47 protein-coding genes, 1 other RNA gene and 1 pseudogene (2 of these 49 only partly in view) are annotated in these 57,671 nt (G+C 43.6%); 27 read left to right on the plus strand and 22 right to left on the minus strand.

From position 1 onward, the window contains the following. Together clpA and clpS are read right to left on the minus strand one after the other, a co-directional pair. Positions 1–2,161, minus strand: the 5' portion of a protein-coding gene (gene clpA, locus ACXAFM_RS18865; RefSeq protein ID WP_474831818.1) for an ATP-dependent Clp protease ATP-binding subunit ClpA. It extends 116 nt beyond the left edge of the window; the window shows 2,161 of its 2,277 coding nt (coding positions 1–2,161); the start codon lies at positions 2,159–2,161; the stop codon falls past the left edge of the window. Between the two features lie 24 nt (positions 2,162–2,185). Next, positions 2,186–2,506, minus strand: a complete 321-nt coding sequence (gene clpS, locus ACXAFM_RS18870) for an ATP-dependent Clp protease adapter ClpS (protein ID WP_118495106.1) — start codon at positions 2,504–2,506, stop codon at positions 2,186–2,188. A 245-nt stretch (positions 2,507–2,751) separates the two neighbouring features. On the opposite strand from clpS, the gene cspD reads away from it, so the two are divergent. Further along, positions 2,752–2,970, plus strand: coding sequence for a cold shock domain-containing protein CspD (gene cspD, locus ACXAFM_RS18875; RefSeq protein WP_474831822.1), 219 nt, complete (start codon positions 2,752–2,754; stop codon positions 2,968–2,970). A gap of 577 nt (positions 2,971–3,547) precedes the next feature. Here the strand turns inward: cspD and ACXAFM_RS18880 are convergent. Continuing rightward, positions 3,548–5,767, minus strand: coding sequence for an NADP-dependent isocitrate dehydrogenase (locus ACXAFM_RS18880; RefSeq protein WP_474831824.1), 2,220 nt, complete (start codon positions 5,765–5,767; stop codon positions 3,548–3,550). A 514-nt stretch (positions 5,768–6,281) separates the two neighbouring features. Between ACXAFM_RS18880 and ACXAFM_RS18885 the strand changes: the two genes are divergently transcribed. The 6 genes from ACXAFM_RS18885 (at position 6,282) to ACXAFM_RS18910 (ending at position 12,179) form a co-directional block, all read left to right on the plus strand. Beyond that, on the plus strand, positions 6,282–6,824 hold the full coding sequence (locus ACXAFM_RS18885; RefSeq protein WP_474831826.1) for an rRNA large subunit pseudouridine synthase E: 543 nt from the start codon (positions 6,282–6,284) through the stop codon (positions 6,822–6,824). A gap of 422 nt (positions 6,825–7,246) precedes the next feature. Next, on the plus strand, positions 7,247–8,374 hold the full coding sequence (mnmA, locus tag ACXAFM_RS18890) for a tRNA 2-thiouridine(34) synthase MnmA (RefSeq protein WP_474807061.1): 1,128 nt from the start codon (positions 7,247–7,249) through the stop codon (positions 8,372–8,374). Next, the gene (gene hflD, locus ACXAFM_RS18895) at positions 8,374–9,000 is read left to right on the plus strand and encodes a high frequency lysogenization protein HflD (protein WP_334058349.1); all 627 of its coding nucleotides are present in this window, start codon (positions 8,374–8,376) and stop codon (positions 8,998–9,000) included. The genes mnmA and hflD overlap by 1 nt, the downstream gene beginning before the upstream one ends. Before the next feature lie 13 nt (positions 9,001–9,013). Beyond that, positions 9,014–10,381 carry an adenylosuccinate lyase gene (gene purB, locus ACXAFM_RS18900; RefSeq protein WP_474831829.1) on the plus strand — a complete coding sequence of 456 codons (1,368 nt, stop codon included), beginning with the start codon at positions 9,014–9,016 and terminating at the stop codon, positions 10,379–10,381. Between the two features lie 163 nt (positions 10,382–10,544). Continuing rightward, positions 10,545–11,711 (plus strand): cupin domain-containing protein, encoded by a 1,167-nt coding sequence (locus ACXAFM_RS18905; protein WP_474835784.1) that lies wholly within the window; start codon positions 10,545–10,547, stop codon positions 11,709–11,711. A 9-nt stretch (positions 11,712–11,720) separates the two neighbouring features. Beyond that, positions 11,721–12,179: a GNAT family N-acetyltransferase gene (locus ACXAFM_RS18910; RefSeq protein WP_474835786.1), complete on the plus strand. Its 459-nt coding sequence runs from the start codon at positions 11,721–11,723 to the stop codon at positions 12,177–12,179. 57 nt (positions 12,180–12,236) lie between these two features. On the opposite strand, the gene ACXAFM_RS18915 is transcribed toward ACXAFM_RS18910, so the two are convergent. Then, positions 12,237–12,653, minus strand: coding sequence for a DUF4826 family protein (locus ACXAFM_RS18915; RefSeq protein WP_474831837.1), 417 nt, complete (start codon positions 12,651–12,653; stop codon positions 12,237–12,239). 413 nt (positions 12,654–13,066) lie between these two features. On the opposite strand from ACXAFM_RS18915, the gene ACXAFM_RS18920 reads away from it, so the two are divergent. The 3 genes from ACXAFM_RS18920 to ACXAFM_RS18930 all read left to right on the plus strand — a co-directional run bounded on the left by ACXAFM_RS18920 (position 13,067) and on the right by ACXAFM_RS18930 (position 16,402). Next, positions 13,067–13,282: a PGPGW domain-containing protein gene (locus ACXAFM_RS18920; RefSeq protein ID WP_179983293.1), complete on the plus strand. Its 216-nt coding sequence runs from the start codon at positions 13,067–13,069 to the stop codon at positions 13,280–13,282. Between the two features lie 355 nt (positions 13,283–13,637). After that, positions 13,638–14,144, plus strand: a complete 507-nt coding sequence (locus tag ACXAFM_RS18925) for a (2Fe-2S)-binding protein (protein ID WP_474835788.1) — start codon at positions 13,638–13,640, stop codon at positions 14,142–14,144. Continuing rightward, entirely contained in the window at positions 14,141–16,402 is a 2,262-nt protein-coding gene (locus tag ACXAFM_RS18930) for a xanthine dehydrogenase family protein molybdopterin-binding subunit (protein ID WP_474835789.1), read from the plus strand. Before ACXAFM_RS18925 ends, ACXAFM_RS18930 begins: the two co-directional genes overlap by 4 nt. A gap of 716 nt (positions 16,403–17,118) precedes the next feature. On the opposite strand, the gene ACXAFM_RS18935 is transcribed toward ACXAFM_RS18930, so the two are convergent. Together ACXAFM_RS18935 and ppsA are read right to left on the minus strand one after the other, a co-directional pair. After that, positions 17,119–17,268, minus strand: a complete 150-nt coding sequence (locus ACXAFM_RS18935) for a hypothetical protein (RefSeq protein WP_156964778.1) — start codon at positions 17,266–17,268, stop codon at positions 17,119–17,121. A 304-nt stretch (positions 17,269–17,572) separates the two neighbouring features. Further along, positions 17,573–19,945 (minus strand): phosphoenolpyruvate synthase, encoded by a 2,373-nt coding sequence (gene ppsA / locus ACXAFM_RS18940; RefSeq protein WP_474831846.1) that lies wholly within the window; start codon positions 19,943–19,945, stop codon positions 17,573–17,575. A 273-nt stretch (positions 19,946–20,218) separates the two neighbouring features. Here ppsA and ppsR point away from each other — a divergent pair, with 273 nt between their 5' ends. Continuing rightward, complete coding sequence (gene ppsR / locus ACXAFM_RS18945) at positions 20,219–21,031, plus strand: posphoenolpyruvate synthetase regulatory kinase/phosphorylase PpsR (protein WP_049586695.1); 813 nt, start codon at positions 20,219–20,221, stop codon at positions 21,029–21,031. Positions 21,032–21,131: 100 nt separating this feature from the next. Here the strand turns inward: ppsR and ACXAFM_RS18950 are convergent, their stop codons facing one another. Beyond that, entirely contained in the window at positions 21,132–22,043 is a 912-nt protein-coding gene (locus ACXAFM_RS18950) for a hypothetical protein (protein WP_474835790.1), read from the minus strand. 279 nt (positions 22,044–22,322) lie between these two features. Here ACXAFM_RS18950 and ACXAFM_RS18955 point away from each other — a divergent pair, with 279 nt between their 5' ends. Then, positions 22,323–22,787: a hypothetical protein gene (locus ACXAFM_RS18955; protein ID WP_474831852.1), complete on the plus strand. Its 465-nt coding sequence runs from the start codon at positions 22,323–22,325 to the stop codon at positions 22,785–22,787. An 80-nt stretch (positions 22,788–22,867) separates the two neighbouring features. Here ACXAFM_RS18955 and ACXAFM_RS18960 read toward each other — a convergent pair whose 3' ends face one another. Together ACXAFM_RS18960 and ACXAFM_RS18965 are read right to left on the minus strand one after the other, a co-directional pair. After that, on the minus strand, positions 22,868–24,856 hold the full coding sequence (locus tag ACXAFM_RS18960; protein WP_474835791.1) for a tetratricopeptide repeat-containing sulfotransferase family protein: 1,989 nt from the start codon (positions 24,854–24,856) through the stop codon (positions 22,868–22,870). A gap of 176 nt (positions 24,857–25,032) precedes the next feature. Further along, positions 25,033–27,735, minus strand: coding sequence for a TonB-dependent receptor (locus ACXAFM_RS18965; protein WP_474835792.1), 2,703 nt, complete (start codon positions 27,733–27,735; stop codon positions 25,033–25,035). 322 nt (positions 27,736–28,057) lie between these two features. On the opposite strand from ACXAFM_RS18965, the gene ACXAFM_RS18970 reads away from it, so the two are divergent. Together ACXAFM_RS18970 and ACXAFM_RS18975 are read left to right on the plus strand one after the other, a co-directional pair. Then, complete coding sequence (locus ACXAFM_RS18970) at positions 28,058–30,028, plus strand: BCCT family transporter (RefSeq protein ID WP_474835793.1); 1,971 nt, start codon at positions 28,058–28,060, stop codon at positions 30,026–30,028. Between the two features lie 30 nt (positions 30,029–30,058). Continuing rightward, entirely contained in the window at positions 30,059–30,535 is a 477-nt protein-coding gene (locus tag ACXAFM_RS18975; protein WP_012518305.1) for a MarR family winged helix-turn-helix transcriptional regulator, read from the plus strand. A gap of 84 nt (positions 30,536–30,619) precedes the next feature. On the opposite strand, the gene ACXAFM_RS18980 is transcribed toward ACXAFM_RS18975, so the two are convergent. Together ACXAFM_RS18980 and ACXAFM_RS18985 are read right to left on the minus strand one after the other, a co-directional pair. Continuing rightward, positions 30,620–30,967: an RnfH family protein gene (locus ACXAFM_RS18980; RefSeq protein ID WP_474831862.1), complete on the minus strand. Its 348-nt coding sequence runs from the start codon at positions 30,965–30,967 to the stop codon at positions 30,620–30,622. After that, entirely contained in the window at positions 30,964–31,395 is a 432-nt protein-coding gene (locus ACXAFM_RS18985; RefSeq protein ID WP_474835794.1) for a type II toxin-antitoxin system RatA family toxin, read from the minus strand. The genes ACXAFM_RS18980 and ACXAFM_RS18985 overlap by 4 nt, the downstream gene beginning before the upstream one ends. A 145-nt stretch (positions 31,396–31,540) precedes the next feature. Between ACXAFM_RS18985 and smpB the strand changes: the two genes are divergently transcribed. After that, positions 31,541–32,020, plus strand: a complete 480-nt coding sequence (gene smpB, locus ACXAFM_RS18990; protein WP_179983283.1) for an SsrA-binding protein SmpB — start codon at positions 31,541–31,543, stop codon at positions 32,018–32,020. 97 nt (positions 32,021–32,117) lie between these two features. Here smpB and ACXAFM_RS18995 read toward each other — a convergent pair whose 3' ends face one another. Together ACXAFM_RS18995 and ACXAFM_RS19000 are read right to left on the minus strand one after the other, a co-directional pair. Further along, positions 32,118–33,341 (minus strand): NADH:flavin oxidoreductase/NADH oxidase family protein, encoded by a 1,224-nt coding sequence (locus ACXAFM_RS18995; RefSeq protein WP_474835795.1) that lies wholly within the window; start codon positions 33,339–33,341, stop codon positions 32,118–32,120. A 167-nt stretch (positions 33,342–33,508) separates the two neighbouring features. Further along, positions 33,509–34,789, minus strand: coding sequence for a hypothetical protein (locus tag ACXAFM_RS19000; RefSeq protein ID WP_474835796.1), 1,281 nt, complete (start codon positions 34,787–34,789; stop codon positions 33,509–33,511). 569 nt (positions 34,790–35,358) lie between these two features. Between ACXAFM_RS19000 and ssrA the strand changes: the two genes are divergently transcribed. After that, positions 35,359–35,718, plus strand: a transfer-messenger RNA (tmRNA) gene (ssrA, locus tag ACXAFM_RS19005). Positions 35,719–35,957: 239 nt separating this feature from the next. Here ssrA and ACXAFM_RS19010 read toward each other — a convergent pair. Continuing rightward, positions 35,958–36,560, minus strand: a complete 603-nt coding sequence (locus tag ACXAFM_RS19010) for a thiamine biosynthesis protein ThiC (protein WP_474831939.1) — start codon at positions 36,558–36,560, stop codon at positions 35,958–35,960. 316 nt (positions 36,561–36,876) lie between these two features. Here ACXAFM_RS19010 and ACXAFM_RS19015 point away from each other — a divergent pair, with 316 nt between their 5' ends. The 7 genes from ACXAFM_RS19015 (at position 36,877) to ACXAFM_RS19045 (ending at position 46,339) form a co-directional block, all read left to right on the plus strand. Continuing rightward, entirely contained in the window at positions 36,877–37,599 is a 723-nt protein-coding gene (locus tag ACXAFM_RS19015) for an ABC transporter ATP-binding protein (protein ID WP_474835797.1), read from the plus strand. Further along, positions 37,596–39,038, plus strand: a complete 1,443-nt coding sequence (locus ACXAFM_RS19020; protein ID WP_474835798.1) for an ABC transporter permease — start codon at positions 37,596–37,598, stop codon at positions 39,036–39,038. The genes ACXAFM_RS19015 and ACXAFM_RS19020 overlap by 4 nt, the downstream gene beginning before the upstream one ends. Then, on the plus strand, positions 39,035–40,351 hold the full coding sequence (locus tag ACXAFM_RS19025; RefSeq protein ID WP_474835799.1) for a DUF3526 domain-containing protein: 1,317 nt from the start codon (positions 39,035–39,037) through the stop codon (positions 40,349–40,351). Before ACXAFM_RS19020 ends, ACXAFM_RS19025 begins: the two co-directional genes overlap by 4 nt. Further along, entirely contained in the window at positions 40,348–42,543 is a 2,196-nt protein-coding gene (locus tag ACXAFM_RS19030) for a TonB-dependent siderophore receptor (RefSeq protein WP_474835800.1), read from the plus strand. Before ACXAFM_RS19025 ends, ACXAFM_RS19030 begins: the two co-directional genes overlap by 4 nt. A 188-nt stretch (positions 42,544–42,731) precedes the next feature. Further along, the gene (locus ACXAFM_RS19035) at positions 42,732–43,784 is read left to right on the plus strand and encodes a hypothetical protein (RefSeq protein WP_474835801.1); all 1,053 of its coding nucleotides are present in this window, start codon (positions 42,732–42,734) and stop codon (positions 43,782–43,784) included. Positions 43,785–43,793: 9 nt separating this feature from the next. Further along, the gene (locus ACXAFM_RS19040; protein ID WP_474835802.1) at positions 43,794–44,300 is read left to right on the plus strand and encodes a YfiR family protein; all 507 of its coding nucleotides are present in this window, start codon (positions 43,794–43,796) and stop codon (positions 44,298–44,300) included. Then, positions 44,300–46,339: a putative bifunctional diguanylate cyclase/phosphodiesterase gene (locus ACXAFM_RS19045; RefSeq protein WP_474835803.1), complete on the plus strand. Its 2,040-nt coding sequence runs from the start codon at positions 44,300–44,302 to the stop codon at positions 46,337–46,339. Before ACXAFM_RS19040 ends, ACXAFM_RS19045 begins: the two co-directional genes overlap by 1 nt. Positions 46,340–46,379: 40 nt before the next feature. Here ACXAFM_RS19045 and ACXAFM_RS19050 read toward each other — a convergent pair whose 3' ends face one another. Beyond that, the gene (locus ACXAFM_RS19050) at positions 46,380–47,330 is read right to left on the minus strand and encodes a LysR family transcriptional regulator (protein WP_474831961.1); all 951 of its coding nucleotides are present in this window, start codon (positions 47,328–47,330) and stop codon (positions 46,380–46,382) included. 190 nt (positions 47,331–47,520) lie between these two features. Between ACXAFM_RS19050 and ACXAFM_RS19055 the strand changes: the two genes are divergently transcribed. Next, complete coding sequence (locus ACXAFM_RS19055) at positions 47,521–48,351, plus strand: DUF4437 domain-containing protein (protein WP_474831964.1); 831 nt, start codon at positions 47,521–47,523, stop codon at positions 48,349–48,351. 115 nt (positions 48,352–48,466) lie between these two features. Here ACXAFM_RS19055 and ACXAFM_RS19060 read toward each other — a convergent pair whose 3' ends face one another. Both ACXAFM_RS19060 and ACXAFM_RS19065 read right to left on the minus strand, forming a co-directional pair. Continuing rightward, positions 48,467–49,273: a DUF3307 domain-containing protein gene (locus ACXAFM_RS19060; protein WP_474831966.1), complete on the minus strand. Its 807-nt coding sequence runs from the start codon at positions 49,271–49,273 to the stop codon at positions 48,467–48,469. 50 nt (positions 49,274–49,323) lie between these two features. Next, the gene (locus tag ACXAFM_RS19065) at positions 49,324–50,070 is read right to left on the minus strand and encodes a nucleotidyl cyclase domain-containing protein (protein ID WP_474831968.1); all 747 of its coding nucleotides are present in this window, start codon (positions 50,068–50,070) and stop codon (positions 49,324–49,326) included. Between the two features lie 166 nt (positions 50,071–50,236). On the opposite strand from ACXAFM_RS19065, the pseudogene ACXAFM_RS19070 reads away from it, so the two are divergent. Next, a pseudogene (locus ACXAFM_RS19070) lies at positions 50,237–50,503 on the plus strand (zinc-binding dehydrogenase); the annotation flags it as partial. Between the two features lie 141 nt (positions 50,504–50,644). On the opposite strand, the gene ACXAFM_RS19075 reads toward ACXAFM_RS19070, so the two are convergent. Then, positions 50,645–51,964, minus strand: coding sequence for a sensor domain-containing diguanylate cyclase (locus tag ACXAFM_RS19075; RefSeq protein ID WP_474831971.1), 1,320 nt, complete (start codon positions 51,962–51,964; stop codon positions 50,645–50,647). Between the two features lie 339 nt (positions 51,965–52,303). On the opposite strand from ACXAFM_RS19075, the gene ACXAFM_RS19080 reads away from it, so the two are divergent. Together ACXAFM_RS19080 and ACXAFM_RS19085 are read left to right on the plus strand one after the other, a co-directional pair. Further along, entirely contained in the window at positions 52,304–52,879 is a 576-nt protein-coding gene (locus ACXAFM_RS19080) for an exopolysaccharide biosynthesis protein (RefSeq protein WP_474831974.1), read from the plus strand. A gap of 138 nt (positions 52,880–53,017) precedes the next feature. Beyond that, positions 53,018–53,791 (plus strand): DNA/RNA non-specific endonuclease, encoded by a 774-nt coding sequence (locus ACXAFM_RS19085; RefSeq protein WP_474831976.1) that lies wholly within the window; start codon positions 53,018–53,020, stop codon positions 53,789–53,791. 59 nt (positions 53,792–53,850) lie between these two features. Here ACXAFM_RS19085 and ACXAFM_RS19090 read toward each other — a convergent pair whose 3' ends face one another. From ACXAFM_RS19090 to ACXAFM_RS19105, 4 genes are all read right to left on the minus strand, one after another. Beyond that, entirely contained in the window at positions 53,851–54,702 is an 852-nt protein-coding gene (locus ACXAFM_RS19090) for a sterol desaturase family protein (protein ID WP_474831979.1), read from the minus strand. Positions 54,703–54,816: 114 nt separating this feature from the next. Continuing rightward, positions 54,817–55,458 carry a CDP-alcohol phosphatidyltransferase family protein gene (locus ACXAFM_RS19095; RefSeq protein WP_474831981.1) on the minus strand — a complete coding sequence of 214 codons (642 nt, stop codon included), beginning with the start codon at positions 55,456–55,458 and terminating at the stop codon, positions 54,817–54,819. Then, positions 55,452–56,090 (minus strand): ATP-binding cassette domain-containing protein, encoded by a 639-nt coding sequence (locus ACXAFM_RS19100; RefSeq protein WP_474831985.1) that lies wholly within the window; start codon positions 56,088–56,090, stop codon positions 55,452–55,454. Before ACXAFM_RS19100 ends, ACXAFM_RS19095 begins: the two co-directional genes overlap by 7 nt. Beyond that, on the minus strand, positions 56,080–57,671 hold the 3' portion of the coding sequence (locus ACXAFM_RS19105; protein WP_474831988.1) for an ABC transporter permease. Its footprint extends 154 nt past the window's final position; the window shows 1,592 of its 1,746 coding nt (coding positions 155–1,746); its start codon lies off the right edge, out of view; its stop codon occupies positions 56,080–56,082. Before ACXAFM_RS19105 ends, ACXAFM_RS19100 begins: the two co-directional genes overlap by 11 nt.

Here is a 57,671-nt window from a genome sequence, read left to right on the forward strand (position 1 = left end):
ATTCATTCGCCAGCTCTTTCTTAAGGTCGTCTTTAATTACCCGAGCCATAGGACGTGCGCCCATCGCTTTGTCATAGCCCTTCTCAGCCATGTAAGCACGTGCAGCACTGGTTACCTCTAGCGACACCCCTTTAACGTCAAGCTGTGCCTGAAGCTCGATAATAAACTTATCAACCACTTGTAGGATGATCTCTGGGTCAAGGTGATTAAACCAAATAATACCATCAAGACGGTTTCTAAACTCAGGGGTAAACACCTTGTTGATTTCAGACATTGCATCGTGGCTGTGGTCTTGCTGTTTAAAGCCAATAGACTTACGCACCGTTTCCTGCACACCTGCGTTGGTAGTCATAACCAACACGACATTTCTGAAGTCTACTTTACGGCCGTTGTTATCGGTCAACGTGCCGTGATCCATAACTTGTAGAAGGATGTTGTATATGTCGCTATGCGCCTTCTCAATCTCATCTAGAAGCACTACCGAGTACGGATTTTTAATTACCGCGTCTGTTAACAAACCACCTTGATCAAAACCTACGTAGCCTGGAGGAGCACCAATAAGACGACTTACTGCATGGCGCTCCATGTACTCAGACATGTCAAATCGCACTAGCTCAACGCCCATGGTTTTCGCCAGTTGTTGTGTTACCTCTGTCTTACCCACCCCGGTAGGGCCAGCGAACAGGAAACTACCAATAGGTTTTGCTTCATTGCCTAAACCTGAGCGCGATAACAAAATAGCGTCATTTAGCGTCTCTATGGCTTTATCCTGACCGAACACAACCATCTTAAGGTTGCGGCCTAGGTTCTTAAGCACTTCTTTGTCAGAAGCCGATACAGATTTCTCAGGGATACGCGCCATTTTTGCAATAATTTGCTCAATATCGCCTACATTGATTGTCTTCTTGCGTTTTGACGGTGGCAATAGACGCTGGCTCGCGCCGGCTTCGTCCATAACATCAATAGCTTTATCTGGAAGATGTCGCTCATTAATGTATTTAGCTGACAGTTCAGCAGCCGCCTGAATCGCTTTTTGAGTAAAGCGCACATTGTGGTGCTCTTCATACCGACTCTTAAGCCCAAGTAGTATCTTGGTCGTATCGCTCACACTTGGCTCAGTCACATCTACTTTTTGGAAGCGACGAGCAAGAGCGCGATCTTTTTCAAAGATACCCTGGTACTCTTGATAAGTAGTCGAACCAATGCAGCGAAGTTCACCGCTAGATAGCTTAGGCTTAAGCAAGTTAGACGCATCCATTACCCCGCCTGACGCCGCACCGGCACCAATGATGGTATGAATTTCATCAATGAATAGAATTGCGTGTTTGTCTTTGCCAAGCTCTTTCAAAATCGCTTTTAAGCGTTTTTCAAAGTCACCACGATATTTGGTGCCAGCTAACAGCCCGCCCAAATCAAGTGAATAGACTGTACTTTCTGCGATAACTTCAGGCACGTCATCGTTTACAATTCTATATGCCAGACCTTCGGCAATTGCAGTTTTACCTACACCGGCTTCACCTACAAGCAGTGGATTGTTTTTACGGCGACGACACAGAATTTGAATTGTGCGTTCTACTTCTGAATCGCGGCCAATGAGCGGGTCAATTTTACCGTCTTTAGCGTGGCGGTTTAGATCAGTGGCGTATTTGCTTAATGCAGAACCGCCCTCTTCACCCGACTCACCTTCTTCAGAAGCTTCAGGATTAACGGGCTCATCGTCATCAGCTTTACTAACGCCGTGACTGATGAAGTTCACAACATCTAGACGAGTTACATCAGCTTTCTTGAGGATGTATACCGCTTGCGATTCTTGTTCGCTAAAAATAGCCACTAGCACGTTGGCGCCGGTTACTTCGTCTTTGCCTGACGACTGCACGTGAAATACCGCGCGCTGTAATACGCGTTGGAAGCCCAGAGTTGGCTGCGTTTCCCGTTCGTTTAATTGGTCATCTAAGATGAGTGGCGTGGTGTCTTTAACGAACGATAACAGTTCGCTTTTGATTGCCTCAATATCGGCACCACACGCTTTGAGCGCATCGCGAGCAGCTGAGTTATCAAGCAATGCCAACAACAAGTGCTCTACCGTCATAAACTCGTGACGGTGCTCTCTGGCAAATACAAACGCGTCGTTTAACGTTTGTTCTAATTCTTTATTTAACATATTGCTCGCCCTCTACAAAAAACCTTATGCTTGCTCCATCGTGCACATCAACGGATGCTGATGTTTGCGTGCGTACTGATTAACCTGCATCACTTTTGTCTCTGCTATCTCAGCAGTAAAAATGCCACACACGGCTTTTCCTTGATAGTGAACGGTCAGCATAAGTTGGTTGGCTTTCTCATCGTCCATATTGAAAAACTTTTTGAGTACCTCAATGACAAAATCCATCGGTGTATAGTCGTCATTGTTCAACAACACTTTATACATGGGAGGCGGCTGCGGCTTTTGTCGCTGCGCGTCTTTTTGTTTTTCCTTTTCGATACTAATAGCGTTGTCTTTACTCATAACTTAATAATAGTGGTATACCGGCAGATATGTGTACAAACTTTTGTATAAATTTATTCACATTTGCCCTTGACATAATATGGTTAAAAAATCTACATTTTGTATAGTGGTTTTGAGTATTACACGTTTGTCACTCTAAAGCAGTCACTTTAAAGTTTCTATAATGAATACTCTTTCCACAATGTCTCCGGATCTATAATGGGGGCAGATACTCGTGAGTTCAAGGATTAAGAGGAAGTCGAAGTATGGCGGTTGGCAAAGTTAAATGGTTTAACAACGCAAAGGGTTTTGGATTTATCGTACCTGAGGAAGGTGGTGAAGATATTTTCGCACATTACTCTACGATTCAAATGGAAGGCTATCGTTCGCTAAAAGCAGGTCAGGAAGTAACGTTCGAAGTTCAGCAAGGCCCTAAAGGTCTTCACGCTGAGAACATTGGTTTCAAAGAAGAACCAGAGCGTTAATTAGAGAATTTATAAAGCCTGACCTAGTGTCGGGCTTTTGCTTTCTTTGCTGTAAGCTTTTGCTACGTGAAAGTGATATGGGCGCAATTAGCGTCAGGTTTTTTGTCGTCTTTAAATTTTCATATACCGTATTCTCACACCTTTTACCCCTAGAGCCCTCTTCTCTCTTTTTTGTTTTCTGTTTTATTATTAATTCTTAAGTCTAGCCATATTTCTAGAGTTAGTTAGCGCGGGCTCGTGCTTACAGACTGCTAATGCTGTTGTTTTTATTCACGTACTTTCATATTTATTTTTAATCTGCATATCTTTCTCATTTCGCCGTTTAGCGTTTTTTAATTTTACTAACTTAGTAATTCCTTACCCTGCTAACTTTGTATTTTCACTCTGCGCTTTGCTATACCGTTCTTCTTATACCGTACTTTCAATACCAGCCTTAACTTGTAAGCGGCATAAAAAAGCCCGCTTATATAAGCGGGCTTTTAAATTGTATTTAGATAACGCTAACAGCTATCTAGGCAAACTTACGCGGATGCAATCATACAGCCGCGTCTAAACGCTACTATTATGCGTCAAGAATCTATGCGCCAAGAATCGCTTTTAATGTCTGGCTAGGAGACATTGTTGCGAAAAGTTTGTCTTCGTCTGGGTAGTAATAACCACCAATTTCTTGCGCGCTACCTTGAGTCGCATCAATCTCAGCCAAGATGTCATCAATTTTTGCAGATAACTCTTCATACACTGGCTTAAACTGCGCTGCTAGGTCTGCATCTTCAGTTTGGTTCGCTACTTCTTCAGCCCAGTATAGACCTAGGTAAACATGGCTACCACGGTTGTCTAGCTGACCTGCTTTACGAAGTGGCGACTTACCATTGTTAAGTAGCTTCTCAGTTGCCTTATCAAGGGCAGAAGCAATCACCTTTGCTTTAGTGTTGCTGTGTTTAATCGCAACATCTTCTAGCGATACCGCTAGTGCAAGGAATTCACCTAGTGAGTCCCAACGCAGGTGACCTTCTTCAACAAACTGTTGTACGTGCTTAGGTGCACTACCACCTGCACCCGTCTCATAAAGACCGCCGCCAGCCATCAATGGAACAATTGATAGCATCTTAGCGCTTGTACCCAACTCTAGAATTGGGAATAAGTCAGTTAGGTAGTCACGAAGTACGTTACCGGTTACTGAAATAGTGTCTAAACCGCGAAGCGCACGTTCCATGCTGTAGCGGATAGCGCGTACAGGAGACATAATTTGAATGTCTAAACCGTTTGTATCGTGGTCTTGAAGGTACTTTTCAACTTTCTTGATAAGTTGCGCATCGTGAGCACGCTCGTCATCAAGCCAGAATACTGCAGGCATACCAGATTGACGTGAACGAGTCACCGCTAGCTTAACCCAATCTTGAATAGGTGCATCTTTCACCTGACACATACGCCAGATATCGCCTTCTTCAACATCGTGAGAAATAAGAACGTTACCGTCTTGGTCAACGATTGATACCGTGCCGTCTGCTTCTAGCTCAAACGTTTTATCGTGTGAACCGTACTCTTCTGCTTTTTGCGCCATTAGACCAACGTTAGGTACTGTACCCATTGTTGTTGGATCAAATGCACCATGTGTCTTACAGAAGTTGATAACTTCTTGGTAAATGGTGGCGTAAGTACTTTCAGGAATAACCGCTTTAGTGTCGTGCGCCTTTCCATCTGGTCCCCACATTTGACCAGAGTTACGGATCATTGCAGGCATAGACGCATCTACAATTACGTCACTTGGTACGTGTAGGTTCGAGATACCTTTGTCAGAGTTAACCATCGCAATTGGCGGACGGTCTGCATAACAGGCGTTGATATCTTTTTGAATTTCAGAGCGCTGGCTTTCAGGTAGGCTCGCGATTTTGTCGTAAACGCTACCAAGACCATTGTTTGGATTAACACCAAGCTCTTCAAAAAGGTCGCCCCACTTGTCGAATAAATCTTTATAGAACACTTTTACACAGTGACCGAACACGATTGGGTGAGACACCTTCATCATGGTCGCTTTTACGTGTAGTGAGAATAGAACGCCAGTGTTCTTCGCATCTTCAATTTGCTCTTCGAAGAACTCGCAAAGCGCCTTTTTGCTCATGAACATGCCGTCGATCACTTCGCCAGCAAGCAAGTCTACGCGAGACTTAAGTGTTTTCTTGCTGCCATCTTTGCCAGTAAATTCAATGCTAACGTGACCGTCTTTTTCTACTGTCACTGACTTCTCACCAGAGTAGAAATCACCGCCGCGCATGTGCGCTACGTGTGAACGAGACGCTTGAGACCACTCACCCATCGAATGCGGGTGCTTACGCGCATAATTTTTAACAGCAGTAGGCGCACGACGGTCAGAGTTACCTTCACGCAGTACCGGGTTAACCGCACTACCTAGTACCTTACCGTAACGCTCACGAATCTCTTCTTCTTCAGCATTTTTAGGTGAATCAGGGAAAGCTGGTACGTTGAAGCCTTTATCGTTTAATTCTTTGATCGTTGCACGAAGCTGAGGAATTGAGGCACTGATGTTTGGAAGCTTGATGATGTTAACGTTCGGGTCTTGGGTCATCTCACCCAGTTCAGCTAACGCGTCTGGCACTCTTTGTTCTTCAGAAAGATACTCAGGGAAATTTGCCAAAACACGCGCAGCCAATGAAATATCGCTTAGCTCAACGTCGATATCTGCAGCTGCGGCAAACTTCTGGATGATTGGAAGAAGTGAGTAAGTCGCCAGCATTGGCGCTTCATCAGTCTTCGTATAGATGATCTTAGACTTGGTCATTATATACCTCAATTTTTTCGACAGGGTACTGTCGTTTTTAGTCCATTAGGTCGCAACAACCCGTAACATGTGTCATGTTACGCCCACAGTCATTGCGAAACGTATTTGATGTTTTCCACCTTTTGCTTTTATTAAGCATTAGGTCACTTGCTGTTTTCTTCCCTGCATATTATTCAATTCCCTATGTTAGCAATAAGCACCTCGTTGCCATGCGCTTAACTTAATAGTTACGCAAAGCAGTAAGGTCTGATGTACAAGCAAGCCCGCTTGTCACTGCTAAAACTGTCTAATAATTATGCAGATGCGCTCTCTTATAAAAATGGGAGCGACCATTAGTATAGGGTCGAAAGTTTGAGTTACAAGTCATACCATTGTCTTAGCACATAAGATCACCGAATTTATCGACAAATTACTGTGCAGAAACGGCTATTTGCACAGAATTTTCTCAAGCGCGTTAATTCAATTTGAAGTAAAATTCCCCCCGAAATCTCGACAATCAACAAGCGGAAGTATCATGTCTTCAAACGCCAAAGTGGTGCTGTTTAATAAGCCCTTTCAAGTTCTTTCTCAATTTACCGACGCGGACGGTAGAGAGACGCTAAAAGATTATATTGATATTCCCGATGTTTACGCTGCGGGCCGCCTAGACCGAGATTCTGAAGGCCTCTTAGTACTCACTAATGATGGTAAGCTTCAACACAAACTTGCAAACCCCAAAGCCAAGACCAGCAAAACCTATTGGGTGCAGGTTGAAGGTGTCATGGATGAAAAAGCCATGCAGGCACTACGCGATGGTGTTGAATTAAAAGATGGCATGACCCGCCCAGCTAAAGTAAAAGCAATGCAGCAGCCCGATGTATGGCCAAGAAACCCACCTGTGCGTTTCAGACAGTCTATTCCAACTAGCTGGGTGTCAATTACCATCACAGAAGGCAGAAACCGACAAGTCAGGCGTATGACCGCACACGTAGGTTTCCCTACCCTTCGCCTTATAAGATATCGAGTAGGCAGCTGGACCATAGATGGCATTGAAAATGGTAAATACGTGAGCTTTTGATGATAAAAGCAAATCCGATACTTGAATTCACCTTTGACGACCACACTAATGTGGCACCATGAGGCTCGGAATATATCAATCGATAGGCGTCGCTGTACCTTACGGTGTTCATTAACGCACAAAAACATTTGTGTTAAGAACAAAGCTTGTCCACGTACATATTTAATTACTTAATCAGATAAGGATTAGATGTGAATTACCGAGCGGAATCTGATAAAATCCGCGACCTCGAAAACGGGCCTGTTTGTTCGTGCTTTTTTACTGTAAAGCTTACGGTGAAGCTCATGTTGCGGCTTGCTTAGTAGCTTGGTGGATAGCAGCTTGGTGGAATAGCCCACCCAATGAGTTAGTGTATTGGCAAATTCATAAATATGTTAATGCATGACCCCATTAACAAATAAGGTTTCTTTTTTATTAATCAAATGAGTGTGCAATCTGTAGTGAGTGATATTGAATCTAACGCCAGCAAAAAAGTGATCGTCGGTATGTCCGGCGGTGTCGATTCGTCTGTTTCAGCCTACCTGCTTCAACAGCAGGGATACCAGGTTGAAGGTCTTTTTATGAAAAACTGGGAAGAAGATGATAACGATGAGTACTGCGCCGCTGCGGAAGATTTAAAAGATGCGCAAGCGGTTGCTGACAAGCTAGGCATTGAGCTGCACACCATCAACTTTGCTGCAGAATACTGGGATAACGTATTTGAGTATTTTTTAGAAGAATACAAAGCAGGCAGAACGCCTAACCCAGATATTATGTGCAACAAAGAAATTAAGTTTAAAGCGTTTCTTGAGTTCGCTGCAGAAGATCTTGGTGCAGACTATATAGCCACGGGACACTATGTTCGCCGCCGTGAGGTAGACGGTAAATGGCAGATGTTGCGCGGTCTCGACAACAACAAAGACCAAAGTTACTTCTTGTATACGCTAGGTGAAGAACACGTTGCTAAAACCCTTTTCCCTGTGGGTGATATTGAAAAACCACTGGTGCGTAAAATTGCTGAAGAGCAAGGGCTTATTACCCATGATAAGAAAGATTCAACAGGGATCTGCTTTATCGGCGAACGTAAGTTTAAAGACTTCCTAGCCCGCTACCTTCCAGCGCAGCCTGGCGTTATCGAAACCGCAGAAGGTGAAGAAATTGGGCAACACGAAGGTTTGATGTATCACACTTTAGGTCAGCGTAAAGGCCTTCATATTGGCGGTTTAGCTAAATACGGTGATGACCCTTGGTATGTGGTAGATAAAGACGTTGCCCGCAATGTTCTTATTGTTGGTCAAGGTGCCGATCACCCTCGCCTTTATTCAAAAGGTTTGGTTGCCAAGCAGCTACATTGGGTAGACAGAAAAACACTCAATGAGCCTATGCGCGCGGTGGTTAAGACGCGTTATCGCCAGGCGGATATCCCTTGTACTATTACACCAACTGAACACGACACCATTGAAGTAGTGTTTGACGAACCACAAAAGGCGGTAACACCTGGCCAGTCGGCGGTATTTTACAGTGAAGAGGTCTGCCTTGGCGGCGGTATTATTGAGAGTTACATTCGCTGATGCTAGATACCGATATAGAAAATAATTTGGCCCTAGCTGGGGTATGTCAGGCTGCTGCGCTAGTGCAGCAGCTAGCCAGACGAGGCTCTGCTGAAAACGAAGCCATTGAAGCAAGTTTATCAAGCATACTGGTTACCGACCCTGAAACTCCTCAACAGGTGTTTGGGCAACTGTCTAATCTAAAAACCGGTTACACTACTCTTGCTGCGCAATTATCTGACAAACAAGCAACAAAAGACACAGAGCTAACCCGCTATATCGCAAGCATCTTAGGTCTTGAAAGAAAGCTAGCCAGAAAGCCTAAAGCTATGCAGGAACTCGGTGAACGCATTTCACATGTTCAGCGCCAGCTTGCCCACGTAGACTTTCAAAATCCGCAAATTGTTTCCTCATTAGCCAGTATTTACAGCGATATTATCAGCCCGTTAGCTCCGCGTATTCAGGTGGCGGGCAACCCAGACTATTTGAGCCAACCTGCTAATCAGCACAAAGTACGTGCCCTTTTACTTGCGGGCGTAAGGGCTGCGGTGATGTGGCGTCAGATGGGCGGCAAACGAAGAAATATATTATTTAAACGCAAACACATTCTTAACAGTGCTGTTAAAGCACTACGATTAATAAACTAGTGAGGAGCTTAAGGTGGAACTGAGTCAGTTAACTGCAATTTCCCCTGTCGATGGTCGATATGCTGGCAAAAGCGTAGAATTACGCAGTATTTTCAGTGAGTACGGCTTGTTAAAATACCGTGTAGAAGTAGAAGTACGTTGGTTACAAATGCTTTCTACTAACCCACAAATTGAAGAAGTTCCTGCCTTTTCAGACACGTCAAATGCACTACTAGACAAAATAGTAGTGGAATTTAGCGTTGAAGATGCGATGCGCATCAAAGAAATTGAGCGCACTACAAATCATGACGTAAAAGCTGTTGAATACTTCCTTAAAGAGAAAGTAGCAGACAACAGTGAGCTTTGTGCGGTTAACGAGTTCATTCACTTTGCATGTACGTCTGAAGACATTAACAACCTTTCACACGGCCTAATGCTTCGTGAAGCCCGTGAAACGGTTATTCTACCTTACTGTGACAAATTAATCGAAGCGCTAGTAGAACTTGCTAAGCGTTATCAGAATGTACCTATGATGGCCCGTACCCACGGTCAGCCAGCCTCTCCTACTACTATGGGTAAAGAGATGGCAAACGTGGCTATTCGCTTGAAGCGTCAGCGCAGTCAAATTGCGGGCGTTGAACTGCTTGGTAAAATTAACGGTGCTGTGGGCAACTACAATGCACATTTGTCTGCCTATAAAGATGTAGACTGGCACGGCGTTTCAGAAAAGTTCGTTACCTCACTTGGCCTTACCTGGAACCCGTTCACTACGCAAATCGAGCCTCACGATTATATCGCTGAAATGTTTGATGCTATTGCCCGTTTTAACACCATACTTATCGATTTCGATCGTGACGTTTGGGGTTACATTGCACTCGGTCACTTTAAACAAAAGACTGTTGCTGGCGAAATCGGTTCTTCAACCATGCCGCATAAAGTTAACCCTATCGATTTTGAAAACTCAGAAGGTAACTTAGGTCTGGCTAACGCTATATTTGACCATCTCGCTGCTAAACTGCCAATTTCTCGCTGGCAACGCGACCTAACTGACTCAACGGTTCTTCGCAACCTTGGTGTAGGTGTGGGATATGCAGTTATTGCTTATCAAGCCACACTAAAAGGTATTAGTAAGTTAGAGGTTAACGAGCAAAGCTTGCTTAACGAGCTAGACAATAACTGGGAACTATTAGCAGAGCCTATCCAAACGGTAATGCGTCGTTACGGTATTGAAAAGCCTTATGAGAAACTTAAAGAGTTAACGCGTGGCAAGAAAGTTAATGCTGAGGTTATCGCTGAGTTTATCGATAATTTAGACATGCCAGATGCCGCTAAAGCCGAGCTAAAAGCCTTATCGCCGGCAACTTACATTGGTGATGCAATCAGGCTGGTAGATCAGTTATAAGGGTTAACCCTTTCCACTACACTAAAAACGCGGTCAAAAGCACCGCGTTTTTTATACCTACTTTTTATTCATTTTTTAACCGGGTCTAAATCGCGCTTTGTATATTTATCGTTATCGAGTTTAACGAAAGAAACACTAAAATGGCCTACAAAAACGAGATGCTATGAGCACCAACGACAATACGTACTTTATTGATGCACAAACAGGTACAGGCTTTAATGCCGAAGCTTTCTTAAAGCACTACTGGCAACAAAAGCCTGTGGTAATAAAGAATTTTTTTCCAAACTTTGCAGATCCTATAGATGAAAACGATTTGGCAGGGCTCGCACAAGAGTCAGATGTCGACGCTCGAATCATAAGTAATGAACAAGGAAACTGGCACGTTGAACAGGGGCCAATTAGCGACTTCGAGAAGGCATGCAAGGGTAAATGGACGCTACTTGTTCAAGGCGTTGATAAGTATGTACCGGACGTTGCGCCAATTCTCGCACCTTTTTCTTTTGTTCCTAACTGGCGACTAGACGACCTGATGGTAAGCTTCGCTACCAATGGAGCTGGAGTTGGGGCTCACATAGACCAATACGATGTGTTCCTTGTACAAGGTAAAGGAAAAAGGCGCTGGCGTGTAGGTAAACCTGCAGACTACAAAGAAGTGTGCCCACACCCGAAACTAAGACAAATTGAAGGCTTTGAGCCTGTCATAAACGTTATTTGTGAACCAGGCGATGTGGTATATGTGCCGCCGGGCTGGCCTCATGATGGCGCTACGATTGAAGACAGCTTGACCTACTCGGTGGGCTATCGCGCGCCGGACAACCTGCAATTGGCAGAAAGCTTGGCAATGATGTTGGATAAAGGTGCTGGAAATTACCGCTTTACCGATGCTGGCAGAACAATACAATCAAGCAGCGCATTAGTGAATGCTAGCGATGTTGCAGCACTAAAACAGCAACTGATAGACGCTATTAATAGTGAAGATTTCACGTACTCCCTTCTAGAAGCCATGAGCGAACAAGGGGTTCCGGAATTCCCTCTTGACGATGAAGTCACCTTAGAGCAAATTTCAAATGAATTCGCAGCAGGGATTAGCTTTGCTCCAGCGCCTGGCATTCGCGCTTTAATTTGTGATGGCAAACGTGGCTTACCACGCGCGCTTTATGTAAACGGCAGTCAATTCACGTTTGCGAAAAGTGACCAAGAATGGTTTGAAGTGCTAGCATCGGGTGCCGTTTTGAACGCAACATGCTGCCAAGATGCGCCTTCTTTTACATTTTTAGAAACCTTAACTACACTTGTTAATAATGGTTATTGGGAATGGGCCGAGGATTAACAGGAAAATATGGCGTTTACTATACAAAACGTCGATTGGGAAAAGGATAAACATCGACTTAAAACACTTAGGGAACATGTATTTGTTTTAGAATGGCAAGTACCGGAAGCTAGTGAGTTCGACGAACACGATAGCTCGGCGTGCCATGTGCTGATAGTCAACGACCAAAACGAACCCATTGCCACGGGGCGCTTGACGAAAAAAGGTGAACTTGGCCGTATTGCCGTTAAGCGCTGTCACAGAACACTTCCTGTTTACCGCGCTTTGTTTGGCGCTTTAGTTGCAGCAGCTAAACAAAATAACCTTCCCATAATCAAAGTTATCTGTAATTTGGAAAGTGTGTCGTATCACCAATCTATTGGGTTTAAACCGGACGGAAACGTGTTTATGGACGCAGGCGTTCCCAGACAAAGGCTTCAATGTCCGGCAGAGCGATTTCCTCTGCCAGACGTTACCCAGCTTCACTAGCTCGCTTGTTACCTAGCGCAACCCAGCGCGACATAACCTGGTTGTAAGCCTTGCTTGTTACGCCCAAAGCTCTGGGGTGTTTTGCATGGCAAACAAATTCTCTGCTCTATTGATTAAGAGTGCACCAAATTCTTTTTGGCTTTCATCAGCGCCCTCAGCGTTAATCAAGTTTTCAGCTTTCATTTGCCAGTGCATAGCAAAATGACGTAAAACTTCTTTTGCATCTTTCGCGTTGTCTATAGAAGTATAATCAGTAGGTAAATCTCCACTTATTACCCAGTAAAGTTTTCCGTCCATTGCTCTAATCTTCCACACGGCTAGATACGGCATTAAGTAACGGCTCTCTTCAGTAATAACGGTGTCAAACAATACACCATTTTCTGCTAGAAACTTGTTAGCTTTCTGAAACTGCTCTCTTACCCAATCTGCGCGCTCTTCTTCACTGATAGGTTGTCTTTCTTGTTGTTCAGCCATGATTTATCTCTTTTTTATATTTGTTTTTATTGCGCAAAACTTTGTTGCGTGAATTGCCAAGCAATACACGCGCTATAGTTTGCGGTTTTAAACCGTTCTTTTTTCAAAGAACCCTAAGGTATAGCGCTAATTACTACTTTGTCTGTACCCCTTTGTACTGTATTTCTAGCATGCTTTCCACCGCATTCGGCTTGATCATTAGACTTGGGCTTTTAAACGATTATTTATTCAACAATGCGAGGATTACTTTGTGTTTGCCCTTTAATAATAGCCCTTCAATATTACTTTCTAATATTGAAATAGGCGTCCACCCATACTAAACGGGCACAAACATTTACATTTTTATTATTGGCAAACCGTTAAAGTTGAGCGACACTCAAAGACATTAAATGTTTTAAGGCGAGTTCAGGCAAATGCGTATACTAAGACTTACTCTGGGAGCAATTTTATTTGTTGGCGGAATCGTTTTAACATTACTTCCTGGCTCTATCCTTTTTGTCGTAGCAGGTTTAGTACTGTTGAGTTACGACTGGCCGAGAGCACGTGGCTGGCTTAAGTATAGCCAGCGAACAATGACAATGAGCGCACGTAAAATAGACCGTTTTCTTCTTATGCGAAAGCTTCGATAGCGCTTACCGAAGTTTTTTCTACCCCAATCGCATACTCGCTTCGCTTATTCAACTCACATTCCTCTTACTTCAAAAGAATGTCTGTCGCAATTACTGCGTTATTTTATCGCAGACACCTAACATTTAATCTTATGTAAATGCGTAACGCTGCAATGCGTGTTAACGTAATTTAAATAAACAATTGCGAAGCCTTTAATAATAATAGTAGTGGCATATATCTCTGCATGTTCAGCATCTTAGATAGTTCGTATCATCAGGCAATGTAACCGTATAAGTATGAATTCTGTAGTGTGTTCAAATAACGCAGTACTGCTTGGGTAGTTCATGTTTATCGCTTACCTATGGAGACAAGACCATGATCACGTTTACCGTTAATGGTAACAAACACGAATTTTCTGGTGACCCATCAACACCAGTGTTGTGGTACCTTCGTGACGAATTAAACCTTACAGGACCTAAGTTTGGCTGTGGTATGGCGCAATGTGGCGCGTGTACTGTTCACATTGACGGTATGGCACAACGCTCTTGCGTGCTGCCTGTTTCTGCCGTTCAAGGCAGAAAAATTACCACCATTGAAGGACTTAGTGAAAATGGTGACCACCCTGTTCAAAAAGCATGGGTAGAACATAAAGTACCACAATGTGGTTTCTGTCAATGTGGACAAATCATGCAAGCTGCCAGTCTGTTATCGACCAACCCAACACCAAGCGACGAAGAGATTGTTCAGAACATGTCTGGCAATATCTGCCGGTGCGGCACCTACCCTCGCATTCATAAAGCCATTAAGTCAGCATTGAAATCAATGACCGGCAATGCAGGTGTTAGCTACTTTGACCCAAGCAAAGCGGGAGAAGAAGCATGAGTCAGAATACCTATTTCGATATGAATCGTCGCGGCTTTTTAAAATCGACAGCTGCAGCAGGCGCTCTAGTTCTTGGCACTTACTTTATGGGCGGTGCTCCTCGCGCTATGGCAGGCGTGTTGGCTAAGCCAGCAGAAAACGCTAAGCGCGCAAACCTGTTTATTGCACTTCGCCCAGATGGCATGGTTGAAGTAACCTGTCACCGCAGTGAAATGGGTCAGCAAATTCGTACCGCAATTGCTCAAATCGTGGCAGACGAAATGGAAGCTGCCTGGGATAAGGTTATTGTTATCCAGGGTAAAGGCGACCCTAAATACGGTGACCAAAACACCGATGGCTCGCGTAGTATCCGCTTTAATATGCAGCGCCTACGTGAGATGGGCGCCAGCGTACGTTATATGATGCAACATGCTGCAGCCAAGCGTTGGGGTGTTGAGCCAAATACCTGTGTTGCTGAACAGCATGTGGTAACACACACTTCAGGTAAAACCCTTGCTTATAAAGACTTAATTAATGGCGCACTGACTATAACGCCGCCAGAAACAGATAAACTTACCCTTAAAGACAGGAAAGAATGGCGTTATATTAATACGGGTATGGCGCACATCGACCTTCAAAATATTGTGACCGGTAAAGCAACCTTTGCAGCAGACGTTCGTGAGCCTAAAGCGCTTGTTGCCATTATTGAGCGCCCGCCTGTAGTGGGTGGAAAAGTAAAAAGTTTCAACGCAGATAAAGTGAAAGCGGTTAAAGGTGTGGTTGACGTTATTGAAATGCCTGCGCCTAAAGGCGCACCACAATTCCAGCCTAAAGGTGGTATTGCAATTATTGCAAACAACACATGGGCGGCGTGGCAAGGCCGTAAGGCGCTAGAAGTGACTTGGGACGATGGCTCCAACGGCGACTATAACTCAGCGAACTTTAAAGAGCAGCTACTTAACACAGTAAATACACCTCAAGCCCTTGTTAGAGAAAAAGGTGATGCGGTGAGCGTTTTAGAAAAGGCCAGTGACAAGCTAATTGCCGACTACTACGTGCCGCATTTAGCACAAGCCCCCATGGAGCCGCCATGCGCGACAGCCATGTACTATAAAGATCGCGTTGACGTATGGGCAGCAACACAAAACCCGCAGGCTGATATGGAAACTGTGGGCGCTATGGTTGGTATGGACAAAGAAAAAATCAATGTTCACGTTACCATGCTAGGCGGGGCATTTGGTCGTAAGTCTAAGCCTGATTTTTCAGCTGAAGCAGCATACCTTTCAATGAAAACGGGCAAACCAATTCGCGTTCAGTGGACACGTGAAGACGACATTCAGCACGGTTTCTATCATGCAGTGTCGGCTCAGCATGTCGAAGCGGCGTTAGATGAAAATGGTAAGATTGACGCATACCTTCACAGAACTGCGTTTTCTCCTATTGCTTCAACCTTCCAAGAAGGTGCAAACGCGCCGTTTAGCTTTGAGCTAGATTTGGGCTTTACTGACAACCCTATTCTAACGCCAAATATGAAGTTAGAGCGCGGTGAAGCACCGGCAAAAGCACGTATTGGATGGATGCGCTCGGTATCAAATATCTTCCACGCGTTTGCTGTTCAGTCGTTTATCAATGAAGCGGCGCACAAGGCAGGTAAAGACGCGAAGGATTACCTATTAGAGGTTATCGGTCCTGACAGAGTTCTTGATGTTACCGAGCAAAAAGCCGAATACAACAACTATTGGGGTGATAAATCTGTTTATCCACTGGATACAGGCCGCCTGCGCAATGTTATTGAGAAAGTGGCAGACATGGCTGGTTGGGGTCGAGAGATGCCAAAAGGCCGCGGCCTTGGTATAGCAGCGCACCGCAGCTTCCTAACATATGTAGCCACGGTGGTGGAAGTTGAGGTGTCTGACGCTGGCGATCTTAGCGTGATTAAATCATGGGTAGCCATTGATGCAGGCACTGTGGTTAACACTGACACGGTGAAAAACCAGACTCAGGGCGGCTCAGTTTACGGTATTACTACTGCCATTAGTGACGGTATTACTTTTGATAAGGGTCGCGTACAGCAGAGTAACTTCCACAACTACCGTGTACCGCGTATGAGCGATTCACCACTAGAGGTTGAAGTTGAAGTTATTGAAAGCGATGCCCCTCCAGCAGGTGTGGGTGAGCCAGCTACACCTGTTTATGCCCCGGCACTTTGTAATGCCATTTTCGCTGCTTGCGGTAAGCGCATTCGACAGTTACCTATCGGTAACCAGCTAAAAGCATAAGCACTTAAATAACCCGCACCGCCACGAGGTAAATCTCAAAACCGTGCTTTAAGTATTTAAAAAGGGTAAACGCATCATGTGTTTACCCTTTTTTGTAGGTGCATTTTATACCACTTTCCGTTCTCTGCTTGTTCCGTTTTGCTATGCCGTTTTCCTATGAAGCTTACCAACGCCTTCTGCGTGGGAAATTATCTATTCAAAATAGTACAAGATTCACTTTGGACGCTAGACATAGACTCGTTTTTTCGTTTATCTAGGATCAAACTTTAATGACAAAGCTCAGGATTTTTTAAAACACTTCAAGGATGAGAGTAAAGACAGTAAAGGTTGTAGATACTTAAGCAAAAGCAAGCGAGAGAGATAACGATGCACGCAACGAAAAGATGGATGAAAATACCATAGCTTGCGTAAGCAAATACTGCACAAATCAAACCGATGGTGAATTCTACGAGTGCTGCTTCACAAAGGGTTCTTATATTAGTGATTACTGGTTGAGCAAAAAACTTGAACCGATAAGCCATTTTTCTTCCCTTCCCTGCATCTAAAATATTGCTAACGTTATTCAATCACACTAGCACATAAATTGAACATCAAGGAAAAAAGCTTTACCTGGTAAGACCAACCAAAAATGAAAGTCGAAATGTAGACTTTCAGAATTTCATTTCAACCAAACAAAAAACTCGGACTATTAAAGCCCGAGTTTAGCGACTAGGAAATTACTCGTAGTTACGTTCCATCCACATCAGCTGCATTTTAAGTTCATTAATTTCTTTTTGTGCTTGCGCCAACTGCTCTACCACCGAGCCTGATTGCATAACATTTTCTTCGGAAGTGTTTACTGAAACTGCGCTGTCATTATGTGCCATGAGAATTCAACCAAGTTATTTATTAATGAAAGATTCAAAGTGAAAGTCACTCTGTAATATTACAATTTTAATTACACAAAGTCATGTTTTCTGCACACAAAAATGTATACTTTTGCTAAATAACCATAGTTTTTTTGAGGAATGTAATACGCTACTTTAATAACCTAAATCTTCGCGTAAATTGAGTAACAAGCAATAAAAAAGAGACCCGAAAGTCTCTTTTAAAAGTCGTTACAGCTGGTTCTAAATTAAGACTAACTATGAGCCAAACGTTTATCTAATTAAGAACCATCACGTTACGCCATTAACCGTGCTTTTCTGCAAGGTATAGCCAAGTTTCTACAACTGTATCTGGGTTCAGTGATACAGAATCGATCCCCTCTTCCACCAACCACGCTGCGAAATCTTCGTGGTCAGACGGGCCCTGGCCACAAATACCTACGTATTTACCACGCTTCTTCGCTGCCTGAATTGCCATTGAAAGCAATGCTTTAACTGCTTCGTCGCGCTCGTCAAACAAGTGCGCAATAAGGCCGCTATCACGATCTAGACCTAGGGTTAACTGCGTCAAATCGTTAGACCCAATAGAGAAACCGTCGAAAATGTCTAGGAACTTATCTGCAAGCAGTGCGTTTGATGGCAGTTCACACATCATGATAACGCGAAGGCCGTTTTCACCTTTCTTAAGGCCCTGCTCTTCAAGAAGTTCGATAACTTTACGACCTTCTTCTAGCGTGCGAACAAACGGGATCATGATTTCGACATTGGTTAAACCCATTTTGTTGCGAACCCGTTTAATTGCTTCACATTCAAGAGCAAAACAATCGCGGAAATCTTCAGAGATGTAACGGCTTGCACCACGGAAGCCCAACATTGGGTTCTCTTCGTCAGGCTCGTATTGATAGCCGCCAACCAAGTTGAAGTATTCGTTCGATTTGAAATCTGACATACGAACGATTACTTTTTCTGGCGAGAAGGCTGCACCAATAGTTGATATACCTTCTACCAATTTCTCGATGTAGTATTCCGTTGGCGATTCGTAGCCTGCAATCATGTCGCTAATTTCTTCTTTCAGCTCTTCTGGCTGGCTGTCGAAATTAAGCAGTGCTTTAGGGTGCACACCAATCATGCGGTTGATAATAAACTCAAGGCGAGCAAGACCAACACCCGCATTTGGCAAGCGAGCAAAGTCAAATGCACGGTCTGGGTTACCTACGTTCATCATCACTTTTAGCGGTAGGTCAGGCATTGCATCAATACGTGATGTCACTACGTCAAACTCAAGTTCGTCACCGTAAATGAAGCCTGTGTCACCTTCAGCACAAGACACAGTGATTTTATCGCCGTTTTTGATGCTGTCAGTGGCGTTACCACAACCAACCACCGCTGGAATGCCTAACTCACGTGCGATGATAGCCGCGTGACACGTTCGGCCACCACGGTTGGTAACAATAGCAGAAGCCTTCTTCATGATAGGCTCCCAATCAGGGTCTGTCATGTCAGTTACCAGTACATCACCCGCTTGGATTTTGTCCATCTCTTCAATTGAATCAAGTACTTTCGCTACACCAGCACCAATTTTGTGACCAATTGCGCGGCCTTCAACAACGATGTTGCTTTGACCTTTTAATTGGAAGCGCTCAATGCTTTGTGAGTCTTCACGGCTACGTACCGTTTCTGGGCGAGCCTGTACAATGTAAAGCTTGCCGTCTGCGCCGTCTTTGGCCCATTCAATGTCCATAGGACGCTTGTAGTGCTGTTCAATAATTTGTGCCTGCTTAGCAAGCTCCATTACTTCATCGTCTGTTAGTGAAAAGGTTTTGCTGTCAGCTGCATCAATGTCAACGATAGAAACTTGCTTACCGTGAGCTTCATCGTCTGAATACACCATCTTAGTAAGCTTGCTGCCAAGGTTACGACGAACGATAGCAGGCAAGCCTTTATCTAGCGTTGGTTTGTGAACGTAGAATTCATCAGGGTTAACGGCACCCTGTACCACCATTTCACCTAAACCAAATGAACTGGTGATAAATACAACGTCTTCAAAACCAGATTCTGTATCGATAGTAAACATAACGCCTGATGAAGCGATGTCACTACGCACCATACGCTGAATACCAGCAGATAGCGCTACACCTTTATGGTCATAACCTTGGTGGACACGATAAGAAATAGCGCGGTCGTTAAATAGCGATGCGAAAACGTGCTTAATAGCTACAAGCACGGCTTCATATCCTTTAACGTTTAGGAAAGTCTCTTGTTGTCCTGCGAATGACGCGTCAGGCATATCTTCTGCGGTAGCCGAAGAACGCACAGCAAATGACGCTTTTTCACCTGCATCGCCCTGTAGCGTAACAAACGCAGTTTTAATTTCTTCTTCTAATTTGCCCTGGAATGGCGTGTCGATGATCCACTGGCGAATGTTCTTACCTGCTTCGGTAAGGGCATTTACGTCATCCACGTCTAATGAATCTAAAACTTCGTGGATACGCGCTTCTAGACCGCTTTGCTCTAGAAACTCATTAAATGCTTCGGCGGTGGTAGCAAAACCACCTGGCACCTGCACACCGGCGTTCGCCAGGTTTGAAATCATCTCGCCTAATGATGCATTTTTGCCGCCTACGCGACCCACATCATGCATGCCCAGTTCTTGATACCAAAGTACGTATTCTTGCACAGCCCAAGCCTCCAGCTTTTTTTATGTGTAGGGTATGAGGTTAATTTCAGGTTTATGCTTTTTGTCACCTGAAACTCATCAAATCGTTGTCGAAATGTGGTGAAAACCAATGTTAACGCTGTCCATTACGTTTGACAGCAAACCTATTGTTATTTGCCATCATTCACAAGAACCGTGTAGCTTTTCGACGAAATCATCTTAGAATGGGGAAATTCAGAAAGTAAACCCTTTATTACTTTTGTAATTAAATTACACCAATGTTAAGGATATGTTGTGCGCACAGCTTTTTATATTTCAGATGGTACAGCCATCACTGCAGAGGTCTTTGGCCACGCCCTGCTTTCTCTGTTTCCCGTTTCTTTCAATCACAACACTATTCCTTTCGTTGAAACTGAGGAACAAGCTCACAAAGTTTTACAGCAAATTTCTGAAAGTTTTCAAGACACCGGAGAAAGGCCGCTCGTTTTTTATACAATTGTGAATGTAGATATTCGCAAAATAATCTCTAAATCCGTGGGCATTAACTATAACTTTCTCGATCAATTCGTCGCACCATTAGAAAAAGTACTTGGGGTTCCCTCTAAACCAGAAAAACATCGTACACACAGTATCCACGAAACTACTTACGATATAAGAATTGAAGCCGTGAACTACGCGTTGGCCAATGATGACGGTTCTAACCTAAAAGACTACGACGAAGCCGATATCATACTTACCGGCGTGTCGCGTTCTGGTAAAACTCCAACAAGCCTCTATTTAGCGCTTCAATACGGTATAAAAGCAGCTAACTACCCTTTCACCGAGGAAGACATGGGAGACATGCTAAAGCTCCCTCCTGCTTTACGTAGATTTAAACATAAGCTTTTTGGGCTAACGATCGCAGCAGATAGACTCCATCAAATACGTTCAGAGCGCCGTGCAAACAGCAAATATGCATCGCTGCCACAATGTCGAATGGAGCTTCGTGAAGTAGAGAACTTATATAGAAAAGAAAAGATCCCGTTTTTAAATAGCACTAAATATTCTATTGAAGAAATTTCGGCTAAGATTCTAGCCGAGACTGGGCTCAAGCGCAGAAAATACTAAAGTTCAGAGTGAAGATAACGATGTAGGTATCGATGCAGGTAACTAGAAACATGTTTTTCCATGTTTACGTTGTCTGCATCCAGTCGATAAAGACTAACGATTAACGTGGTGCGTTTTCTTTAACCAATTTTCTGTAGCGCGAAAGCTGTAAAGATGGAAGCCCATCAACAGATATTTGCTTGAGCCAACGTCTCGCTTTTTCAGGGTCGTTGCCAAGCGTAGCGTTTTCCGCTATCCGTAACTTAATACTGTTAATTTGAGCGATATCATTCGCTTGCTCCGCACATGCTAAACCATTCAGGAAAGCCTGTTCTGCCTCCTGATAATTCCTATTGTTGCGAAGCGCTACAGCATAATTGCTGTAGGCGATAGCTTGCTGTTGATAATCGGGTAGCTTCAACGACCAATGTAATGATTTAACTCGATATTCAATATGTTTTAGATTGTCGCCTTCTTTCAATGCTACGTGCCCAAGTTCAGCAAACATTTCTTGGTAGAAAACAGGGGCATCGTAGTTTTCCCCCTCAAGTTGTTTGGCAAAGTCCTGTGCTTCTTTCGTTTTACCTAGTACGGCTAGAAGATTTAGAACCCTTATACCCACTTGTGGAGACGGCATCTTTTCATATTGTGCTCTCAAGCCCGTCAAAGATTTAGTTAACGCTATTCTTGCTTCCTGTTCTCGGCCACTGGCCCGTAGCCACTTACCGAAAACCAGAGAAACTAATGGCTTGTACTCTGGTATGCCGTTCAAATTTGTAGCTTCAAGCCAAGGTCTTAGAAGGGCATAAAGCTCATCATAACGTTGAAAGTTAAATAAGATATCAAACCTTCTTACTTGAAGGTCCCACCATGGCGGTGTGTTCTTATCAATTAGAGATTGCTGTGCTCTGATTTTCGATAAACATTCGTCGACACTTTCCTGGCAAAGAGGCTGAATATCTCTAATCGCGGAGTTTGCGGGAAATATAAAAAACGCCAGGAATAATAGAATGGTGGCTAATGGAAATTTCATTATTACTACTGTAATACATTTATTTTTCGCGAATTATAGGTTAAAAGCAGTTCTTATAATAGTTAGTGAATGCGCCTAATTTCTAAGTTAGGCAGCTCAAACTGAAGACGTCTACTATAATCATTTAATCAATACTTCTTCCCTATCGAATGCTTCGTGACCTTTCGCTGATAGCAATTATCTATCACGGGTAAACAGTTACATCTCATTGATTAAACGTTATTGTTAGGACACTAGCGATACAATATAACATAACTAGTCATTTAAGGAGTTAACGTCATGTTTACAGAAGAGATGGTTCATACAGCATTACAGACGTGGTGCGACAATGTAGTAGCGGTAGGTAAAGTACACGCCGAAGGTGGCGATGTAAAAGCATTCGCTTCACAAGTGCTGTCAGAAAACTATGACTATGACAATGGAAAAGTACTGTTTAAACCTACACTTACGTTTGGTTCACAGACATTTCGCCCGACTAAAGAAGGCGCTTTGTCTTATTTCGTAGGCGGTAATAGTGACTATCCGAACGATAATGGCTTTAAACTAAAGCCATGGGTGAAAGTTTGGTATAGCAAAGAAGACTTTATCTTGAACGGTGAGCTTGCCATTGTTCAGTGTAACGTACACTTTATCGGCGAAGACGACAGCCATATTTTTGTAAACAAGAGCTTTGTTTTCAAACAATGTGAAGACGGAAAAATACGCATTATTCTTCACCAATCTTCGCTACCCTATCAGCCTTAAAAGGCTGTTGATACGCTTTAACTAATTCATAAAAAGTCATGGCTTAGAGACAGCCATGACTTTTTGTTTTTGACTATCACTTAATTATTCGTCTTCGACGTATCTCTACCTAGCGCTTGTTTAAGCTCACCTAAATAGTTTTCGAAGGGTCTCCACTGCCCCATACCTGTTTTATAAATAGGTTGACGAACCTGTTCCGAACTTGGAGTTTTAATGACTCTTTTGGTTTTATGAAACGCTAAGCACGCTTCTTCAAAGTCTAACCCACAAAAATCAAGAATGCGTTTAACCTGCCCTTCTAAATCATCCAGAACATCTTCGTGCTGTACAGTAAGAATGTCGCCAGGCAGCACACTATGCCAATGATCCATAAGCTGCTCATACGCATTGTAGTAACGGCCAATGTCATCAAGTGAATAGCTAAATTCCTGTCCTTCGCCAAAGAGTTGTTTAAAGCCGCTAAAGCAGCAGTCCATAGGGTTTCTTCGTGCATCGATAATTTTGGCGTTTGGCAGTATCTTTTTGATCAAGCCTATGTGAATAAAATTGTTAGGCATTTTATCAATAAAGAACGGCGCGCCTTGTCGATAGGCTTGGGTTTGCTGAAGGTATTGCTCACCTAGTTTTGACAATGTTTCTTCGTTCAAAGCTGATACATTTAATGGGTAAGGTGTAGTCTGATGACTAAGTGACGACGCTATCCCTAATATATCGTGTAACTCCATGGTACCGTCCACTTGAGAATGCGACGCGAGGATTTGCTCAAGTAGTGTTGAACCAGAGCGTGGAAGGCCAACAATAAAAATAGGATCGCACGCTTGGCAGCCTTGCGCTTTGTTAAAGCTCTCCCTCGTAAAAGCCTGCTGCTGAGCCTGTAATGCCTTCTCAGTTTTAGCAATATCAAACTGTAGCGTACGCTTTTTAAGACTATTGCCCCGCGCATAGTACTCAAACGCGCGGGAGGCATTCGCTTTGTCTTCAAATCCCTTTCCTAATGCAAAGCAAATATGAATTTCATCATCCAATTTTGTCGCATCAGCATCTACCAGCGCGATCATTTGCCTAAGCAGGTCATCACTAAACCGATAGGTTTTTGTGTTCGCTAAGCTCCAGTATGCATCGCCAAAGTCCTTTTCAAATAAAATGGCTTTCTCATACGCCTGTATTGCGTCGTCAATATCACCTTTAGCTTTCAGGGCATGCCCAAGTGCTACCCAAACTGCAGGCCTATCCTCGCTATCTTTTAGTAACTCTTTATAAAGGTCAATTGCATCTTCTAACTCACCAACACCAACCAGCGCGTGTGCCAAGCCTACTTTTACAGTGAAGTTGTCTGGTGATTGACTGAGTCGCTTGTTCGCAACAGCCGCGGCATCAGGAAATTTACCCAGTTTAGACAATAAGTTCTGGTAGGCAGCGGCTGCTCTATCATTTTCTGGGTATAGCGTTACGCAGCTTTCTAATAGAAATTCAGCGTCGCTATATACTTTCAATTGAATCCCAATTTCCGCAAGTAACATCATTGCTTCAGGGTGATGCTCATGACTAGCTAGAAATTGTCTACATACTTGTTCAGCTTTGTGTAATTGCCCTTCGTGCATTAGATCTGTCGCACCTAATAACGGCTTGGGCAAAGATGTTAGAAATGCAATTTGCTGCTGACAAAGCGTTAGTGCTTGTGTTTGATCATCTGCTTTATACACTTTTTCAAGCTGAAGCCATGCCGTTAATAACGCTGGGTTGAATCGTGTAGCCTGATAAAAACTATGCGCAGCCTTTTTGCGATCAGAAGCCAAGTAACAGTAGCCCTGTTCTTGGTAAGCCCGGGCGTAATTTGGGAAGTATGCAATGAGTTCATTTAACGTTTCGATGGCGCTGCTTACATCAGCCAATAGACGGTATGCTACCGCTTTTAAATATAGCACCTCTTTAAGGGTGTTTTGGCTTACCCCCAACGGGTCTTTAGCCCGTCGAAGTATGTCGTTGCATCCAGAAATGACGGCCTGATGCTGTGATTGCATAAGCCCTTGCTTTAACTGCTGTATTTCTTTTTGTTCTTCTTGTGTCATTAAAAACGCCTGTTTTTAAATTAGCGTAAAAACAAAAAACGGCGAACTCATAGAGCTAGCCGTTTCAAAATTGGGGGCGAACACACCTTCATTTACTTAAAACTTATGAAGGCGTGTTGCCCCGGCACCGTTGTGTGCTAATCGTAAATCGCCAATTTAGCCTTACTAACTTAACCTTAATAGTAATCGTATGAGAAACGAAGGCCAATAGTACGCGGCCTATTTGTTACTACCTTAGGCGTGAACTGCTGCGTATCAATATTTAAAATTGCACGCTCATCAAACACGTTATCAATGTAAAGTTCGGCTTTCCATACGTCGTTTGTTACACCAACAGCAAGGTTCGTCAGAATATACGACTCCTGTACGTAGCGGCCACCACGGAATGTTTCACCATTTGAATCGGTATAAGTTACCCCTTCAAACACGTCAGCTTCTTGTTCAATCTTAAGACCTGAACCTGTGCCGTAAATAAGCGACGTTGCATCTTCCATTACATAGGCATCCATCACCATACCTGCTAAGCGATCACCAGTGTAGCTTACAGAGCCGTTTACATACCCACGCTTATCACCCTCAAGCTCGAAGAAATAACGTGCATTAATGTTTCCAGAGAATTTCGCTGAGTATGGAAGCTCTGAGCCAACACCAGCCGCTATACCTTCAAGTTCTGAGTTTACGCGTGTTAATTCGGTATCTAATACGCTGAAAGCAGCATTAATAATAAGGTCATCAGTAGCAAGCCACGTCATGTCAGCATCAATACCTTTGATCTCTGCATCGCCTACATTGTCGGTGAATACCAAGAACGAGATGTTAGTGGGGTCGAAGCGCGACGTTTGCAGTTCTTCAATTTCAGAATAATAGGCCGTAGCGTTTACTCGGAATTGACCATCAAAGAAGTCACCTTTAAGACCCAATTCGTAGTTATCTAGCGTATCCGTTGTTGAGTATACTGGAATACGGAAGTTTTCAAATTTACCAGACTGATTCGTTGCAAGGCCACCACCAACACGGTTAGTAACCGGAGGTCGGAAGCCTTCTGAGTAGTTAGCGAATAGTAATACATCTTCGTTAACCTTCCAGTCTAGCGAGAACTTAAAAATAGTGTCGTCAACGGTTAGCACGCCATTGTCGTCTAACAGGTCTACCTCTAACTGCCCGCTTTGAATAGCCGCTGCTACTGCATCAGGGTCTAGTCCAACGGCCGCAAGCTCGTCTGGGTCTTGTGTACCGAATGCACGAATACGTCGCGTTACGTCAACGGTTGACGTTGAGCCCACGTAGATATCATCGATTTCATACCAACGTGCGCCAATACTTGCTGTAATCGTGTCGGTAATATCATACTCCAGCTGACCAAATACAGCGATTTGTTCAATGGTATGCGTGATATCGTTAATAAAGCTCACTTCAGAAGGGAAAGGGCCACCATCACTATTAATGCCTTCATTTCCTACTAGGGTGCGTTGAAGGTTATCAAACCCGAATGTCGTCATTTCTGTGTTGGCAATCTTAAACTGCCCAACAGTTGCAACTTCTTGTTCGTCATAGAACAATCCAGCAGTCACGCGCCATTGCGTATCCATGGTGGTATTGAAACGAATCTCGTGAGTATTACGGGTAGAAGATGTGTCTTCTTTATAATATTTGGTGGGGTCTAAGCAGCGCTCGTCTGCGGCGTTATCAGGCGTATCGTAGTGGTTACACACGTAATACGCAGAGAATAAGCCACCGTTTGTATAGCCTGTATAGTCCGCTAGCGTATCAATTTCGCGGTCTAAATAACCACCGGTATATACCACGTTTAGTTTTTCTAAACGCCCTTCAAGCGTCCACGTCGTTAAACCGAATTCGTCTTTGTTCTCTTCTTGCTGGAAACGCAGCGCAGAGCTTTCACCTTCAAGCGTAGGGTCGTAGGCAAATACACCTTCTGTGTCTAATGTCTGTTGGGTGTGCTGTACAAGTAAGTCCCAGTCGTCATTAAAATGATAAGACAATCCAAAACGTGCACCTGTGTACATCGCATCATTGAAGTCTTCTTCGACAAGGGCATCGTTTTGTGGAGAAACAACGGCCGCTTCGGTATTAGAATTGATATTGGGGTTGGTAATTCTGTTTGCGTCCATGCCCACCGGATCTGCTAATGGACCACCTGAGATGCGGTCAATAACCACAGCACTGCCAATGTAGCCACCCTCGCCCGGCACATTCATGACGTTGTCTATCCAACCGCCTTGTTTGTCGTTGTACGCGGCAACACGAACAGCTAGGTCGTCGGTAAGCGGCATATTGAAATACGCTTGTACCGAGTTGCTCATTTCACCGTCTTTAGTAAAACCGATGTTGGTATCGAAACCTGCAGCGAAACTCGTATGCTCAGGTTTATTAGTGATTAAACGAATAGTACCCGCCTGAGAACTAGCGCCGAACAGCGTGCCCTGTGGCCCAGGAAGTACCTCTACACGTTGAACGTCTGTAGCGTAAACATCTAAATTACGCCCAGCCATTGATACAGGCATTTCATCAAGATAGAAGGCAACGGATGGCTGAAGCGCCTGTACCGAAGACAACATAATATTAGATTGGGTTGTTGCAGCACCGCGAATGTAGATTTCATTCTGTCCTGGACCTGTGCCCTGAAATACCACGTTAGGTAAGAATTCAACATAATCTTGGAAATTGTCTATCCCAAGATTTTCCAGTGCTTTTCCGTTAAGTGCAGTCACCGCAACAGGAACGTCTTGTATAGATTCGCTTCGTTTGGTGGCGGTTACTTCTATTGTTTCAAGTTTAGCAGGCGCGTCTGATTCTTGCGCAGCCAGAGAGGAGGATGCCAGTGCAGCGATGATGGCACAGCTGAGCTGAGTTTTTCGCATTTGTGTGTGTTTCCTTCAATTGTTTTTTATTCTTCGGACTGTGTTTACTTCATACACATATCAAAAAGATCATACATTACAATACAACAACTATAATTAATTACTACACTAATGATTAATATTTAACCAAAATGTAGTAAATAATAGCAGAAAGTCTAATATTAAAAGGTAATTTAGAAGACCCTGAGCGCGAGGCAATGAGTGAAATTTAAAAATACATATAAATCGAATTATTTCATCTGATATTTATTAAAAGTGTTCCATGCTGTATATTTCGCCGTAATAACCTAAGTTGAAATAAAAGGTGAAAGGAAATTACTGCGTGATTGAAAACGAAAAGAAATCTCCACTCAACAAGCCGGTGTTTATATCGTCTTCTGCGTTAATCATCTGTTTACTAATCTTCGCTGCGGGCACGCCCGAACTTGCAGACTCTGTCTTCCAAAAATTGCAAAGTGTAATTGTTTCAAATGGCAGTTGGTTTTACGTTCTAACCGTTACTATCATTGTTCTGGCAGTAGTTTATTTAGGTATGTCTCGCTATGGCGAAATAAAGCTAGGGCCTGACCATGCTACACCAGAGTTTAGTTTCGGTACTTGGCTCAGTATGCTGTTCGCTGCAGGTATGGGCATTGGGTTAATGTTTTTCGGTGTTGCTGAACCATTAATGCATTTTATGTCTCCACCCACGGCACAGGCAGAAAGTATAGACGCCGTGCGCGAAGCGATGAAAACGACCTTCTTCCATTGGGGTATACACGCGTGGGCTATTTACGCGGTAGTAGCACTCATACTCGGTTATTTTGCCTATCGTCAAAACTTGCCGTTGACTCTCCGCTCTGCACTTTACCCACTCATCGGCGACCGTATTTACGGCTGGCCTGGTCATGTGGTAGATATATTTGCAGTAACCTCAACGGTATTCGGCATTTCAACCTCTCTGGGTTTTGGCGCATCGCAAGTTAATGCGGGCTTTAATTATCTGTTTGGTTTGCCTTCTAATACCGGTGTTCAAATTGCTATTATGGCAGGCGTGGTTGGCCTAGCAGTTATTTCGGTAACAACTGGTCTAGACAAAGGTATTCGTCGCCTTTCAGAAACCAACATGGTTCTGGCTATTATTTTACTGCTAATTGTATTGTCGTTAGGTCCAACGGTATTTTTGCTACAGGCCTTCATGCAAAACACAGGCGCATACCTGTCTGATATAGTACGAAACACCTTTAACTTGTACACCTATGAGAAAACCGACTGGATTGGTGGCTGGACTATCTTCTATTGGGGATGGTGGCTAGCATGGGCCCCGTTCGTAGGCCTTTTCATAGCCCGTATTTCATTCGGCCGAACTATTCGCGAATTCGTTATGGGCGTTCTACTTATCCCTTCTGCGTTTACGCTATTTTGGATGACCGTATTTGGTAACGGTGCTATCGACCAAGTTTTGGTGCAAGGAAAAGACGTACTGGCACAAATGGTTAACGACGATACCTCCGTTGCGTTGTTTGTATTCTTAGAACAGTTTCCATTTGCGTCAGTTCTTAGTTTTATTGCCGTACTTATGGTAATTATATTCTTTGTAACTTCGTGTGATTCTGGCGCAATGGTAGTCGACATGCTTTGTTCCCACGGTGAAAACGATACCCCGTTGTGGCAACGCGTATACTGGGCGGTGGGTGTAGGTATTGTCAGTTCAATACTTCTTTATGCTGGCGGACTAGGCGCACTCCAAACAATGACAATTGCAGCTGCCCTGCCTTTTGCTATTGTGCTGCTCATCGCTATTTCCGGTTTGCTAAAAGCACTGAGGATTGAGTCTTACAAACGAGAAAGTCTACAGGTAATGGCTGGCACGCCTTTACATAACGATTCAGATAAAAACTGGAAAGACCGATTAGAAAACATCGTTACTTTCCCAGATGAAAATGCGGTTCGCCGATATGCAAACAAGGTGGTGATGCCTGCACTAACGGAAGTTGGTGAAGAGTTTAAGTCTCAGCAGTTTGATATAAAAATTGAAGATACTGCCGAAGCACTTATTCTGACCGTTGATATGGGTAACGACCCAGAATTTATCTATGCGGTATACCTAGTGCCAACAGAACAGCCTGAATTTGGTCCAAGCGATACAGCAACACTGGACGAAAACAAAAAGGCAACGTACTATCGCGCCGAGGTTCACCTGAGTGAAGGTGGTCAGAACTATGACATTATGGGTTGGTCGAAAATCTCAGTCATTAATGACGTAATCGATCACTACCATAAGCACCAACATTTTATTCATTTGCTTAAGTAACCAACTGGTTACGCATTTGTTGGAAGTAATATGCGAAAAGAAGAAGAACTATTAGTGGCACTACGGCGCGTTATTCGCGCTGTAGACCTACGCAGCAAGCAGCTAAGTAAACACGTGGGTTTGACAGGCCCGCAACTGTTAGTAATGCAAAATATTGAAGAGCGCCCTGGCATTATGGTTCGCGAAATTGCAGAGAATATTAATTTAAGCCCTGCAACTATAACCAATATTTTAGACAGACTAGAGTCTAGAGACTTAGCTACACGCATCAGAAGTACGCAGGATAAACGTAAAGTGGGCGTGTTCTTAACCGAGCGCGGCAAAGAAGCGGTGGTAGACGCCCCGCGCCCGCTTCAGGAACACTTTGTCGAGCGTTTTTCACAGCTTAAAGAATGGGAGCAAAGCCAAATGGTTGCTACTGTACAGCGTATTGCTAGCATGATGGACGCTGAAGATATTGATGCCTCGCCTTTCTTGGAACTAGGCAGCATTTCAGAAAAAAGCTAATAGCTTCTATCTTTTCTAAAAAAATGGCCTTCACTATGAAGGCCATTTTTGTATCTGCAATGAAGGTAACTTGTTCTGTATGAGCTACGACTTCGCTTTCAGCGGGTTTACTTTTCCGCCGGTAATTTTGTCTGCCCTACCTTCTTCTTTAGCTTTTTCAGCACGACGTTTTCGAATTTCTTTAGGGTCGGCAATAAGCGGGCGATAAATTTCAATTCGATCGCCGTCGGTAAGTGTATCGCGTAACTTAACAACGCGGCTCCAAATACCCACTTTTGTGGCTTTTAAGTCGATTTCGGGAAACTGCTCAAGCACATTAGACGCATTAATCGCCTCTTCTACTGTCGCATTTTCATGAATAGCAACATCAATGATGGTTTGCTTGGTGGGCAGTGCGTAGGCAACTTCAATATTGATGAGCTTATTACTCATGCGTACACGCTCCGCGCTCGGTCTGTAAACGCTGCTACCATACTACTGGCTAAACTGTTAAACACTTTTCCGAACGCCATTTCTGCTAGCTTATTGCTGAATTCAAATTCAAGGTTAAGTTCTATCTTACACGCTTCTTCAGAAAGCGCTGAAAATGTCCAACCGCCGGTTAACGAACGAAACGGCCCGTCTACTAGCTGCATTTGAATACTTCTGCCTGGCTCTAGAACATTATGTGTTGTAAACCACTGTTTGATACCGGCTTTTGCAACAAGCAAAGATGCTTTCATGCTTTGCGCTGAAGTGTCGAGGATTTTACTATCGGTACAGCCTGGCAAAAACTCAGGGTAGGAAGCTACATCGTTGACTAAGTTAAACATGGCTTCTGCGCTATGAGCTACAAGCGCGCTTCTATGAATACTTGGCATTGATCCCACTACAATTAAAACTCTTAGAGGCATTGTATCACAGAAATTTTGTATCGCTTGTATTCGGTTTTGAACCAAATGCCCCAATATAAGATAACAATGACAACTAAAGACATTCCTTTGAACAATCAGTATAATAGCCAGCATGAAAAAGAATAAAGCCAACAAAAACACCTCAGGAAATATCGCGCAGAACAAAAAGGCGCGTCATGACTATTTCCTAGAAGACAAGTTCGAAGCCGGACTTGAGCTTCAAGGGTGGGAAATTAAAAGTATTCGTGCCGGTAAAGTAAACATTACCGACGCGTACATCATTATCCAAAATGCCGAAGCCTATCTGGTAGGCTGTAGAATTAGCCCGCTAAATCAGGCATCTACCCACGTAATTGCTGCGCCTGAACGCGCGCGCAAACTCTTGCTTAAAAAGCGTGAGATAGATCGCTTAATGGGCGCCCGTGACCGCCAGGGCTACTCGATTGTTGCAACGTCTATGTATTGGAAAAAGTGTTGGGTTAAACTAGAAATTCACCTTGCCAAAGGTAAGCACGCTCACGACAAGCGCGACACTTTGAAAGATAAAGACTGGCAACGCCAAAAAGAAAGAATGATGAAACACAGCGTTTAACGCTGTGTTTTCATATGTGATGCTATAAAAGAAACGTGATTTTGGCTGACTTTTATTAAAGCAGCCTTTTAAAAAACTTACCTAAACGGTAGTGGCGTTAGCCTACGTCTCGTTTGGTCATCTTCTTTCGATGCAGCATGTCAAGAATAAGGCTCCAAAGCGGTGACGGGTTTCTTAGCGTGGTTAGGTTATTTCCCAATCGCCTAAGCTGTCGTCGCACCATCGCCATATTCGCAAGACTTGCCAGCGATTTATCTTTCCAAGTGCAGTGTGGAATAATGCCCGAGTACGTCCATTCTTGCTGCCACTTTTTGGCTAGGTCGGGCGTAATGGCTAAAGCGCTGGCTAAGCCTACCATAGCGCACCCCTGCTCTATTACTTCTTCTGCCACTTCGGCCCTTTTAATACCGCCCGTGGTCATAAGTGGAATGTCGGTTTTACTCACCAAGGCCTGTGCAAATTCTAGAAAGTATGCCTCTCTGGCAAGGGTGGTATCGTCCCGGGTTTGGCCCTGCATAGCGGGCGCTTCATAACTACCGCCAGATAGTTCGACCACATCTACACCCAAGGCTTCTAAGCGGTTTACCACTTCACAAGCATCGTCAAAAGAAAACCCGTTCTTTTGAAAATCAGCAGAATTGAGCTTTACCATGACGATGAAGTTTTTAGCGCACACCGCTCTAACTTGGCTGACTATATTTATTAACAAACGGGCGCGGTTAATAATAGAACCGCCCCACTCGTCTTGACGCTGATTAGTTAGCGGAGATAAAAATTGTGTAAGCAAGTAGCCGTGTGCTGCGTGTATTTCTACGCCATCAAAGCCAGCTTTTTCAGCTTGCTTAGCCGTTTCGACAAAGCGCTTGCATACATCATGGATGTCTTGGCAGGTCATTTCTCGAGGCTGAGCAAATAGCTTAGAGTGTTTACCCATATCCAGCGGTACAGCAGAAGGCGCGATAGCTTTGCCCTGCATGGCTTTAAATACTTGGCGACCAGGGTGATTAATTTGCATTATGGCTAATGCGCCATTCGACTTAATGATCTTCGCCCACTTTTGAAACGGCGCAATATCGGTCTCTTTTTCTAGTGCAACACCACCAGGCCCTGTCATAGCTGCTTTATCAACCATAACGTTACCCGTAATTACCATGCCTAAATTACCATGGGCCCAATATCGATAAAGTGAATACAAAGACTCACCGGGAATGTTTCCTGTACTGGACATATTTTCTTCCATTGCAGCTTTAACAAGACGGTTTCGCGCTGTTACGCCACACGGCAGGGTATAAGGAGAATACAATATGGAATCTGAAGACATTTACACTACAAGCCTTTTAATTATGCTGACGTACTTTAATGGTTCTTGCCGCTAAATGCATCAATTGAAAGCATATATGTAATAGATTTAGCTCATATCCCACATTTAGCAATTTTCCAATAGATTCGACTATCGCTAAATGTGGGCATGTCAAAATTACTGGTCTGTTAAATTCCTAAACCTTTATTTTTGTTGTAATGTTCGATCAACTCTACCCCCGTATATTCATTAACTTTAAAAAGAGTTGCGTCTGAATTAGAGCCAGATACTCTATATCTTACTGCAAAGCCATAAGTTACTAGATCCGCAAGAGCTTCATCTTTGCTATAGTCATTTTTTGACTCCAATAAAGATGCATTTTGTAAGACAGGCATTTTTATATTCTGGTTACTTTTTGGCGGCAAGTGAATGCTCTTTTCCATAGCATGAACATCTTTTACAACGTACGCAGATATTCCAGAAATTAAAACGTAGTCGTTAGAAAGATTTTGCACTTTAAGTGAATTATCTTCTTCAAGTGATATTGCAACGACATCATCGCTCTCTAAAAATGGAAGTAAAGGCACTTTTGACAAACTGTAACTCGTAATGACTGGTTCAATAGTCTCTATATTACTAGCTACTACAGAGGGGCACTCAATATCAACTGTAATATATTCATTCTCCGACGAGGAGTAATCTTCACAAGCAACGATATAGTTTTTTGTTGATAAATTTACAGCATCTTCAACTTTGCTGCCTAAAAGCTCCTTTTCTGCTAATGTAACTTTGTACGTAATCGGTGCTTCTACTTTAACCAAATCATAAAGTAAATCACCAGCATTGCTAATCAGCCCTGTTTTGTCTTTAAATTTGATACCGTCACTGTTTAATTTTTCAATTTTGAGTAAGTTCTCATCAATTTTAGCTTTGTTTTTAGACATGGCTGCGTCTACTTGGCCTATTATAGACTCGATATCTAAATTGGAATTTACAATAGCCGATTTTACCGCCGCCATGTATTTTTCTTTATCGAAGGCTATATTGGTACCTCTTGAAGTTCCACTTAATCCATGAGATGCGATAAGATTTAATCCATTTGCAAACATCTGTGCTCCATCCATCATGCTGACGCGAAATAGCTCATCATTTGCAGTTGTACATTTAGATAGCTTTGATGTGACCATCATTGTACTGGTGCCTAAAAGACAATCTCTTTCAATACTGGTGTTCCAAGTGGGCTTTAAGTCGTTGAGCTTTACAACATTATCATTGCTTCCTACAAATCCTGACTGCAGTGTTTCAAAGATATATCGTCCGTCATCACCCTTTACTAACTTTGCATAGACTGGTGTTTTTCCAATGTAGTCGGGGTAATTTACTACATTATCATTTGTTGTCCCGCTATTTGTAGATGCACATCCGCCTAATACCGCCGAAGTTAAAATAGCAAAAGTAAATTTCTTCATTATTGTTCTCTTAGTTATTTTAAAATTCTAATTAGCTGCTACTTGAGTGAGCAGTGGAACAATATAGGGAATTATTAATATAAACAATACTCATCGGACCTGTTTGATTAATTTATCATCAAGGATGATATATAGTTTATGCGAGGTTTTTCTTCACAATCCTCTTTTGCTGATATTCAAAAGTGAAATATCAGCGGATAGCTAAGAACACTTCTTCGAGAATAATTGAAAATTTCGTATTCGAACTTAAAACAGCTTCAGTGAATTACATCTGTATAAACTAAACGTTCTCAACGTTTTAAAGTCTTCGATTTATAATCTGCTGTAATTGCATAGTTTTTTGTACGCTCGGTACTTCAGCTTTAATGAAATAACCACATAATTACTCGAGCGGAATAACACTCAGTGTAGGCATGTAGCGGCTTGAAAGTTAAAGTATACTAGTAACGATTTGAAAAACTGAATGTTACCTTCGGTTATTTAGTAGCCAAACTATTAAATTTTATAGTAATTTTTAAAAGAATGTATTTCACCATGTAACATTTGTGCTATTATTGAAAATCACACTCGGGGCTGATTAGGATTCGACAGGATCTAGGAAGCCGGAGGTGCATGCAGAGGAGCGGTTGGCCTCTTAAAAAAGCCGCATTTAAATAGTCGCAAACGACGAAACTTACGCACTAGCCGCTTAATAACCGGTATAGGCCCTTCCACCCTAGTCTCTTCCTGCTAGCGGGGATTCGGAAGGTCATCCAAGTAGGATAGCGAGGGAACCTTGTCTAAGGGTGAACCGCGAAACAGTATTAGGCCAGCTGCAAGGAAATCCTGTTTGTCGGAGTTCCAAGCAGTTAAATAAATGACAAACTAAGCATGTAGTACCAAAGGTAGACATTTTCTGGACGCGGGTTCAAATCCCGCCAGCTCCACCAATTCAATAAAAAAAGACGTCCTATGACGTCTTTTTTTATGTCTAAAACTCAGTAACTTCCTCTCATCCAGTGCTGAAATGTGTGAGCGCATACTCTGAAAACAACACTAATAATTTAGAAAAGGCGTTAGCGGCGAGCTCGGTGCACTGAACACTATGCAGCTGTTCATGCCCCCAGCGACCACTGACGCTCTTCGACGTTTTACTTGATAAAGTATCTTATTTGAAAGTTACTAAGCCTTAGTCAGCTTTGCGATTTAGGCAGATTAAGCAGAAAGCCAATAATAACGTTGCAACCATACCTGAAGCACCAGCTACGCCTGATGGTAGAAAGCCATCACGACCAAATATGATTAGTATGGCATTGGCAAACATAGCGACCATGCCTACTATAGCGGTAAGACCACCAATCGTTTTACCACCTTTTACCACGAAGAATAGGCCGAAAACGACGGCTGCTAACCCTAATAACAATTTAGCCGCGTAGTAAATCATGAAAGACAAAGACACTACACCGCCAATTAAAGGCTTAGCGCCTTCTACTGCACCAGCAACTTGGCCGAAGGTTGAAAATAACGTTAGGCCAATGCTTACCTGCACAATATTGAGAACGGCGCTAAAAGTAATAGCCGACCAGCCTAGCTGCGCGTTTTTTGCCTGCACCATAGCAGTACTAGCAAAAGCAGCTAGCACGGTAAAGATTACGGCTTCAAATCCCCAGGCATACTGCCGTGAAAAGCTAATTCCGCTGCTGTAAAGCGCTGTAAAAACAGCCTGTGTTATTGCTAGTAGTAATAATAACGACGCTGTAATTTGAATGGTGCGCTTATGTGTAAATTCCATTATGACTCTCTTTTCTGTTAGATATGTAAGTAACGTTTATTGATGTGGCTATAAGACAGGTATAGCTAATTAATAATTTCACTAAATTCGGTAAAAATTAAAAATCATCTATAAAGGGAGGAAGCTTTGTTCTCTCAAAGGCAGCCTGATACCAGGCGGCAAGTCATCTCGTTCATATCTTCATCAGTTTTCTATTGAGCCACAGGTTTCACAACGTGATTGGTCATTCCACTCTCACTTAAGAGTAAAACGTATTCCCATCTAATTAGTTATAATATAACATTGCTCACAAATTTCTGTTACAGCACGTTATACAATGCAAACAAATTCAGTAATATGCGCAGATGCGCTTACCGTGCGCGTTGAAAACCGCACGCTTTTAGATAATCTAAACTTCAACGTTGGCAAGGGCGAAGTTTTCGCGCTTTTAGGCGGAAACGGTGCCGGTAAATCTACTACACTTAAAACCTTTTTAGGTTTGATGAAAGCATCTAGCGGTAGCGCTACTGTGTTGGGGCACAACGCCACTACTCACCCTAATGATGTTCAAAAGTCAGTCGCTTACTTACCTGAATCTGTAACGCTCTATGGTCACCTTTCTGGCTTAGAAAATATCCGTTACTTTCTTTCGGTAGCTGGTGTAGAAAAATCAGACGACGACATATTTGCGGCACTTCGCAAAGTGGCGCTTCAACAAGATTCATGGAATAAGGCGTTATCAAACTACTCAAAAGGTATGCGCCAGAAAACCGCAATTGCCCTTGCTTTGTTGCGTAATGCTCCAGTGCTGTTTTTAGATGAGCCCACGTCAGGCTTAGACCCTGCCGCTATTGACGAATTTAATGCGTTGGTTTCTGAGCTAGCGGCCAACGGCGCTACCATTTTTATGGTAACTCACGACGTGTATGGTGCTTGCCAGGTAGCTCACCGTATTGTGCTTTTAAGTAACGGTAAGCTAACCGGCTCTTTCGAGCGTGTTGGCGATACGCCTATTGATACTGAAGCGGTACACGCAGCATTTGCAGGGCGCGAAGCATGATATTTAGTGTAGCAAAAACCATTTGTGCAGATCAGTGGCGCTATTGGCTGCGCACGAAAGTCGCTGCTACGGTACTCTTGCTAGGGGCCATACTGACCCTTGCTGCATTGGTTGTGAATGCATTTCACATTGAAGAAGCCGCGCACGCTAGAGAGCACCTTCAAACTGAAGCGGAAGAACGTTTTAAAGCACAGCCTGATAAGCACCCTCACCGCATGGTGCATTATGGTCACTATGTCTTTCGTGCCCCTACTCCATTAAGCGTAATAGAACCTGGGGTAGACACCTACACGGGTAACGCTATTTTCTTAGAAGGGCATCGCCAAAATAGCGCCATGTTTGCAGAGCAGCGACAATCAGCCGGGCTTACCCGTTTTAGCAGCTTAACCCCTAGCTTTCTGGCGCTAGTGCTTGCTCCACTGTTTATTATCCTTATTGGTTACGGCAGCGTATCGCGAGAGCGCGAAGCGGGAACACTTACCTTGTTGTTGTCACAAGGAACGACTCGCTGGCAGCTAATGTTAGGTAAGCTATTAGCGTTAATTGCAGCTAGCGGTTTGTTTTTACTCCCTCTTCTTCTGGCATGCTTGTACGTGGCTTTTTCAAGCGAAAGCGCGCTTGTAGTACTGTTATTTTGTTTAAGTTACGCCGTTTACTTTTTGCTATGGGCGACCGTTGTAACTGCTTGTTCAGCGTTATTCGAGAAAAGTAGCGTTAGCTTCACCATGCTTATTGTTATTTGGATGGCCGCATGTGTGTTACTTCCTCGTCTTGGAAGCAGCGTAGCGACAAACGCCGCCCCCTCGATGGGCAAGCTTGAAGCGGATTTCAAAGTAGAAGAAAAGCTTCGTAGTTTAGGCGATGGTCACGACGTTAACGACCCTGCATTCAAAAAGCTAAAAGAAGATTTATTAGCGAAATACAATGTCGATTCTGTTGACGACCTTCCCGTTAACTTCCGCGGTGTTGTTGCCCAATTTTCTGAAGGCCGACAGGCGCAGGTGCTTAATGAGTTTGCCGAAAGCAGAATGGCTGAAGAGTTAGAGCAAGCACATATTGCACGTCAGTTTGGCTGGCTATCCCCTACCGTCGCCGTTCGCTCTATCTCAACACTGTTAGCAGGCACCAGCCTTGAAACCCATCATCGTTTTTTACGAGAGGCAGAAGCCCTCCGTCTTGATTTCGTTCAAGGGCTTAATAAAGTGCATGTTGAAAAGCTGGATTACAAACTCGACATGAACCGCAACGCAAGCGAAGAAGCGGCTGATAAAGCGGTTGTCGGCGCAGACAATTGGGCGTTGCTTTCGGAGTTTAATTTTAAGCCAGAAGCAGCAAGTACACGCATTTCATACGCGCTTATTTACTTTTTACAACTGTTTGTTTGGGTATGCATTACCGCCTTGCTTTTAAAAGCGGCTGTTAGGAGGTTAAACCCATGATGCGTTTTACCGATCTTAAACGTGAAGCTAATTTTGTGTTTGGTCACCGCCAATTAAAGCTTACGTTATTAGTCGTTTTTCTTTTAAGCACGGTGTCATTGTGGTCGGGTTATGCAGAGATGCAGGAGCAACAAGCCACTATTGAACGTTTATTAGAAAAAGACCAAGTAGAGCGTGAAGCCGTTATCACTCACCAGTCTAACTATGGCATGGTTGCTTATTACGCTTTTCACCTGACTTATGCACCCCCTTCCCCGCTGGCGTTTGCTGCCGTAGGCGAACGAGATGTATTCCCTTGGAAGCATCGTATACGCATGCTTGCATTAGAAGGGCAAATTTATGAGAGCGATACAGATAACCCAGAGCTTGCGTTTTTAGGGCGTTTCGATTTTGCCTTTGTGACCAGTGTTTTGCTGCCGCTATTTATCATATTGCTACTTTACGATTTAAAAGCGAAAGAACGTGAAGCTCGTCGTTTTGATTTACTCAACGTAACTGCGCGTAATTCACATGCTATATGGACGGCACGAGTGATCGTCACCTTGGTGCCTTTAGCGCTTGTTACGCTTGTTCCGTTTGTTGTGTTCGGGTTAATTAATGGTGCATCTTTGGCTTCTATATTAACCGTTTGCGCTATAGTAATAGGTAACATTGCGATATGGAGTGCCATTGTTCTTGCGATTGGCGCCGCAAAACGTTTTGCAAATTTCAGTGCAACGCATCTTGCCTCTATTATGCTAGGCGTTTGGCTTGTGACCACCGTTATTGTGCCGGTGACCGCACACACGGTAATTAATGCGATGGTTGAAACACCTGAAGGCGGCGACATTGTGCTTACCCAACGCGAAGCGGTAAATAGCGCATGGGATAAGCCTATTGAAGACACTTGGGCTCCATTCATTGCTACTCACCCGCAGTGGGCCGACTACACAGAGTTTGATCCTGAACGAGACAGCTCATTTAATTGGAAATGGTACTACGCGTTTCAACAAGTGGGCGACCAAACGGCCAGCGAATTGTCGAAAGACTATCAAGCAGCCACACTTCAAAAAGACAATATTGCCAGTTACGTAGCCTTGCTTTCGCCGTCTTTGCTTACCCAACGTTTATTATCAAGCGCTGCTGATACTAACGTTGAAGCTATGGTGGGCTACGAAAACGACGTACGTGCTTTTCATAAGGCGCTGCGAGAATTCTATTATTACCACCTTTTTAGAGACCCTGAATTTTCTCAGGAAAGCTTTGAAACCCTACCACAATTTACACCAAACACTAAAACCTCACACGAAAACCGCACAGGAAAAGAAGAATGAAAACTTGTTGGGTTAAATCATCACTTGCAGCCACTATATCGGCGCTGCTCAGCACATCGACTTTAGCACAAAATGAAAATAATGAGGCTGAAGCTGATGTTGAGAAAATTACCGTACACGGTATGCATCGCGCGTATCAAGGGGCTTTTGAATATAAAGAAGTCCCCGCTGCAGCACAAGATATAGACTTAGGCTTACTTAGTGATGCCGGTGCCATTAACTTGAATGACGCATTAGACCTGTCAGCATCTGTAGCGCGCCAAAACAATTTTGGCGGCCTGTGGAATAGCTTTGCCATTCGTGGCTTTTCAGGTGACGAAAACTTACCTAGTGGTTTTTTGGTAAACGGTTTTAATGCAGGTCGCGGTTTCGGCGGCCCTCGTGACCTATCAGGCATCGATCACGTTGAAGTATTGAAAGGCCCGAAAGCGGCCCTGTTTGGCCGTGGTGAACCGGGTGGCGCAATTAACTTGGTAACTAAACGTCCTCAGTTTCGTGAAGGTGGTGAAGTTAAAGCCACTTACGGAAGCTGGGAGCAAATGCGTGTTGAAGCTGACGTACAAACCGTTGCAGGCGTGTCTGAGAATGTTGGCGTACGCCTAGTTGGTTTTTATGAAGACGCGGAAAGTTTCCGCGATACAGTAGAAACCGAGCGCCTTGGATTTTATCCGTCGGTAACCTGGGAAGCATCGGCAGATACGACCGTGACTTATGAGCTAGAGTACACTGAACAAAAGATTCCGTTTGATCGCGGCATAGTGGCTATTGACGGAGAATTAGGCCATCAACCCATTGAAACCTTTACTGGCGATCCGAATGGCGACACTATCGATACCGAAGTTGTAGGTCATCAAATTGAAATTTCTCATAAGCTTGCTGATGACTGGAACTTATTGTTAGGTGCAGGGTTGCGTGATACCACATTTGAAGGTAATGCATTAGAGAACAATTTTGGCGGCCGTCAAACGCTATTTATCGACCCAGATCAAGCCTTGTTATCGCGCTTTAAACGCTATCGTAATTTCGAGACAGATTATCTTGTTTTACGTGGCGAAATTGCGGGTGAATTTGAAACAGGCTCACTGACCCACCGCGTTATCATTGGTGCTGATTACGACGAATTTGAAAACGACCAGGTCATTCTGCGCTATCGCCCGCCCTTTTTCTCAAGTGATACTGACATCAACGATTTAGACTTAGATCAGTACCTTGTGGTCGATATCTTTAACCCTGATTACTCACCGCTTCCTGATGTTGAGCTTTCTGACAATCTAGACCGCCTAGAAGTACAAAAAGCCTGGGGCGTTTACTTTCAAGACCAAATCAACATTACCGACAAACTTCAAATTCGCTTAGGTGGCCGCTTCGATAAGTTCGAGCAGGAAATTGATAATCGCTTAGCAAGCCCGGTAAGCACAACCTCGCAAGATGATACCCGTTTCTCGCCGCAAGTGGGCGCCGTTTATGTGTTTAACGACAGTACTAGCGTGTATGCCACCTACGGCGAAGGCTTCCGTCAGTTAACAGGCTCAGACTTTGCAGGTAATCCTTTCGAGCCGAACGAATCAGAATCTGCTGAAATTGGCCTTAAAACCGATTTAACGTCTATGTTTGACAGTGTGCGCGGCGACATCACGCTTTCACTATTTAATATTGAACAAAGCAATATCCTAGTGTTTGATGACAGCGAAGAAGCATCAGACGGCTTTTTCTTAACTCCAGCAGGCGAAGCGCGAAGCCGTGGGATCGAGCTAGATATTAACGCTGAATTTGAAAATGATATTTCGCTATGGGTGTCCTACACATTTGTTGATGCAGAAAGTACAAATGATGCAGCAGATGCTAACTTTGTTGCAGCCATTGAGTCTGGCGATCCGCTCATTAACGTTCCAGAAAACCAGCTTAGTATTCAACTGAGTAAAGGTTTTTCTTTGGCTGATATGCCAGTGCGCATAGGTTCTGGGCTGTTATATGTTGATGAACGCTTAGGGCAAACCGCCACGGACTTCTACCTACCTAGCTATACTACGGTACGTGCGTTTGCTGAAATAGAGCCAGTTGAAAACCTATCGGTTAAAGTGGCAGTAGATAACCTGTTTGATAAAGAGTTTTACACGAACTCTTTCGCTGACGTATGGGTTGAACCTGGTGCACCGCAACGCTTTAGGCTAACGGCTGCCTATCGTTTCTAAGCGCCTACGGCGCTTAGCTATCATCGAAGCTATTTAAGGCACTGCTTTTACGCAGTGCTTTTTTTTAAAACCAATGAATTAAAAGTATATTTTTTCTATACATACACTACAAAAGACTAACTTATTGTCATTAAAAGTTTTCTCGAAATACACTATAATTCATATATTGTTATTCTCGCGGCTTTCAAATGAAATATACCATCCTTTCATCATCTATTTTCCTGGCCTTTTCTGGCTTCGCCATGGCGCAGAGTACACCTTCAGAATTTGCAGAAATGAGCTTTCAAGATTTACTTAATGTAGATATAACTGAAACAGATATCGATACCTCCCCCCGCAAATGGTCGGTGTCTTTGCAATATAAAGCCGCCGAATTTGATGGATACATGATTGACGACAGTGATGTATCTCGAGACGAAGTACTTTTTGTACCCGGTGAAGAAGCGCGAACTGATGAAAATTTCCCTGTACTCCCAACTGTCATAAATCAGTATGCAAAAGTTATTCAAATAGGTTATCAGCTTCAACATGATTTCAAGCTAGGGCTACAGATTCCGTTGATAAGGCAAGAAACTGACCATTTCAGCGTAGTGCCAGGTTACGATGAATTTCTAATTTCATCTGAAGGATTGGGAGACGTGGTAGTTACAGGTCACTATGAATACCTATCCAACGAGCAGTACAGCGTATGGATAAGTGGTGGCATCAGTTTTCCTACTGGCTCTATTGATGAGCAGGGAGACACGCCGCGCGCAGCGGGTGATCAGCAACTTCCCTATACGATGCAATTGGGGTCCGGCACTTTCGACTTACCTTTAGAAATTGGTTATCGTAATAAAGGGGATTATCCTTTCTCTGTTTCACTATCGGCAAGAATACGTACCGGTTCCAACGACCGTGATTATCGCTTAGGTAATAATTATGAACTAAATGGTAAGTACAATTTTGTTTTAAACGAAACAAGCACCCTCTTCACCGGCGCCGAGATAAGTTACGCAGATTCTATTCATGGGCAAGACGACGAAATTACCGTAGGTGGTGCTTTCCCCTACCCGGCTGGCATAACTAATCCTGATTTATACGGTGGGACAAAAGTAAGGTTATACGCTGGACTGAACTATACGGCTACTGACTGGTTACAAATTCAGATAAATGGGAGTAAACCTGTATATCAGAACCTGAATGGCCCTCAGCCTAAAGAGTTGTGGCGATTTGGCTTTCAATTATCAACGTTGTTCTAAGCTAAAAACGTGACGGCAAAATTGACTCGTTTTTTACAAAAGCTCTCGTGGTTGCTTTTATTGCAGTGCCTTCTTGTTCCCGCAGCACTAGCTGAGCTTCAAAAAGTAGACAAGTTGAAAGCTGCCTATATGTATAACTTTACTAAATTTATCACATGGCCCAAAGATAACGCTGTTCCCATCTCCTTCTGTATTCATAACGATCAGGAATTATTAACTTTCCTGAAAGCACTAGTGGAATCTAGAGAGCCAAATAGTAAGTCATTGCTTGTTTTAGACAGCGTTGATGCCCAGTCTTGCGATATACTGTATTTGACTGAAAGCGATGATCTTTTAGAGCAGCACCTTAGCCATAGTGTAATCATATCTGATATTTATAACGTGTTGGTGCTCCCTGCTGTCTTCAGGTTTTATGAAGAAAATCAGAAATTGCGTTTTGAAATTGATGTAGCAGAGGCTGAGCGGTTAAATGTAAAAATAAGTGCCAAACTTCTTCAAGTCGCGAGGATCAAGTGATGTTTAAACGTTCCTCGTTTTTTACCAAACAACTTTTAGCCGTCCTAGTCGTTAATTTTTTCTCTTTGTGTTTGGTAGCTGGGTTGCTTTACAACAACTTCGTCGCCGATTACAAAAGCAACTTGGTAGATGTACTAGACAACCAATCTACCCTTCTTGCGTCAGCAGCAAGTACATCAGTTCTATTTAGCGATGCCGATACAACGCAAGAACTGCTTGATGCCGCGTCTAAGCTGCCCGCGATAAAAAGTGCAAAAATTTATGACGACGTGTTCACCGTAATTGCAAGCTACACAATGGATGACTTTCGGGATGATATATCCCCCTCAACCGTTAAAGAAGGCGCAACTTTCGGTGAACACCTGATTTATTACCTTAAGCCTATAGAGTTTAACGATGAAGTAATTGGTTATCTCATACTTACCGCAAGCACCACTTCGCTAGAAGAACAACAGCAGCACGCTATGTATGTCGTATTTGGTGTGCTCACTATAAGCATGCTATTTACTTACCTCTTTCACTGGCGACTTCAACGATTTCTATCAAAACCCATTCAACAGCTTATTTCTCTTGTTAAGTTTGTAGGAAGCAAACGTGAATACTCTAAACGCCTTCCTGACAAGAGAGATGATGAACTCGGTGAACTGTTTGGAGGTGTTAACCACATACTGGCCACTGTAGAAAGCCATCAAGCTCAGCTGAAAGCCCAGAACACAGAATTAGAGCGTGTAGTAGAACTGCGTACTAGGCAGCTATACCAAAAAGCGAATTACGATGCGCTAACGCAACTTCCAAATAGACATTTGTTTGTAGAGAAATTAGATGAAGCCGTAAACATAGCTAATGCACAAAACTCTGCGCTTTCTATTTTATTTCTCGACCTTGATAGGTTCAAACTCATTAACGACACGCTAGGTCATGATATCGGCGATGAAGTCTTGATTATTGTAGCGAAAAAGCTAACAGCAATAGTTACAGAAAAAGATTGTGTCTGCCGCTGGGGCGGTGATGAGTTTGTGATAATGCTTGAGGGTGTAGCTGAACACGATGAACTTGTCGCTTTATCTTCTGAAATTATCGAGAGCCTTAGCCAACCTATGGCAATAGGTAGCAACCAGCTTCACATTTCAACCAGTATTGGTATTGCACTTCATCAAAGAAATTTAGAGACGGGAATAGAGATATTAAAACATGCCGATACAAGCATGTATCACGCAAAAGAAAAAGGACCTGGACACTATAGCTTTTTTAATATTGAAATGCTTGAAGAGTCTCTGGTGCGCCTATCTTTAGAAAGTCGAATTCGTCAGGCAATTAAACTTGAAGGGGCATTCTCACTAGTCTATCAGCCTCAGGTTTGTATACGCAGCGATAAAATTATCGGTCTAGAGTCACTGATACGCTGGAATGACGAGGGCACTGTAATCGCGCCGTCTCAGTTTATACCAGTTGCTGAGGAAGCAGGTTTAATTAACCCTATCACTACTTGGGTACTTTCTGAGGTGTGTAGGCAGATTCGAAACTGGCTAGATGAAGGGCTAAATTTGGTGCCAGTGGCGGTTAATTTGCCTGCAAGCTTTTTGATACAGCTAGATTGTGCAGAGCAAATCGAAGAAGTATTGGGTAAGTATCAGGTCCCACCACATTTACTGGAAGTTGAGCTAACCGAAAACACCTTTATTAGCTCTACAGACTTTGCACTAACGTCGCTTAAAAAGCTGAAAAAAATTGGCCTTAACATTTCCATTGATGACTTTGGTACTGGCTACTCTTGCCTTAGCTACATAGGCACACTGCCTATCGACAAGCTTAAAATTGATGGCAGTTTCGTTTCTCAATTAGGGCAATCAAGCTCTAATGACGGTATTGTTAACACCATCATAATGCTTGCGAAAAGCTTAGAATTGACCACTTTGGGCGAGTGTGTAGAAACTAAAGAGCAGCAGCAGGCCCTTACTGAAATGGGCTGTGACTCGGTCCAAGGCTATTTGCACTATAAACCGCTTAAAAGCACTGAGATAGCGGGTTTGATGCGGTAATCAGGTAATCCATGCCGAGTACTAATCACCTGAAAACGATTTAATCACAGGGCCATTCACTTTCTTTAAGTAAGCCTTTTTTTATAAGCTTGCCTCGACGGTCCTCAATGGTCAATTTCAATTCATCTCTAACTAATCTTACTGCTGGGGTGATCAGATGTCGGCTGGGTAACATTATCCACATTTCAGTTAATGGAACTTGATACTGATGCAACACCCGCTTTAACTTACCGCTTAATAAATCTTCAGCCACGTCAATGGCTGACTTTTTGGCAATACCCATACCGTCAACGCACCATCGCCTAACAATGTCTCCGTCATTCACGGCGCGGTTGCTGCGCACTTTTACCTTAATTTTTTCACTTTCTTTCACCAGTTCCCATGTGTTATGGGTTTGATCGTAAAGTTTATAAAGCAAGGCATTATGCTGAATAAGGTCGTTTGCTGTTAGTGGTTCACCGCACTTTTCAATATATTCGGGCGATGCGCAAATAACATGAGGAATATTGCACACTTTAAAACCATACATTTGTGATTCTTTTACTGCTTCTTTGGTCATTGCACGAAGCGCTACATCAACACCGTCCCGATAAAAATCTACTCGGCTATCGCTTACATGTAGTCGCAAAGAAAGTTCGGGGTTCTCACCCTGTACTTTATTCAGCAGTTCTCGCATTAAATTGCGTCCCATTTCCGAAGACATCGCCATGCGAAGCTCACCATTAACACTTTGCCTTTCCTCCGTAATGAGAGATAAACCTTGCTGGAGTGTATTTAGCGCCTGTTGAGCCATAGGTAAGTATTGTTCCCCTTCATGGGACAGCCTAATTTTGCGTGTACTTCTCACAAAAAGCGCTACGCCGAGCAGCTCTTCTAAACGCTTAATGGCCATGCTTGCAGCGGATGAACTGATATCAAGTTTCTTAGCCGCTGCCGTTATCGAATTGACTTCAGCGACTTTAACAAACACAGAAAGGTCTTCGGTTTTCATTTTTTCCTCACAGGTTTAGTCCACATACGCCCTTTAAAACATATAAAGAAAAAGCAAATGGATCACCTTCATTATCCACGTTTTCGGGAAAGTCCTTGTCGATTTTGGTCGTTTATTATCCGTCAACCAACGAATAAACTGTCATTCATTCGTTAATGACGTTAGTAGTAAGGATAAACAGGAGCTTTATATGAAACATACTGCATTGCGAAAACTAACCATGGCCTCGCTAATTGTTGGCGCTTGTGCTGCTTTTATACCCAGCGCCTATGCTGAAACTAGGGTGATAACTGCAGAAAATGTTGAGTGGGGCTATTTGAATCCGGCACGGGGTGACAAAAGCCCGGGGGCGGCCGACCTGTGGGGAGATAGAACCAAAGACACAACTACCGGTATGCTAGTGCGATTTAACAATGGCTTTGAATCGCCGCCACACATTCACAATATCACCTATCGCGGTATTGTTATTGAAGGTGAAATGCATAATGACGACCCAAATGCCGCTAAAATGTGGATGCCAACAGGCTCGTTTTGGACGCAGCCTGCGGGTGAAGATCACACTACAGCAGCAAATGACAAGACTAACCTAATTTACTTGGAAATTGATGAAGGTCCGTATTTAGTTAAACCGTCAAAAGAACATTTCGACAATGGTGAACGACCTATCAATATTCATGCAGATAATATGGTATGGCTACAAAAAAGCGACCTTGTAAATATAGCGGCCGACGGTGTTTCTGTTGCCTATTTGTGGGGCGAGACAAGTAGTGTATACGGCACCCTTGTCAAGCTTCCCAAAGGATTTAAAGGTTCAATAAAATCTAATGGTGATGAATTCAAGGCAGTGGTTATCAAAGGAAGCCTCATTTACAGCCAAAACAACGCCTCCAGACAGATCGAGTTAAACGCAGGAAGTTATATCGAGTCATCAACTGCTGCACACCATTCTGTTGAAAGCGCAAACCAGAGCGCAACCATTGTGTACTTAAGAACGTCGTCAAAATTTAGCGTTACAGATTAGTACGTTTTTTCCGCTCACGTACGCGGGGCATATCCCCTATGCTTCGCGTATTTTCTAGGCATTGAGCAATCATCGTCAACAAGCCTTTGCAAAAGCAGTAAATTAAGGTGGTTTGTTAAGACTTTATGGGTAACTGCCCTAATGCCGCTGCGCATGCCAAGCCAATGGCAAACGTCATCGCCACACTGGTGAAGGTGCCCAGAAGCACATATTCAGTTAGCTTCCTGTCCTGGTGTTTAGTGAGGTCGCCAAAGCGAAATATAGATTTAGCCGCAATAAGAAAGCCTATCGCAGAAAACTGATTTAGCAATACAAAGGTAAGCATGAGTACGCGCTCTAAATAGCCAATTCGTTGACCTGCCAGTGATAAAGTTTGTTGTGCCTCTGTACTTATTGTGGGCGGATCATTGGGGTGAGAAGACGGCATTTTGTTAGCTAATACTTCATCGCTCCAAGGCGACAGCAGCTGTTTAATAATAACTGAACTGGGCTTGAGTACCGCCAAATAGGCCAAGACCACTAATAGATGTGATGTACCTACCTGCTGAAGTAGTCCCACTGCCTCGCGCCACTGATTGGTGGCATACAAAAATACGCCTAAGATCACGGCAATGTGCGCTATTTGATCGACAACAAAAGACATAGTGTTTTGCTTACAATACGATTTAATAACGTCAATTTTGAAGTGAGAAACGGCGACTACAATTGCACTAAAACCTATACTTGCGATACTTATCGTTGATGAAAACAAGAACATTGCTGCTGCCGCGAGTATACCGTGTATGATTGCGTGTAGGTATAAGGGCAAAGCTAGTGCGTGTCGTTCGTTTCTTTGCTGTACCCAGGAAAACGGTTGAAAATAAAAGTCTGCTAATAAATGTGCTAACACGAGTGCTACCAGCAGTTGAGGTTCAGCAAGCATGTCGCTCTCCTGTCACAAATATCATGATTTTTGTGTTAGCTGTCATCACGTTAGTCTTCCTTGGTCAATTGTTCCGTTTTTGATGAGGCTCCATCTTGAGTCCATAAAATGAGCACTTTCTCCATATAGTCGAGATATTCTGCTATCAGTTTATAGTTACTGGCATTGAGGATTCGACTTACATTACTGCGATTTTTATCTAGTATGGCCGCAACACTCTCATGGCTTTTATCCGTGGCTTCAAGGTACGCGAGTAAGGTTTGCGACTGGGTTTGTGTCAGTCCATTGATATGCGCGTCGGCAAAACGTGTTAAGAGCTGCGTTTTATTGTCGAGTGTTTGTTCACCGCTACAAAAAGTAAGATGGTGCGGCTTTATGTTATCTAACCCTCGCCCTGACAACACAAAAGCGTCTCCTGTGCCTGTTTTTACTTCTGAAGGGCGAAATTGCGCTTCTCCCACAGCAACACTCATTCGCACATCTACACCTGACGCGTGCGCCTTAAGTGCTAGACGCAATCCAACTGCGACTGCAATGCTATGTTGTGGTTGTTCAACAACTAGCTGGAACGCGTCTCCTCGATAAATGTCAAAGTCTCCACCGTAGTACTCGGCATAGTATGTTAAACGCTCTCTCAGCGTAGCAATTATCTCTCTGAATTCAGCATCAGAATAAGACTGAGAGTTGGAGACGTCACCGGTAATCACACCAGCGCATTTTTTTGTATTACTTGTTAAAGCACTTTTTCTAGTCATATCACTATGCGCCGCGTTGTCTTTTCTGCTTTCAATAAGCACTTTTTCCCGTTCAGACGCCCACTATGACACGCTACTATATCAAATTCAAAAACAATCACACAATACAATGTGACCATTATTAATCACAAAAGCGGATGTGATTGAATTAAGTAACAAAAAGCGAAATGTAATAGAGGACGCATTGGAGAGAGTATGATCACAGAGCCATGCCCATGCCGCAAACTCAACCATGGCAGATGAGGAGCTCGCGTCTTTTCCCTGCTCTTATTCGACTGCCGAAAACTTGCTACACCGTGCAAATGTAAAAGAAGGTGAGCAGGTATTCATTACGGGGTCATCGGGTGGCGTAGGCTCAGCGGCAGTTCAGCTAGCGAAAGCGAGAGGCGCATACGTAATAGCGGTAACAAGTGAAGAAAAACGCGTCACTCTAGAAGCATTAGGCGCCGATGAAACCGTGCTGCGCGATGGTGACTGGGCAAGATGGAACTAATAGTTAGAGAAAACATAATCTAGTACGGTAGGTTTAATTTCGCCAGCGTTATTTACATGGTAAGTGTTTTGAAGCCGGACTGGGCTAAACAAAAGTGTGAAGTAAAATGTCAGAATTTGGCCTTTATACGGAATAAAGTTTAGCGCAGTTTCTTCCGGACGCCTTAGCTTGATAAAGGGCTTTGTCTGCCTGCTGAACCAGCGATAAAGCAGTCTCTTTACTTTGCGAAGCAGCATCATGGCGTAATGGATTCAGCTCCATAGACGCCATACCGATACTTACCGTAAGTTTACCGTCATAGTCCGACGCCCGATGTGGGATATCTAGAAACTTCACGTTTCGAATAATTCGTGCAGCGATAGCGTGGAGTTCATCAAGCCGAGTATTAGGTAAAATAACGGCAAATTCTTCACCGCCATAGCGGGCAACTAGATCGTCACTACCTAAGCAGCTATTAGTTAATGTATCGGCAATTTTTTGTAATGCCGCATCGCCAGCCACGTGACCATAAGCATCGTTAAACTGCTTGAACAAATCCACGTCAATAAGCAGTAAGCTTAGCGCCAAGCCTTGTTCTTCACATCGCTCCACATCTCGCTGCAACGTACTGTCAAATAACCTTCTGTTTGCAATGCCTGTCAAGCCATCAATATTCGCTAAACGTTCTAGTTGCTTATTAGCGTCAAGCAGATCGGTTTGCGCTTTTTGAAGCGCTTTTCGGTTGCGTAGACTTTGTAATGTGTTACCAAGCATCTCGCCTATTCGGCGCAAATATTCAATATCAAATGCGTTCCATGAGTATGGGCTGCCTATAATGTCACAGCCAATGAAACCGTAAATAGTATCGTCCACCATAATACGGACACACAAAATAGAGAAAATTCTCTCTTCTTCAAAAACGAGTTTTTCCGCCGCAGCCTCTTCAGGAAGCGTCGTTACATCATCAACTTTAAACATTCCATTAGAAATATGGGAAATGAAAAAGGGTAGCGAACTCGTTGGTATGTTCTGAAGTTCATCAATAAAAGGCGTTACACCTGCGGCAACCCATTCGTGAGTATTAGACATACATTCACCATCATCGCTAAACTCAAAAAGGTAGCATCTATCTACATCACAGAACTTACCTAAGGCAGCCAAAGCTTGATCAATAATGCCGTCGAGTTCATAAACACTGGCTGTAATGAGCTTGGATGAAAAATTAGTGAGAAGCTGATTGAAGGATATATGCTTGCTTACTGCTGAACTTTTACTGTTATCGCTGAATAATGCTGTAAAGTTTGTTTTAATCTGTAACACAACCCAATCCCCTACAGGAGTGGTTACCACGCCACTTTCAACAAAACAGTTCATTGTCCTAGAACCTGTTTGAAGTCTGTAGTGCTGCGCTACTGCCTGCCCCTTTTCTGCAAGCACAAATGGCGACTTACCTGGGGAAATCATTTCTTTTGTTTCGAGGTCAAAAAAATTAAAAGAATGCGTATCAACAAAAGTAGATTGTCGTATCCCGAAATCCCGTTCAAAGCCCTTACTGACATGAATGCTGGCCGACTCTGGGCACTTGAATAAAATGCTCGAGGGCATTTGTCTCAGAATGGAAAGTATATCTGTCGAATTCAATTTGAATCTCACGAACTTCTATTCAGTAAATGTAGCAGTTAATCTTTAACTAGTGAAAAATCTATTTATCCCACGACGCGCACCGGCACTTCATTAAACTTATTTAACGAAAAAGCGTAATGATAAGTATAGCGATTATTAAATTGGAATTTGTAGGCGAATATGGGAAATTCAATTGTTGAATTAATGGATAACATGTACAGCGAGAGCGAAAACACTACGTCACTAGGTGAGGTAATAGAACGCTTCGAAGACAGGGGTTTTGGCCCCCTCTTATTGATGCCAGCCCTGATCGCTCTGCTTCCCACTGGCGCCATCCCAGGCGTACCCACGCTGTGTGGAATCACTTTATTTTTTATATGTTCACAAGTCGCCATAGGAAAAACCAGTCCGTGGCTTCCAACATTTATTAAAAATAAAGAGGTATCTACTAACAAATTAGATAGCGTAGTTGAAAAAGCCAAGCCTTATGCGCAGAAAGCTGAAAAGCTATTAAAACCTAGGCTTACCTTTCTTTCACATACCCCATCAAAGAATATTATTGCGGCATATTGCGCGATTGCATCACTTTGCATGATACCTCTGGAGGTACTGCCCTTTGCAGTAGCCTTGCCCGCTTTTGCGCTATGCGTTACCGCGCTTGGAGTAACCAACCGTGACGGCGTCTTTCTTATTATTGGTATGCTGCTTCAATTAGGAACCGGATACTTGGTGGTCAAGGCATTAGCGATGATGTAACACTGAGTACTAACTAGAGCCCCCCTACTTTAGGCGACAACCACTTGTTTTGTCGTGGTTTTTACGTACTATTCGTGAAATTAAACAACTGTATCTTGGTACAGATTATTACTTTCATTAGAATAGAGCCGAAAAATAATGAAGAGACTTATTGCCGTACTTCTTGCTGTATCATTTGTTTTCCCCGCGTTTAAAGCCTTTGCTGAAAACTGTGTATTCAGCTGCCCTATTGGACTAAGTGGGCAAACCATAACTCGCTCCATTTATACGCTGAATAATAACCCACAAACAAAGTTTGCTAATTGGGTGGCGTATCATGTTACGCCCGAGACTATTGATGGCCCTTCTAGAAGCCGTAACTGGAAAGCAGACCCTGAGTTGGATGATGAAAGCACATTAGAGCCCAATGACTATAAAGGTGCGTGGCGCGGTATAGGCACAGACAGAGGTCATCAAGTTCCTCTTGCCTCCTTTAGTAACTCACCGAATTGGCGAGAGTTGAATTACCTTTCAAATATTACGCCTCAAGACTCTGATTTGAACCAAGGTCCATGGGTTAAATTAGAAAATGCTGTACGCAGCCTAGTGAGAACAGGGCAAGATGTGTATGTGGTTTCAGGCCCACTTTACGAAACATTTTTCGCTGCGTTGCCCGGTGCCGATGAGCTGCATAGTATCCCTAGCGGTTATTTCAAAGTCATCGTGAGTGAAGTTAACGGTTTAGTGGAAGCGTCTGCGTTTATCATGCAGCAAAACGCCTCTCGCCGTGATGATTACTGCACAACACAAGTTACCATTGATGAAGTGGAAGCGAGAACCGGGTTAGATATTATGCCAGTATTACCCGATGAACGTGAGGAAACTATTGAAGGCAGGCTTGGTAAGCTAGCGATGCGACTTGGCTGTAGCTAAGCCTTTCTTGGGCATAAAAACGTGTAGCTATCATTAATAGACAGCCTTTTTGTTGGTAACTAGTTGCTTTTAAAAGGTTGCAGTAGCAAGGCGCGAATTGAAGCATTTTCTTTTGTCGCAGGTACATCCTGTTGGCCTATGGAAAGTGTTTCGTCGCTTTGCTTCGCTCTAGGGGTAAAGCTTTTAAAAAGCCTGTCCCACCAAGATACACTGAAGCCATAGTTAGAATTTGATTCTGCCTTTACTTGGCTATGATGTATGCGATGCAAACGCTGGGTAATAAGCACCCAACCCACTCTGTCGTCCCACTTTTGCGGCAATCGAATGTTAGCGTGGTTAAATAGCGCAAACCCATTTAGTGCAACTTCGAAGATAACTATAGCAATTGCTGGTATGCCTAATACCGCTACTGCCAAAGCCTTTACGCATAGGCTAATAGCAATTTCCACGGGGTGAAATCTAAGACCTGTAGTGGTATCTACATGACTATCAGCGTGATGCATTTTGTGGAAGCGCCATAGAAGAGGCACCGTATGAAACAACCGGTGCTGCCAGTAAATGAGCATATCTAGTAGCAGTACACTTGCCACCACAATAACAGCAAAGAAAGCGCTGTCGTATTGGCCATTATTCAATTGGCCAGTGGATGAAGAAGCACTGTATGATTGCTCTAGCATGAAGTTAAACAGCCCAACACCTTCTTGCTGAGCCCATATCGACACGCCTACTAAGGTTGCGGGAAGTAAAACTCTCGATACTAGTGCGCCCATCACCACCATGGAAAGGTTTCCTACCCAGCGTGTTTTTCTATTTAGTACAGCATTGCGCGCAGGAAACAAGGCTTCCAGTACCGCCATAAAGGCAAAGATACCTAGAAATACACTCAGGCGAATAACAGATGCATTATCCACTGTAGTTCTCTTTTCGTTTTAATTTCATGTTTACTTCTTAACGACTAATTACCCTTGTGCACAAAGAAGGCGGAATTGTGGCACCCTACCCTTATTACTTGTGACGCCCTAAACCTAATCAGTTGTCGAACACTGACTTTGTTCTACTTTATTTAAGGTGCTAAACCCACCCGCAATTCGAGTAACCACAGTTACGGCACAAGCAGCGGCAAAAATATATGCTAGTACAGCAAAATGTTCAGGCCAGAAGCAAAAAGCAAGAAACATAAGAATCGTTTCTGTACCCTCGGTTAACCCCTGCATATAGTAAAAACTTTTGTTAGCGAACTGGGGTCGGTCGATATTGAACTTTTCAGCTGCAATGGCAAAAGCCAAAAAGCTACTGCCCGTACCGATAAATGTGGCAAGTAGCACCATTGCTGGTATGCCCCAGTTGATGGGATCAGCAATACCAAATGCTAAGGGAATAGATGCATAAAACAAAAAATCTAGACATATATCAAGAAACCCACCAGCACTGCTGCTACTTTGCTGATATCGTGCTAACTCACCGTCAATACCATCAAACACTCTGTTAAATATAATGCAGCCAAGTGCCATTCCCCACCAGTTAAAAATAATAAAGGGGACGGCAAGAATACCTAAAATAAAGCCTGCAACGGTAACTTGATTCGGGCTGATGCTTCTTGCATCCAGTGTTGTGATCAATGGTTTTAATAGCGGTTTAATAAAGGGGGTAATTTTCGCATCTAGCATGGTGATAACTCTATTATTTGACCGCCGGCAGCAAGGGCGTCCTCTTTGTCGTGTGTTACAAGTACTGCGGGAATGTTTCGCGCTTTAAGCTGCGCAAATGTCCAGCTTCGAATTTGCTCACGAAGGGCAAAATCTAGTTTGCTAAATGGCTCATCTAGCAATACGACATCAGGTTGTGAAGCTAGCGTTCTTAGTAGAGAAACACGGGATTGCTGCCCGCCTGATAGTGAAGTGACTGCGCGCTCCCCTATGCCCGCTAAGTCGACAGCGCTTAGCATTTCATCAATAGCCTGCATTTTAGCTTTTCGGTTTGCGTAACCGTCTTTAGGCATGGCAAAGGCAATATTTTCTGCAACCGTCATGTGCTCAAATAACAAGGCGTCTTGAAACATTATGCCTACTTTACGTAGATGAGCCGCCTTGTCGCTTACCACGACCCCATTAATTTTGATGATACCGCTAAAACTAAACGGCCCATGAAGTTGGCCGGTAATTGCCTGCAGCAAAGTAGACTTTCCGGCTCCACTTGGCCCCATTACCGTTAAAATTTCTCCGTCTTTTACACATACGTTCACTTTTAATAGTGTGTTTTGTGCATGAGAAACCACTAGGTTTTCTAAACTAAGCGCCATGTAATACTGCTCTACTCTTTTTCTCTGATGTACGTAACTTGTTACGTGGTTTTACTAACGCGGCAGGTAAATACCAGGCAATCACAAAGCCAACTAAAGGCATAATCGCTTGGATAATAACGAATACCGCCGTTAAGCGCGTACTGCTTCCCGACACTGAAGCCACGGCTTCTGTAGTAATAGTGGCAATAGTGCCCCCCGAGGCCAATAACGTGGGCAAGTACTGGCTGAAACTTATAGCAAGCCCCAGCGCCCACGCCACCATAATGGCTGAAAACAGGGACGGTAATTTAATATGGTAGAACACTTGCCAAGGCGTTTTGCCTAGGCTTTGTGCAACCATTGCGTAGCGAATATCGAATTTGCGATAGGCTACCGCCATAGACAAAAACACGTAGGGCACCACATAAACCATATGAGCAATATAAGTATGAAACCAAACAGCGTCTTGCAGCACGAGCTGCTGGAACCAAACTAGGCCATATAAAAAAGCCACACCAGGGACCAATAACGGCAAAAATAACGAGATAGAAAACGCCCTTTCAGCATTTTTACCTGCGGGTTTAAGCAGCTCACTTTCCAGTGTAAATAGTACTAACCCCAATGCTGAGGTGCTTGCCAATATGCCCAGTAATAAACTGTTAGAAAGTGGCGTCGCAAGGGTTTCAAGTGCCGTTTCCCAGTGCAATAGCGTTGTACCTTCTGGCAAAAAATTGGGGTAGTACCACTGCTTAGCCATTGAGTACACAAGTACCGAATAAACCACCGCGCCAATCAAGGCAATGTATAGCGCTACAGTGCTATAGGCGGCGCCTTGCACAAGGCGATCAAAAAAACGCCGGTTCCCTTTTGCAAGCCTTTTCCTTCCCACATATATCACTACACGCTCAACGCCTAACAGCAGAAGTAACGCCAAACCACTAACGGCAACCTGAAGCACAGCAGCACTGCTTGCCAATAGGCGCATAGATAAATCGATATGATTAAACCAATGCATAATGGCTACGGCCAAAGTGCTGGGGTTATTCCCCCCTAATATAAGTGGAATTTCCACGTTAGAGGTGGCAAAGACCAACACTGCTAATATAGGTAATCTGATTTGTGTGAAGACAGTGGGCATCACAAGCTTAAAAAAGGTTGCCACGGGCGAGTAGCCAAGTGCCGTGCCCACTTTGATATAGCCAGAAAGTTTACTTTTCACTAATGGCTGCGAGATTACGCTTAACGCCATTAAAAGAATAAACGGCAGTTCTTTTAAACTTAACGCCAGCAGTACGCTTAGCCCTCCAGAGTCGTATGGGAAAAAAGCGTCGCCGGCACCAGGAATGGCAGAGTTCGTTCCAACTGCAGCTATTCGCGCAAATATGCCCGACGGGCTAAGCACAAATAACAAGGCAATGGCTGCAGCGGCGTGTGGCAAAACAAGAAACGGACTTAATAAACCTTGAATTTTGTTAAGCCAATTCGATTGATAAAACGAAGCTAATAATAAAAACGCACCAGCCATCGCCAGTAATGTAGACCCCACCCCAGTAAAAAGTGAAAGCCACACCATTTGCCAAATATCATCAAGAGCAAATA

It is taken from the genome of Alteromonas sp. ABD4_190 (genome assembly GCF_056160105.1).

Bases quoted from the DNA above. Each gene is read 5' to 3' on its own strand.
- ACXAFM_RS18985 (WP_474835794.1), bottom strand. From the start codon at position 31,395: ATGCCAAGTATTCATAGAAGCGCGCTTGTAGCTCATAGCGCAGAAGCC.
- ACXAFM_RS19035 (WP_474835801.1), top strand. From the start codon at position 42,732: ATGAAATATACCATCCTTTCATCATCTATTTTCCTGGCCTTTTCTGGC.
- ACXAFM_RS19050 (WP_474831961.1), bottom strand. From the start codon at position 47,330: ATGAAAACCGAAGACCTTTCTGTGTTTGTTAAAGTCGCTGAAGTCAAT.
- ACXAFM_RS19060 (WP_474831966.1), bottom strand. From the start codon at position 49,273: ATGCTTGCTGAACCTCAACTGCTGGTAGCACTCGTGTTAGCACATTTA.
- ACXAFM_RS18995 (WP_474835795.1), bottom strand. From the start codon at position 33,341: ATGTCTTCAGATTCCATATTGTATTCTCCTTATACCCTGCCGTGTGGC.
- ACXAFM_RS18920 (WP_179983293.1), top strand. From the start codon at position 13,067: ATGCGTATACTAAGACTTACTCTGGGAGCAATTTTATTTGTTGGCGGA.
- ACXAFM_RS18935 (WP_156964778.1), bottom strand. From the start codon at position 17,268: ATGGCACATAATGACAGCGCAGTTTCAGTAAACACTTCCGAAGAAAAT.
- ACXAFM_RS18965 (WP_474835792.1), bottom strand. From the start codon at position 27,735: ATGCGAAAAACTCAGCTCAGCTGTGCCATCATCGCTGCACTGGCATCC.
- ACXAFM_RS19000 (WP_474835796.1), bottom strand. From the start codon at position 34,789: ATGAAGAAATTTACTTTTGCTATTTTAACTTCGGCGGTATTAGGCGGA.
- ACXAFM_RS19045 (WP_474835803.1), top strand. From the start codon at position 44,300: ATGTTTAAACGTTCCTCGTTTTTTACCAAACAACTTTTAGCCGTCCTA.
- cspD (WP_474831822.1), top strand. From the start codon at position 2,752: ATGGCGGTTGGCAAAGTTAAATGGTTTAACAACGCAAAGGGTTTTGGA.
- mnmA (WP_474807061.1), top strand. From the start codon at position 7,247: ATGAGTGTGCAATCTGTAGTGAGTGATATTGAATCTAACGCCAGCAAA.
- ACXAFM_RS19015 (WP_474835797.1), top strand. From the start codon at position 36,877: ATGCAAACAAATTCAGTAATATGCGCAGATGCGCTTACCGTGCGCGTT.
- ACXAFM_RS19030 (WP_474835800.1), top strand. From the start codon at position 40,348: ATGAAAACTTGTTGGGTTAAATCATCACTTGCAGCCACTATATCGGCG.
- ACXAFM_RS19010 (WP_474831939.1), bottom strand. From the start codon at position 36,560: ATGGAATTTACACATAAGCGCACCATTCAAATTACAGCGTCGTTATTA.
- ACXAFM_RS18980 (WP_474831862.1), bottom strand. From the start codon at position 30,967: ATGAGTAATAAGCTCATCAATATTGAAGTTGCCTACGCACTGCCCACC.
- ACXAFM_RS19055 (WP_474831964.1), top strand. From the start codon at position 47,521: ATGAAACATACTGCATTGCGAAAACTAACCATGGCCTCGCTAATTGTT.
- hflD (WP_334058349.1), top strand. From the start codon at position 8,374: ATGCTAGATACCGATATAGAAAATAATTTGGCCCTAGCTGGGGTATGT.
- ACXAFM_RS18930 (WP_474835789.1), top strand. From the start codon at position 14,141: ATGAGTCAGAATACCTATTTCGATATGAATCGTCGCGGCTTTTTAAAA.
- ACXAFM_RS18960 (WP_474835791.1), bottom strand. From the start codon at position 24,856: ATGACACAAGAAGAACAAAAAGAAATACAGCAGTTAAAGCAAGGGCTT.
- smpB (WP_179983283.1), top strand. From the start codon at position 31,541: ATGAAAAAGAATAAAGCCAACAAAAACACCTCAGGAAATATCGCGCAG.
- ACXAFM_RS19095 (WP_474831981.1), bottom strand. From the start codon at position 55,458: ATGCTAGATGCGAAAATTACCCCCTTTATTAAACCGCTATTAAAACCA.
- ACXAFM_RS18955 (WP_474831852.1), top strand. From the start codon at position 22,323: ATGTTTACAGAAGAGATGGTTCATACAGCATTACAGACGTGGTGCGAC.
- ACXAFM_RS18975 (WP_012518305.1), top strand. From the start codon at position 30,059: ATGCGAAAAGAAGAAGAACTATTAGTGGCACTACGGCGCGTTATTCGC.
- ACXAFM_RS19085 (WP_474831976.1), top strand. From the start codon at position 53,018: ATGAAGAGACTTATTGCCGTACTTCTTGCTGTATCATTTGTTTTCCCC.
- ACXAFM_RS19025 (WP_474835799.1), top strand. From the start codon at position 39,035: ATGATGCGTTTTACCGATCTTAAACGTGAAGCTAATTTTGTGTTTGGT.
- clpS (WP_118495106.1), bottom strand. From the start codon at position 2,506: ATGAGTAAAGACAACGCTATTAGTATCGAAAAGGAAAAACAAAAAGAC.
- ACXAFM_RS18880 (WP_474831824.1), bottom strand. From the start codon at position 5,767: ATGACCAAGTCTAAGATCATCTATACGAAGACTGATGAAGCGCCAATG.
- ACXAFM_RS18905 (WP_474835784.1), top strand. From the start codon at position 10,545: ATGAGCACCAACGACAATACGTACTTTATTGATGCACAAACAGGTACA.
- ACXAFM_RS18885 (WP_474831826.1), top strand. From the start codon at position 6,282: ATGTCTTCAAACGCCAAAGTGGTGCTGTTTAATAAGCCCTTTCAAGTT.
- ACXAFM_RS18950 (WP_474835790.1), bottom strand. From the start codon at position 22,043: ATGAAATTTCCATTAGCCACCATTCTATTATTCCTGGCGTTTTTTATA.
- ACXAFM_RS19100 (WP_474831985.1), bottom strand. From the start codon at position 56,090: ATGGCGCTTAGTTTAGAAAACCTAGTGGTTTCTCATGCACAAAACACA.
- ACXAFM_RS19075 (WP_474831971.1), bottom strand. From the start codon at position 51,964: ATGATTTCCCCAGGTAAGTCGCCATTTGTGCTTGCAGAAAAGGGGCAG.
- ACXAFM_RS19020 (WP_474835798.1), top strand. From the start codon at position 37,596: ATGATATTTAGTGTAGCAAAAACCATTTGTGCAGATCAGTGGCGCTAT.
- ACXAFM_RS18910 (WP_474835786.1), top strand. From the start codon at position 11,721: ATGGCGTTTACTATACAAAACGTCGATTGGGAAAAGGATAAACATCGA.
- ACXAFM_RS19080 (WP_474831974.1), top strand. From the start codon at position 52,304: ATGGGAAATTCAATTGTTGAATTAATGGATAACATGTACAGCGAGAGC.
- ACXAFM_RS18925 (WP_474835788.1), top strand. From the start codon at position 13,638: ATGATCACGTTTACCGTTAATGGTAACAAACACGAATTTTCTGGTGAC.
- ACXAFM_RS18915 (WP_474831837.1), bottom strand. From the start codon at position 12,653: ATGGCTGAACAACAAGAAAGACAACCTATCAGTGAAGAAGAGCGCGCA.